General features: G+C 73.4%; 46 protein-coding genes and 3 pseudogenes (2 of these 49 running past the window's edge). 20 read left to right on the top strand and 29 right to left on the bottom strand.

Annotated features, from left to right (window positions below; genetic code table 11):
• Positions 1-602, top strand: partial view of an alpha-ketoglutarate-dependent dioxygenase AlkB gene (locus ACZ6C1_RS05815; protein ID WP_469238022.1) — the 3' portion only. The gene continues 25 nt to the left of window position 1, outside the view; 602 of the gene's 627 nt are visible here — the last part of the coding sequence; its start codon lies beyond the left edge, outside the window; it ends in the stop codon at positions 600-602.
• A 6-nt stretch (positions 603-608) separates the two neighbouring features.
• Here the strand turns inward: ACZ6C1_RS05815 and ACZ6C1_RS05810 are convergent, their stop codons facing one another.
• Positions 609-1367 carry a carbonic anhydrase gene (locus ACZ6C1_RS05810; protein WP_469238020.1) on the bottom strand — a complete coding sequence of 253 codons (759 nt, stop codon included), beginning with the start codon at positions 1365-1367 and terminating at the stop codon, positions 609-611.
• A gap of 273 nt (positions 1368-1640) precedes the next feature.
• Between ACZ6C1_RS05810 and ACZ6C1_RS05805 the strand changes: the two genes are divergently transcribed.
• From ACZ6C1_RS05805 to ACZ6C1_RS05795, 3 genes are all read left to right on the top strand, one after another.
• On the top strand, positions 1641-4340 hold the full coding sequence (locus ACZ6C1_RS05805; RefSeq protein ID WP_469238018.1) for a SpoIIE family protein phosphatase: 2700 nt from the start codon (positions 1641-1643) through the stop codon (positions 4338-4340).
• A gap of 9 nt (positions 4341-4349) precedes the next feature.
• A complete protein-coding gene (locus tag ACZ6C1_RS05800; protein WP_469238017.1) occupies positions 4350-5081 on the top strand; it encodes a class I SAM-dependent methyltransferase in 732 nt (243 codons plus the stop codon).
• 162 nt (positions 5082-5243) lie between these two features.
• Positions 5244-6752, top strand: coding sequence for a DUF6056 family protein (locus ACZ6C1_RS05795; RefSeq protein ID WP_469238015.1), 1509 nt, complete (start codon positions 5244-5246; stop codon positions 6750-6752).
• Here ACZ6C1_RS05795 and ACZ6C1_RS05790 read toward each other — a convergent pair.
• The 3 genes from ACZ6C1_RS05790 to ACZ6C1_RS05780 form a co-directional block, all read right to left on the bottom strand.
• A complete protein-coding gene (locus ACZ6C1_RS05790; protein WP_469238013.1) occupies positions 6727-7176 on the bottom strand; it encodes a GtrA family protein in 450 nt (149 codons plus the stop codon). The two genes, ACZ6C1_RS05795 and ACZ6C1_RS05790, sit on opposite strands and share 26 nt — an antisense overlap.
• The gene (locus tag ACZ6C1_RS05785; protein WP_469238011.1) at positions 7173-8165 is read right to left on the bottom strand and encodes a glycosyltransferase family 2 protein; all 993 of its coding nucleotides are present in this window, start codon (positions 8163-8165) and stop codon (positions 7173-7175) included. The genes ACZ6C1_RS05790 and ACZ6C1_RS05785 overlap by 4 nt, the downstream gene beginning before the upstream one ends.
• Before the next feature lie 311 nt (positions 8166-8476).
• On the bottom strand, positions 8477-8665 hold the full coding sequence (locus ACZ6C1_RS05780; RefSeq protein ID WP_351819546.1) for a DUF2795 domain-containing protein: 189 nt from the start codon (positions 8663-8665) through the stop codon (positions 8477-8479).
• Between the two features lie 275 nt (positions 8666-8940).
• Here ACZ6C1_RS05780 and ACZ6C1_RS05775 point away from each other — a divergent pair, with 275 nt between their 5' ends.
• Complete coding sequence (locus ACZ6C1_RS05775; protein WP_469238009.1) at positions 8941-9225, top strand: DUF5133 domain-containing protein; 285 nt, start codon at positions 8941-8943, stop codon at positions 9223-9225.
• 279 nt (positions 9226-9504) lie between these two features.
• Here ACZ6C1_RS05775 and ACZ6C1_RS05770 read toward each other — a convergent pair whose 3' ends face one another.
• Complete coding sequence (locus ACZ6C1_RS05770; protein ID WP_469238008.1) at positions 9505-10437, bottom strand: MurR/RpiR family transcriptional regulator; 933 nt, start codon at positions 10435-10437, stop codon at positions 9505-9507.
• 177 nt (positions 10438-10614) lie between these two features.
• Between ACZ6C1_RS05770 and ACZ6C1_RS05765 the strand changes: the two genes are divergently transcribed.
• From ACZ6C1_RS05765 to ACZ6C1_RS05750, 4 genes are all read left to right on the top strand, one after another.
• Complete coding sequence (locus ACZ6C1_RS05765) at positions 10615-13512, top strand: SpoIIE family protein phosphatase (RefSeq protein ID WP_469238006.1); 2898 nt, start codon at positions 10615-10617, stop codon at positions 13510-13512.
• A 60-nt stretch (positions 13513-13572) separates the two neighbouring features.
• A complete protein-coding gene (locus tag ACZ6C1_RS05760; RefSeq protein ID WP_469238004.1) occupies positions 13573-15972 on the top strand; it encodes a SpoIIE family protein phosphatase in 2400 nt (799 codons plus the stop codon).
• 70 nt (positions 15973-16042) lie between these two features.
• The gene (locus ACZ6C1_RS05755; RefSeq protein ID WP_469238002.1) at positions 16043-16381 is read left to right on the top strand and encodes a DUF3140 domain-containing protein; all 339 of its coding nucleotides are present in this window, start codon (positions 16043-16045) and stop codon (positions 16379-16381) included.
• A 56-nt stretch (positions 16382-16437) separates the two neighbouring features.
• Positions 16438-17466: a DNA topoisomerase IB gene (locus ACZ6C1_RS05750; protein ID WP_469238000.1), complete on the top strand. Its 1029-nt coding sequence runs from the start codon at positions 16438-16440 to the stop codon at positions 17464-17466.
• Here ACZ6C1_RS05750 and ACZ6C1_RS05745 read toward each other — a convergent pair whose 3' ends face one another.
• Positions 17467-18213 (bottom strand): SDR family oxidoreductase, encoded by a 747-nt coding sequence (locus tag ACZ6C1_RS05745; RefSeq protein ID WP_469237998.1) that lies wholly within the window; start codon positions 18211-18213, stop codon positions 17467-17469.
• A 403-nt stretch (positions 18214-18616) separates the two neighbouring features.
• Here ACZ6C1_RS05745 and ACZ6C1_RS05740 point away from each other — a divergent pair, with 403 nt between their 5' ends.
• Positions 18617-19849, top strand: a complete 1233-nt coding sequence (locus tag ACZ6C1_RS05740; RefSeq protein ID WP_469238193.1) for an MFS transporter — start codon at positions 18617-18619, stop codon at positions 19847-19849.
• Between the two features lie 349 nt (positions 19850-20198).
• Here the strand turns inward: ACZ6C1_RS05740 and rfaE2 are convergent, their stop codons facing one another.
• The 7 genes from rfaE2 to ACZ6C1_RS05705 all read right to left on the bottom strand — a co-directional run bounded on the left by rfaE2 (position 20199) and on the right by ACZ6C1_RS05705 (position 29164).
• A complete protein-coding gene (rfaE2, locus tag ACZ6C1_RS05735; RefSeq protein ID WP_469237996.1) occupies positions 20199-21599 on the bottom strand; it encodes a D-glycero-beta-D-manno-heptose 1-phosphate adenylyltransferase in 1401 nt (466 codons plus the stop codon).
• Entirely contained in the window at positions 21596-22300 is a 705-nt protein-coding gene (locus tag ACZ6C1_RS05730) for a D-sedoheptulose-7-phosphate isomerase (RefSeq protein ID WP_469237994.1), read from the bottom strand. Before ACZ6C1_RS05730 ends, rfaE2 begins: the two co-directional genes overlap by 4 nt.
• A gap of 112 nt (positions 22301-22412) precedes the next feature.
• Positions 22413-23885 (bottom strand): glycosyltransferase, encoded by a 1473-nt coding sequence (locus tag ACZ6C1_RS05725; protein WP_469237992.1) that lies wholly within the window; start codon positions 23883-23885, stop codon positions 22413-22415.
• Positions 23882-24847 (bottom strand): glycosyltransferase, encoded by a 966-nt coding sequence (locus ACZ6C1_RS05720; protein ID WP_469237990.1) that lies wholly within the window; start codon positions 24845-24847, stop codon positions 23882-23884. Before ACZ6C1_RS05720 ends, ACZ6C1_RS05725 begins: the two co-directional genes overlap by 4 nt.
• A gap of 16 nt (positions 24848-24863) precedes the next feature.
• Positions 24864-26531, bottom strand: coding sequence for a carbamoyltransferase family protein (locus ACZ6C1_RS05715; RefSeq protein ID WP_469237988.1), 1668 nt, complete (start codon positions 26529-26531; stop codon positions 24864-24866).
• 40 nt (positions 26532-26571) lie between these two features.
• Positions 26572-27540, bottom strand: coding sequence for a UDP-glucuronic acid decarboxylase family protein (locus tag ACZ6C1_RS05710; RefSeq protein ID WP_469237986.1), 969 nt, complete (start codon positions 27538-27540; stop codon positions 26572-26574).
• A gap of 529 nt (positions 27541-28069) precedes the next feature.
• Positions 28070-29164: a carboxylate-amine ligase gene (locus ACZ6C1_RS05705; RefSeq protein ID WP_469237984.1), complete on the bottom strand. Its 1095-nt coding sequence runs from the start codon at positions 29162-29164 to the stop codon at positions 28070-28072.
• 141 nt (positions 29165-29305) lie between these two features.
• Here ACZ6C1_RS05705 and ACZ6C1_RS05700 point away from each other — a divergent pair.
• Positions 29306-29458 (top strand): annotated as a pseudogene (locus ACZ6C1_RS05700) (glycosyltransferase family 2 protein); the annotation flags it as partial.
• Positions 29459-29494: 36 nt separating this feature from the next.
• Here the strand turns inward: ACZ6C1_RS05700 and ACZ6C1_RS05695 are convergent.
• The 12 genes and pseudogenes from ACZ6C1_RS05695 to ACZ6C1_RS05640 all read right to left on the bottom strand — a co-directional run.
• A pseudogene (locus ACZ6C1_RS05695) lies at positions 29495-29641 on the bottom strand (glycosyltransferase family 2 protein); the annotation flags it as partial.
• Complete coding sequence (locus tag ACZ6C1_RS05690; protein ID WP_469237982.1) at positions 29638-30525, bottom strand: glycosyltransferase family 2 protein; 888 nt, start codon at positions 30523-30525, stop codon at positions 29638-29640. The gene ACZ6C1_RS05690 and the pseudogene ACZ6C1_RS05695, both read right to left, overlap by 4 nt.
• Positions 30522-31667, bottom strand: coding sequence for a glycosyltransferase family 9 protein (locus ACZ6C1_RS05685; protein ID WP_469237980.1), 1146 nt, complete (start codon positions 31665-31667; stop codon positions 30522-30524). The genes ACZ6C1_RS05690 and ACZ6C1_RS05685 overlap by 4 nt, the downstream gene beginning before the upstream one ends.
• Positions 31664-32671 carry a glycosyltransferase family 9 protein gene (locus ACZ6C1_RS05680; RefSeq protein ID WP_469237978.1) on the bottom strand — a complete coding sequence of 336 codons (1008 nt, stop codon included), beginning with the start codon at positions 32669-32671 and terminating at the stop codon, positions 31664-31666. Before ACZ6C1_RS05680 ends, ACZ6C1_RS05685 begins: the two co-directional genes overlap by 4 nt.
• Positions 32668-33279: a D-glycero-alpha-D-manno-heptose-1,7-bisphosphate 7-phosphatase gene (locus ACZ6C1_RS05675; protein WP_469237976.1), complete on the bottom strand. Its 612-nt coding sequence runs from the start codon at positions 33277-33279 to the stop codon at positions 32668-32670. The genes ACZ6C1_RS05680 and ACZ6C1_RS05675 overlap by 4 nt, the downstream gene beginning before the upstream one ends.
• Positions 33276-34277, bottom strand: a complete 1002-nt coding sequence (locus tag ACZ6C1_RS05670) for a glycosyltransferase family 2 protein (RefSeq protein WP_469237974.1) — start codon at positions 34275-34277, stop codon at positions 33276-33278. Before ACZ6C1_RS05670 ends, ACZ6C1_RS05675 begins: the two co-directional genes overlap by 4 nt.
• A gap of 134 nt (positions 34278-34411) precedes the next feature.
• Positions 34412-36547, bottom strand: coding sequence for a S9 family peptidase (locus ACZ6C1_RS05665; protein ID WP_469237972.1), 2136 nt, complete (start codon positions 36545-36547; stop codon positions 34412-34414).
• On the bottom strand, positions 36520-38304 hold the full coding sequence (locus ACZ6C1_RS05660) for an N-acetylglutaminylglutamine amidotransferase (RefSeq protein WP_469237970.1): 1785 nt from the start codon (positions 38302-38304) through the stop codon (positions 36520-36522). Before ACZ6C1_RS05660 ends, ACZ6C1_RS05665 begins: the two co-directional genes overlap by 28 nt.
• A gap of 92 nt (positions 38305-38396) precedes the next feature.
• Positions 38397-39725 carry an MFS transporter gene (locus tag ACZ6C1_RS05655; RefSeq protein ID WP_469237968.1) on the bottom strand — a complete coding sequence of 443 codons (1329 nt, stop codon included), beginning with the start codon at positions 39723-39725 and terminating at the stop codon, positions 38397-38399.
• Positions 39726-39952: 227 nt separating this feature from the next.
• The gene (locus ACZ6C1_RS05650) at positions 39953-40126 is read right to left on the bottom strand and encodes a hypothetical protein (protein WP_469237966.1); all 174 of its coding nucleotides are present in this window, start codon (positions 40124-40126) and stop codon (positions 39953-39955) included.
• A gap of 2 nt (positions 40127-40128) precedes the next feature.
• On the bottom strand, positions 40129-41469 hold the full coding sequence (locus ACZ6C1_RS05645; protein ID WP_469237964.1) for an MFS transporter: 1341 nt from the start codon (positions 41467-41469) through the stop codon (positions 40129-40131).
• Positions 41470-41777: 308 nt separating this feature from the next.
• Positions 41778-42560, bottom strand: a complete 783-nt coding sequence (locus ACZ6C1_RS05640; protein ID WP_469237962.1) for a DeoR/GlpR family DNA-binding transcription regulator — start codon at positions 42558-42560, stop codon at positions 41778-41780.
• Between the two features lie 203 nt (positions 42561-42763).
• On the opposite strand from ACZ6C1_RS05640, the gene ACZ6C1_RS05635 reads away from it, so the two are divergent.
• The 4 genes from ACZ6C1_RS05635 to ACZ6C1_RS05620 are packed head-to-tail and all read left to right on the top strand — an operon-like array spanning position 42764 to position 47444.
• Positions 42764-44275 (top strand): FGGY family carbohydrate kinase, encoded by a 1512-nt coding sequence (locus tag ACZ6C1_RS05635; RefSeq protein ID WP_469237960.1) that lies wholly within the window; start codon positions 42764-42766, stop codon positions 44273-44275.
• Positions 44268-45752, top strand: a complete 1485-nt coding sequence (locus ACZ6C1_RS05630; RefSeq protein WP_469237959.1) for an FGGY-family carbohydrate kinase — start codon at positions 44268-44270, stop codon at positions 45750-45752. Before ACZ6C1_RS05635 ends, ACZ6C1_RS05630 begins: the two co-directional genes overlap by 8 nt.
• Positions 45749-46369 carry a histidine phosphatase family protein gene (locus ACZ6C1_RS05625; protein ID WP_469237957.1) on the top strand — a complete coding sequence of 207 codons (621 nt, stop codon included), beginning with the start codon at positions 45749-45751 and terminating at the stop codon, positions 46367-46369. Before ACZ6C1_RS05630 ends, ACZ6C1_RS05625 begins: the two co-directional genes overlap by 4 nt.
• A 13-nt stretch (positions 46370-46382) precedes the next feature.
• Positions 46383-47444, top strand: a complete 1062-nt coding sequence (locus tag ACZ6C1_RS05620) for a 2-hydroxyacid dehydrogenase (RefSeq protein ID WP_469237955.1) — start codon at positions 46383-46385, stop codon at positions 47442-47444.
• On the opposite strand, the gene ACZ6C1_RS05615 is transcribed toward ACZ6C1_RS05620, so the two are convergent.
• On the bottom strand, positions 47423-48214 hold the full coding sequence (locus tag ACZ6C1_RS05615; RefSeq protein WP_469237953.1) for an SDR family NAD(P)-dependent oxidoreductase: 792 nt from the start codon (positions 48212-48214) through the stop codon (positions 47423-47425). The two genes, ACZ6C1_RS05620 and ACZ6C1_RS05615, sit on opposite strands and share 22 nt — an antisense overlap.
• 86 nt (positions 48215-48300) lie before the next feature.
• Between ACZ6C1_RS05615 and ACZ6C1_RS05610 the strand changes: the two genes are divergently transcribed.
• The 4 genes and pseudogenes from ACZ6C1_RS05610 (at position 48301) to ACZ6C1_RS05595 (ending at position 52284) form a co-directional block, all read left to right on the top strand.
• Positions 48301-49815 (top strand): MFS transporter, encoded by a 1515-nt coding sequence (locus tag ACZ6C1_RS05610; protein WP_469237951.1) that lies wholly within the window; start codon positions 48301-48303, stop codon positions 49813-49815.
• Positions 49816-50032: 217 nt separating this feature from the next.
• A complete protein-coding gene (locus ACZ6C1_RS05605) occupies positions 50033-50446 on the top strand; it encodes an SRPBCC family protein (protein WP_469237949.1) in 414 nt (137 codons plus the stop codon).
• Between the two features lie 6 nt (positions 50447-50452).
• A pseudogene (locus tag ACZ6C1_RS05600) lies at positions 50453-50763 on the top strand (hypothetical protein).
• Between the two features lie 54 nt (positions 50764-50817).
• Positions 50818-52284 (top strand): aminotransferase class I/II-fold pyridoxal phosphate-dependent enzyme, encoded by a 1467-nt coding sequence (locus ACZ6C1_RS05595; protein WP_469237947.1) that lies wholly within the window; start codon positions 50818-50820, stop codon positions 52282-52284.
• A gap of 1 nt (position 52285) precedes the next feature.
• Here the strand turns inward: ACZ6C1_RS05595 and ACZ6C1_RS05590 are convergent, their stop codons facing one another.
• Both ACZ6C1_RS05590 and ACZ6C1_RS05585 read right to left on the bottom strand, forming a co-directional pair.
• Entirely contained in the window at positions 52286-53479 is a 1194-nt protein-coding gene (locus ACZ6C1_RS05590) for an amidohydrolase (protein ID WP_469237945.1), read from the bottom strand.
• A gap of 93 nt (positions 53480-53572) precedes the next feature.
• On the bottom strand, positions 53573-54811 hold the full coding sequence (locus ACZ6C1_RS05585) for an FUSC family protein (protein ID WP_469238191.1): 1239 nt from the start codon (positions 54809-54811) through the stop codon (positions 53573-53575).
• Between the two features lie 126 nt (positions 54812-54937).
• Here ACZ6C1_RS05585 and ACZ6C1_RS05580 point away from each other — a divergent pair, with 126 nt between their 5' ends.
• Positions 54938-55747, top strand: coding sequence for an SDR family oxidoreductase (locus ACZ6C1_RS05580; RefSeq protein WP_469237944.1), 810 nt, complete (start codon positions 54938-54940; stop codon positions 55745-55747).
• A 52-nt stretch (positions 55748-55799) separates the two neighbouring features.
• Here the strand turns inward: ACZ6C1_RS05580 and ACZ6C1_RS05575 are convergent, their stop codons facing one another.
• A protein-coding gene (locus ACZ6C1_RS05575; RefSeq protein WP_469237942.1) for a catalase crosses the window boundary here: on the bottom strand, positions 55800-57010 show its 3' portion. It continues 448 nt past the right edge of the window; only the last 1211 of its 1659 coding nucleotides appear in the window; the start codon falls outside the window, past its right edge — the gene reads right to left on this strand; the stop codon is at positions 55800-55802.

Genomic DNA, 57010 nt, shown 5'->3' with positions numbered 1-57010 from the left:
TCTTCGACCAGACCGACGAGATCCGCCTCGGCCCGCTGACCGGCCTCCGGCGGACCGTGCTCGGCGACGGCGCGTGGATCGACCTGCTCCCCGGCTGGCTGCACGGCGCCGACGCCCTGTTCGAGGAGCTCGCCGAGGGTGTCCCGTGGCGGGCCGAACGCCGCACCATGTACGACCACGAGGTCACCGTCCCCCGCCTGCTGGCCCACTACGGCGAGGGGGACCGGCTGCCGCACCCCGTGCTCGACGAGGCCCGCGCCGCCCTGTCCGCGCACTACGCCGCCGAGCTGGGCGAACCGTTCACCACGGCGGGACTCTGCCACTACCGGGACGGGCGGGACAGCGTCGCCTGGCACGGCGACCGGATCGGGCGCGGCTCGCGCGAGGACACGATGGTCGCCATCCTGTCGGTCGGCGAGCCGCGCGACCTGGCGCTGCGCCCCCGCCGGGGCGGCCCGTCGAGGCGGGTACCCCTCGGTCACGGCGACCTCATCGTGATGGGCGGCTCGTGCCAGCGGACCTGGGAGCACGCCATCCCCAAGACCACCAAGGGCGTCGGCCCCCGCATCAGCGTCCAGTTCCGCCCACGCGGCGTGCGCTGACCGCTCCTAGGCGACTCGGTGCACCCGCTGCGTACCGAGCTCGTACCGCGCCCCCACGATGGCCAGCCGCCCCGCCTCCACCCGGGCCGCGAGGTCCCGTTCGGCGGCCAGCAGGCCGCGTACATGACGGACGTTCGCCGTGATCGTCGCGTCGATCCGCGCCGTCCCGGTGTGGCCGTGATCGATGGCCGGCCGTATCCGCTCGGCGATGTAGTCGATGTGGGCGGGCGGGCGCTCACCGGTCTCCTCCGCGTGCACGGCCGCCGCCACGGCCCCGCACGACTGGTGCCCCAGCACCACGACGAGCGGTATCCCCAGCTCGAGGACGCCGTACGCGATGCTGCCGAGCACCGCCTCGTCCAGCACCTCGCCCGCCGAACGGACCGTCATCAGGTCGCCCAGGCCCTGATCGAATATCAGCTCCGGCGGGACACGCGAGTCTATGCAGCCCAGGACCAGGGCGAACGGCCGCTGACCGGCGACCGCCGCCGTCCGGTCCACCGCCCCCTCGTGCGGATGGGCCTGGTGCAGCGCCCGCCAGCGCCGGTTGCCGTGCGCCAGCTCCCGCAGCGCCGCCGCGGGCGTCGTGGGGCGCCGGTCGCCCGAACGCGGCGCCGCCACGGCGGGCGCCACGGCCAGGCCGGCTCCGGCACCGACAGCGGCGGCGCCGCCGAGCGCCGCACGCAGCAGTGCGCGGCGGCCCCGCGGAAAGGGCGGGAGGACGGGGGAGAGGGTGGTCGGACCGTCACCGGGATGCGATGTCACGACGCGAAAACGTACGCCCGGCCCTGCGTCCGCTGTTCGAGTTGGACCACTGTTGGCCCACCCATGGCCGACCCATGGACGCCCCTTGGGCGAACGATGGATTCCCTCACGGCACGCTCCTCGAAGGCCCCGACGGGCCCCGGGAACATGCGCATGCGGCCCGTGGTCGTCCGGCGACCCCCGGTCACTCATGGTCGCCATGGGCCAAGCGGTGTTAGAAAGGGGAACGTGGTCCCCTTTTTCGACCGATTCCGTGGTGCCTCGGTTCGGTCATTGGCCAAGAGGCTCCCACGGAGCGTCGCGGGGCAGGTCTTCGTCCTGCAGGTGGCGCTCGTCGTGCTGCTGGTGCTCGGGGCGGTCCTGGCACTGGTCCTCCAGTCACGCAGCGACGGCGACCGGGAGGCCCGCAACCGTTCCATCGCGGTCGCCGAGACCTTCGCGCGGTCCCCGGGCCTCGAGGACGTCCTGGAGAACTCCCCCGACCCGTCGAGCGTCCTCCAGCCCCTCACCGAGGAAGCCCGCGAAGCGGCCGGGGTCGACTTCATCGTCGTGATGGACACCAAGGGCATCCGCTACACCCACCCCCAGCCCGAGCGCATCGGCGGACGGTTCGTCGGCACCATCGGGCCGTCCCTGGCCGGGAAGGTCCTCACCGAGAGCGTCGACGGACCCCTCGGCGAGGAAGTGCAGGCCATCGTTCCCGTGCGGGGCTCCGACGAGAAGATCATCGGCCTCGTCTCCGCCGGCCTGGAAGTCCGAAACGTCACCGGTGTCGTCAACCGCCAGCTCCCCCTCATCCTCGCCATCGCCGCCGCCGGTCTCGCCGTGACCACCGCCGGCACCGCCCTGGTGGCCCGCCGCCTGCGCCGCCAGACCCACGGCCTCGGCCCCGCCGAGATGACCCGGGTGTACGAACACCACGACGCCGTCCTCCACGCCGTACGCGAGGGCGTCGTCATCGTCGGCGGGGACGGCACACTGCTGCTCGCCAACGACGAGGCCGAACGGCTGCTGCGACTGCCCCCCGACGCCGAGGGCCGCAGCGTACGGGAGCTGCCCGGCCTCGACCCCGGCATGGCCGAACTCCTCTGCTCCGGCCGCGTCGCCACCGACGAGGTCGTCCCCGCCGCCGACCGGCTGCTCGCCGTCAACCAGCGCCACACCGACCGGCACGGCGGCCCCGCCGGCACCGTCGCCACCATCCGCGACACCACCGAACTGCGCTCCCTCACCGGCCGCGCCGAGGGCGCCCGCCGACGCCTCAACCTGCTGTACGACGCGGGCGTCGGCATCGGCACCAGCCTCGACGTGGTCCGCACCGCCGAGGAACTCGCCGAAGTCACCGTCCACCGGTTCGCCGACTTCGTCACCGTCGACCTGGCCGACCCGGTCCTGCGCGGCGAGGAGCCCAGCGGCACCACCGCCGACATGCGCCGCACCGCCGTCGCCGGCATCCGCGACGGCCACCCCCTCTACCCGCGCGGCAAGATGATCGGCTTCGTCCCCTCCACCCCCCAGGCACGCGGCTTCGGCACCGGCCGGGCCGTCCTGGTGCCCGACCTGTCCGAAGCACCCGGCTGGCAGGCCCAGGACCCCGAGCGGGCCGCCCGGATCGTCGAGTACGGCATCCACTCCCTGATCGCCGTCCCCCTCAAGGCCAGGGGAGTCGTCCTCGGCGTCGCCAACTTCTGGCGCTCGGAGAAGCCCGAACCCTTCGAGGAGGAGGACCTGGAACTCGCCGAGGAGCTCGTCGCCCGCGCCGCCGTCTGCATCGACAACGCCCGCCGCTACACCCGCGAACACGCCATGGCCGTCACCCTCCAGCGCAGCCTGCTGCCCCGCGCCCTGCCCGAGCAGAGCGCCCTGGAAGTGGCCCACCGATACCTGCCCGCCCAGTCCGGCGTCGGCGGCGACTGGTTCGACGTCATCCCCCTCCCCGGCAGCCGGGTCGCCCTCGTCGTCGGCGACGTCGTCGGTCACGGCCTCCACGCCGCCGCCACCATGGGCCGGCTGCGTACCGCCGTACACAACTTCTCCACCCTCGACCTGCCCCCCGACGAACTCCTCGGCCGCCTCGACGACCTCGTCGGCCGCATCGACCAGGACGAGGACGAGGACGACACGGGCGCGGCCGGAATGACCGGCGCCACCTGCCTGTACGCCGTGTACGACCCCGTCTCCCGGCGCTGCTCCATGGCCCGCGCCGGCCACCCGCTGCCCGCCCTGGTCCACCCCGGCGGCGCGGTCGAGTTCCCCGACCTCCCCGCCGGGCCGCCGCTGGGTCTGGGCGGCATACCCTTCGAGAGCCGCGAACTGGAACTGGCGGAAGGCAGCCAGATCGTCTTCTACACCGACGGACTGATCGAGGACCGCGCCCGCGACATCGACGTCGGCATCGAACTGCTCCGCAAGGCCCTGGGCCGGCCCGCCGCCACCCCCGAGGAGCGCTGCAGCCTCGTCCTCGACGAGCTCCTGCCCGCCCACCCCAAGGACGACGTGGCCCTGCTGGTCGCCCGCACCCGCGCCCTCGGCGGCGACCGCGTCGCCGACTGGGACGTGCCGTTCCACCCCGGCGCCGTCGGCGGCATCCGCACCGCCGCCGTACGCAAACTCACCGAGTGGGGCCTGGACGACCTGTCCTTCGCCGCCGAACTGATCCTCAGCGAACTCATCACCAACGCCATCCGCTACGGCGCCGCCCCCGTGCGCGTACGCCTGCTGTACGACCGCGGCCTGACCTGCGAGGTCGCCGACAACAGCAGCACCTCGCCCCACCTCCGCTACGCCGCCACCACCGACGAGGGCGGCCGCGGGCTCTTCCTCGTCGCCCAACTGGCCGAGCGCTGGGGCACCCGGTACACCGCCCAGGGCAAGGTGATCTGGGCGGAACTCCCGTCCCCCGGCGCCGGCACCGAGCCGCTCGACGGCAGCGGCACCCTCCCGTTCGACGTCCTCAACGCCGGCCTGATCTGAAAGGGGACCATGTTCTCCCCGCACGGCCCGACGCTCCGCGAACTCGCCGTCCAGGCGCTCTCCTCCACCCAGACCGGCTACGACCTGCTCGCCCCCACGTTCGACCACACCCCGTACCGCACGTCCGACCGCGTGCTGCACGCCGTCGCCGACGCGCTGCGGCCGCTCGGACCCTTCCGCGCCGGCCTCGACGTGTGCTGCGGAACCGGAGCCGGGACGGGCGTACTGCGCGAGCTCTGCCATGAGCGCGTCATCGGCGTCGACTTCAGCGCCGGCATGCTCGACCGGGCCCGCGCCGCCCACGAGGGGACGCCCGGCGGGTCCGCCGACGTCCACTGGGTCCGCGCCGACGCCCGCGCCCTGCCGTTCGCCCCGGCCTTCGACCTCGCCGTCAGCTTCGGGGCATTCGGCCACTTCCTCCCGGCGGAACGGCCCCGTCTGTTCGCCGGGGTCCACCGGGCGCTGCTCCCCGGCGGCCGGTTCGTCTTCCCCCTCCCTGCCCCGCCCCCGGTCGGCTCCCGCCCCTACTGGGAGCTGTGGGCGTTCGACGCGGCCATGCGCGTGCGCAACCTGCTGTGGCGGCCCCGGTTCATCATGTACTACCGCACCTTCCGGCTCACCGACGTCGTCGGCGAACTGACCCGCACCGGCTTCACGGTGGAGCTCACCCCGCTGGAGCGGTTCGGCCGCCGCCCCGACGGATCGCCCCGGTGCCGGATGGTGACCGCGCTGCGCACGTGAGCCACCTGGGCGACAGCCGGTTGCGAGGGGCCTGAACAGCCGGTCGAGTGGGAGACCGGACCGCGATTCGCCGAATCAGGCCCGGCGCGCGGACAACGGCACCGCCCCGATTCACCTCTTCGGTGTCGTACCAGTGGTTTCCCGAGAGGCAGTGAAGAAGACATGGCCGTCGGCGCATCGAGTGTCACCATCCCACCGGACCCGGGTGAAGGCCCCGGGCCCGGGCACGACAAGGGTGGCGGTGACGCGCGCGGGACACGGACGACCGCGTGGACGGCGGGCCTCGCGCTGCTGCCGCTCGGCCTCCTCGCGGGCGCGTCCTACCTCGGCCGGTACGTCCGTCCCAGCGCCGACGAATGGTGCTTCCTGCCCGTCGTCCGCGACGACGGCATCTCCGGCCTGATCGGGAAGTTCTACTTCACCGACAACGGCCGCGTCGGCAACGGCCTGCTCGTGGGGCTGTACGCCGAGTTCCCGGTCGCCGGGCACCAGTGGTACGGCCTCGTCAGCGGCGTCCTCATGCTCGGCCTGCTGTGGGCGCTGACCGCGACGCTGCTGCGCCGGGCGGGACAGAGCGCGCCGCGCGGAGTGCCACTGCTCGTCGCGTCCATGATCACGGCGGTCTTCCTGTTCGCCACACCCAACACGTACAAGACGTTCTACTGGCCCGCCGCGTCCGTCTCGCACACCCTCGCCCCGGTCCTCGCCTGTGCCGCGGCGATCCCCCTGCTGTGCGCCCGCGGCCGGCGGGGCCGGATCACCGCGCTCGCCGTCGTCCTGATCGCGGGCGTCTTCATGGGCACCCTCTCCGAAGAGGCGTCGGTGGTGGCCCTGGTGGTGCTGTCGGGCGTCGTCCTCTTCGCCGGCCTGCTCTTCACCGAACGGGTCAGGACGTTCGCCCGCGTCTGGTCGCTCGTCGGCATGGCCGGCGTCGCCATCGGCACGATCGTGCTGGTGACGTCCCCCGGTTCGCGCAACCGGCGCGAGCGGTTCGGCGCCGAGACCACCTCGATGCTCGCCCCCGAATCGCTGCTCGCCTCGCTCGGGGCGTACGTCCGCATCCTCGAGACCGTGCTGACCACATGGAGTTACGCGGGCGCCCTCGCCGCCGGAGTGCTGCTGGGCCTGCTCGTGCGCGGCACCACGGGGGAGCGGCGGGTCCTGCTGCCGTGCCGGCCGCTGTTGCTGACCGGCCTCGGCGCGCTGGCGTTCCTCGTCTCCGGCTACCTGTGCACCGTCATCACGTACCCCGTCTTCGGGCCCCGGGTGGTGTCGGCGGAGCGCACCTGGAACGACTACCTCCTGCTGTACGTGCTGCTCCTGGTGGGCGCGGGCGCCTTCCTGGGGCGTGCGCTACGGCTGCGCGGGGTCCGCACCGGCGCGGTCACCTCCCTCGCCGCCGCCCTCTGTGCGGTGACCGTCCTGGGGCTGGCCGCCCCGCTGTACGAGCTGGGCCACGACATGCGGGTACGGGCGCAGAAGTGGGACCGGCAGGACCGGTGGCTGCGGGAGCGGGCCGCCGAGGGCGCGAAGGTCCTGCCGTACAAGCCGGTGTCGGTCAGCGGGATGCTGGAGCCGTTCAGCGCGAACGGCACCAGGATCTGGCCGGCGCAGTGCGTCGCCGACTACTACCACCTGGACAAGGTCACTCGCGGGACACGCCTTCCCTGACCCGGTCCTCCCCGGGCGGCTGCCGCGACGCGGAGCGACGGGTGGCGGCCGCCCCGGAGGTGATGGCCCAGCGGGCGAGGACGAAGGACAGCGGGGTGACGAGGAGACCGGCGGCGACGGCCGCGAGGTTCTCGTCCATCCCCAGCACGCTGACGGCGAGATGGAGCAGGATCCCGCTGCCCACGACGTTCGCCGCGCCCGACAGGGGATAGCGGGCGAACGCCCGCCAGGTCGGCCGGGTGCGGACGGTGACGTACGAGTTGAGCAGGAACGAGCCGACGACGCTCACGGCGTACCCGATGACGTGGGCGACGAGGTACGGCAGCCAGATGTTGAGCGAGGCGTACACGCCGAAGTAGACGGCGGTGTTGGCCAGCCCGACGAGGCAGAAGGACACGAACTGCCTGAGGACGACGGGCTTCACGGCTTCGGCCGCACCCGTCCCGCCGGCTCCAGAGGGGCCTCGCGCGCCTCGTGGCGCCGGACGGCCGCCGACCGGTCCGTCTCGCGCACCACGTAGTGCGGGCGGCGCTTCGCCTCGTGGTAGATCCGCCCCACGTACTCCCCGATGACACCCAGCGTGGCGAGCTGGATGCCGCTGAGCGCGACGATGGCCGTGATGAGGGTCGCGTACCCGGGGGTGTCGACGCCGTTGAGGACCGCGTTGGCGACGATCCACAGCGCGTAGACGAGCGCGGACAGGAACAGCCACAGACCGGTGTGGATGGCCAGGCGCAGGGGCCGGCTGTTGAACGACAGCAGCCCGTCGATGCCGTAGTTGAGCAGCCGCCGGCCACCCCACTTGGAGCGGCCGGCGGCCCGCTCGACGTTCTCGTAGGTGAAGCTGACGGTGTCGAACCCGATCCAGGAGAACAGGCCCTTGGAGAAGCGGTTGCTCTCGGGCAGGGAGAGGAGCGAGTCGACCGCCCGGCGCGACAGCAACCGGAAGTCGCCCGCCCCGTCGACGATCTCGACGTCCATGAAGCGGCGGACCAGACGGTAGTAGGCGCGGCTCAGGGCGGTCCGCACGGCGCTCTCGCCGCTGCGGTCGCGCTGGGCGATCACCTGGTCGTAGCCGTGCCGGTGCAGCTCCAGCATGCGGGGGAGGAGCGCGGGAGGGTGCTGGAGGTCCGCGTCCATGAGGACGACCACGTCGCCCCGCGACATGCGCATACCGGCGAGCAGCGCCGACTCCTTGCCGAAGTTGCGGCTGAAGGACGTGTAGCGCACGCGTCCGTCGGCCACCGCGAGGCCGCGCAGCCGGTCCATGGTCCGGTCGCCGCTGCCGTCGTCGACGTAACAGACCTCGAAGGACACGCCGGTCGGTTCGAGGGCGGCGACCAGGGCGGTGTGGAAGGCGTCGATCACCTCGCTCTCGTCGAAGCAGGGGACGACGACCGACATATGGACCATGGGCTGCTCACTCCATGCACTGGTGTGCGGGGCGGCGTCCGGGAGTTCGGGGCCGCCGCATAGGGAGGATGGCCATGGGGCCACCAAGGTTGCCTGGCAGGGCGGCGGACTTCGCCCTGTCCAGCCAGTGGAGCGCGGCGGCGGCCGGTTCACAGCCCCACGCCGTCCACTTGGGTGACGGCGCGGCGGTGTGCGGGTGTGCGCGTGTGTGGACGTGCGGATGTGCGCGTGTACGCACGCGTCCGCCCCGTCACCCGGACTGCGGGGACGGGGCGGACGGTGTGGCGGTCGGGGCGGGGCCTGGAGCAGGCTCAGCCCTTGCCGACCTCCTTGTTGACGGCGGCCGGCGAGTCGTACTCCTTGTCGGGGAGGGAGCTCAGGGCGTCCATGACCTTCTTGTCGGCCTTGTGCTTCTGTGCCTGGTCGACGATCTCCTTCTTGGAAGCCGGGTAGTTGACGCCGCCGAGGGCCTTCTGCATTTCGATGGGGTTCACAGCCATGGTCGAGGGGTACCCCCGCGCCGGAGGCGGCTATCGGGACCGAAGTCCATGTCACGACAATGGAGCACAGGTCCCTTTTCGCCCCACGCAGCGCGAAACCGTCACGGTTGCATCACAATGTCGTGTGAGGACCGGAGAGTACGGGCACACCATGTGCGGGAGGGCGACCCGGTTCGGGGACCGGCGCATCGCCCGGTCCCGGGGAGGCCGGCCTGGAGCAGGCATCGGCGTCCCCTCTCTCCTTGCTTCGTGGCGTGGGAAAGGCAGGTACGTTCATGCTGTTGGCGCATCCCGCAGTGCTTCGTGAGCTCGTAGCCCGTTACGAATCCCTGTGCACCGCCTCCCAGGAGCTGGCCCTCGCGCCCGACCTGAAACGACGGCTCGACGATGTCACGTACACGCTCTGCGTGACCACCGGAACGCGGCAGCTGGACCAAGCGCTGGCCGCCGCACGCGCCAGGCTGGCCGCCACGGCGGCCACGGCCGCGTCCGCCGTCACCGTCGCGTCCGCCGTCACATCCACGTCCGCCGCCCCGGCCACGGCGGCGGCCGCCACCTGACGGGGAGGACTTTCGGCGGCCCCGGCCCAGGGGTTGACCGGGGCCGCCACGGGTGTCCGCGGGGAGTGCGGAGCGCCCGGTCAAAACACCGGGGGGCGACGCGAGGAGGGAGCGCCGTCACGCCGGTGTTCTGTCTCGTTCCCCGGGTGGTTTCACCGGGGTGTCCGAGCAGTAAATATATTTACCGTCGAGTAAGCAAGCGCATGAAATTTTTCATGCCACGACTGGCATGAAAACGGCTGAAAACGCCCTGGTGGGGACGGGGGGTGGGGTCTTCGTTCAGTCGTCGAGGAAGAACTTGTGCTGCTCGGCCGCCTGCTCGTAGCCCTCCAGCCGGAGCTGCGTCCGTTCCGGATTGGCGTCCGCCATGGCCTGGAGCACGGACGCCGCCAGGACACCCGGTGCCGCGTACGAGTCGAAAACCAGCCGCGACCCCGTCCCGGCCGTCAACGTCACATCCGCCTCGTCCACCAGCGGCCCGAGCGTCAGATCGGTGATCAGCGCGATACGCAGCCCGGCCCGGCGGGCCGCCCGCATCGCGGCCAACGTCTCGTGGGCGTGCCGCGGCATCGCGAAGGCCAGCACCCATGTGCCGCCCGCCTCCCGGGACTGCAGCAGCGCGTCGTAGGCGACACTCCCGCCGCGCGTCACCAGGCGGACGTCGGGGTGGATCCGGCGCGCCGCGTACGCGAAGTACTCCGCGAGCGACACCGAGATGCGCAGACCGAGGACGGTCAAGGGCACGGAAGTGGCCAACTCGCGGCCTACGTCCAGGATCTGGCCGGGATCGGCGAGGAGCCGGCGCAGATGCTCCAGGTTCTCGATCTCGGCGTCGATGGCGGCCTGCAGCTCGTTGCGGCGGATCTCCTCGCGGGTGTCCGGCGCACCGGCCACCGCGCTGAGCGCGATCGGCTGCAGCGCCTCCCGGAGCGCGGGGAACCCGCTGTACCCCAAGGACGTCGCGAACCGCGTCACCGACGGCTGGCTGACCCCGACGCGCTCCGCGAGGTCCGTGATCGACAGGAACGCCGCCTCCGTGAGGTGGTCGATCATGTACTGGGCGATACGGCGTTGGGCGGGCGACAGCCGGTGACCGCCGAACAGCGCCATGACCCGGTCCATGGGAACACCGGGGGCCGACTCCTCCGTGGAGGACGGCTTGCCCGGCGTGATCGCAGCCGCCTGTGCGCGTGCCTGCTGCCCTGATGGCACCGGTGTGCCTCCTTCTTGTCCCGATTCCGCTCAACATAGCTCAACCGTCGCGACCGCTCCCCGGCCACCGATGTGCGCGACGCGCCCGCTCGGGAGCATGCTGTCTGTGTGCCCCGGCGCCGCGCCGCACCTGGTACGGCGCCGCCCGAACACCTCCCGCTTGGACGAGGCTGGGACATGCCAGGGAAACCGCACAGCAACGGCACCGCGAGCGCCCAGGGCCCGCCCGACGCACTGGCCCTGGAGCTGGCACACGCCACGGTGGACGCCGTCGAGTCCACCGGCGCCTTCGCGGGCACGGTCTACCTGCGCACCGGCACCCCGGGGCTGCTCAGGATGGCCACCCTCGCCGGGCTGCCGGCCCGGCTGTTCCGCCCCTGGTGGCGCATGCACATCAACCGGCCCTTCCCGGTGGCGGAGTCCTACCGTTCCGGCAGGCCGGTCCACCTCGCCGACGCCGAGGACGCCATGCGCCGCTTCCCGCAGCTCATGGCGGGCCTGCCGTTCCCGTTCGGGTCGCTGTACGAACCGGTCACGCACGACCGCGACGCGTTCGGCGTGCTGGTGGTCCTCCGCGCCGCCACCCCCGGCCGCCCGGTCGACCCGGCCGACCGGCACCGGATGCGGCAGGCCGCCCAGCGCCTCGGCGCCCGGCTCGCCGGCCTCGCCGCCCGGGGAACCCGCGTCGCCTGGGACGACCCGCCCGTCAACGTCCAGCTCCCCGCCCACGCCGACCCGCCGGTGCGGACCGGCCACCTCGACTGGGACCCCGCCACGGGCGCCATCACCGTGGACGGCGCGCTCCGAACGATCCTCGGCCCCGGCCCTGCCGACCCCGCGCCCACCCCGGGCCCACCCCCGGCCCCCGGCACCGACCCGCTCCCGGCCTCCGGCACCGACCCGTCCCCGGCCGCCGGCTCCGGCCAACCCCCGGGCCCCGGCACCGACCCGTCCCCGGCCGCCGGCTCCGGCCCACCCCCGGCCCCCGGCTCCGACCAGCCCCCGGGCCCCGGCACCGACCCGTCCCCGGGCCCCGGCACCGACCCGTCCCAGGCCCCCCACCCGCCCACAGGGCCCAGTACCGACCCGTCCCCGGGCCCCGGCACCGACCCGCTCCCGGCCCCCGGCACCCGCCCGCCCGCAGGCCCCGGCACCCGCCCGCCCGCAGGCCCCGGCACCCACCCGCCCGCAGTCCCCGGCGCCGATGCCGGCCCCGGCACGGAGGCGTCCCGCCCCGGCACGGAGGCGTCCCGCCCGGGCGCCGGGGTGTCCGTCACGACGCACGCCCTCGCGTCATGGCTCGCCCCGGAGGACATGTACGGGCTGTGGACCGTCGCGCGCCAGGTGGCCGACTCCGACCGTCCCCTCGCCCGCCGCATCTGGCTGCGAGGCCTCGACGGCCGCCCGTGTCTCCTGGAGCTGTCCGGCGAGGCCGGGCGGCTGCGCGGAGCCGTCGTGGAGCACGGCGCGGGGGCCGCCGCCGCGGCGGCCGACCGGATGCCGAACGGAATCTGCTCACTGGACCGGCTCGGGCGGATCATGTTCGTCAGTCGCAGCGCCGAGACCCTCCTCGGCCGCGGCGCGCCCGAGCTCGTCGGACGGGACCTGTGGGACGCCCTGCCCTGGTTCGGGCGGCCCGCGTACGAGGACAACTTCCGGGCCGCCCTGATCTCCGACGAGCCCGTCCACTTCCTCGCCCACCGGGACGAGGAGAGGTGGCTCGCGGTGTCCCTCTACCCCGGACACGAGGGCGTGACCATGACCGTCGCCGCCGCCGGTCAGCCCGCGTACACATCGGGATCCGTGGTCGCACCCGGCGCCGGACTCGGCTCCCCGGCCGACCGGGCGTCCATCCTGTACCGTCCCGTCGCCCTCGCCATCGCGCTCACCGAGGCCGTCACCGCCCGCCAGGTGTCGGCCGTCGTCACGGAGGAACTGCTGCCCGCGTTCGGCGGCCGCCAACTGGCCATCTACCTCCTGGACGAGCGCCAGCTCCACCTCGCGTGGGAGACCGGCTTCCCCAAGGGTTTCCTCGACCGCTTCGACGGTGTCGGGCTCGACGTCCGGCTGCCCGGCGTCGAAACCCTCACCACCGGCCGGCCCCTCTTCTTCGAGTCCATGCAGCGGCTCGCCGACGCCTACCCCGGCATCCCCATGGACGCCCACGTCGGCGCCCGCGCCTTCCTGCCCCTCATCGCCTCCGGCCGCCCGGTCGGCTCCTGCATCCTCGGCTTCGACCAGCCCCGCGGCTTCAGCCCCGAGGAGCGCACCGTCCTCACCGCCCTCGCCGGACTGATCGCCCAGGCACTTCACCGCGCCCGTCGCTACGACTCCGAGGCCGCCCTCGCCCGGGGCCTCCAGAACGCCCTGCTGCCGCACCGGCTGCCCCGGCTCCACGGCGTCGACACCGCCGGCCGCTACCTGCCCGGCACCCAGGGCATGGAGGTCGGCGGCGACTGGTACGACGTCATCGACACCGGCCGCGGCATCGCCCTGATCATCGGCGACGTCCAGGGACACGGCGTCGCCGCCGCCGCGACCATGGGCCAGCTGCGCAGCGCCGTCCGCGCCTTCGCGCTGAGCGGGCACGACCCCGAGGAAGTCATGAGCGGGATGAACCGGCTGCTCATCGACCTCGACGTGGGCCAGTTCGCCACCTGCTGCTACATCGTCCTGGACGCGGACACCGGGGTCACCCGGGCCGTCCGCGCCGGCCACCTCCAGCCCCTGCTGCGTCACCCGGACGGCACAACGGAGGTCCTCGAACTCCCCGGCGGCGTGGTCCTCGGCGTCGACCCCCAGGCCTCCTACCCGGTCACCGAACTGCGACTCGCGCCCGGTGACGTCCTCGCCCTGTACACGGACGGTCTCGTCGAGGAGCCCGGAACCGACATCGACCTGGGTATCGAACGGCTGCGCGGCGCCCTCTCCGGAGTCGGTACCCATCCCCTCGCCGACACCGCCGAGCGACTGATCCGCGAGGCGAGGGCGGCCGGGGACCGGCCCGACGACATCGCCCTCCTCCTCGCCGCCCGCTCGCCCGACGGAGCCCCCGGCCCCCGCCGTACGGCATGAGCGCGGTTGTGCCGCGCGCAGCGCCGACCGACCATGAGGAGACACAAGGAGGCAGGTGCCATGAGCGCGGTGTACGCGGCCGAGGGTGCCGACTTCCGCGGCCCCCTCGACGTCACGAAAGCGGCGACGGCCGTCCTCGACGCCGACGGAACCGTCGTCGGCTGGGGCCCGGCGGCCCACGCCCTGCTGGGCTACCCGCCCCAGGAGGCGGTCGGCCGCCCCATCGGTACCCTCATCGTCGACCGCCCCGGCGAGTACCACCTCGCCACGCCCCTGCCCGGGGCGGCACAGGCCCGGTACCAGGTGCTCCACATGCGCCGCCGGGACGGCCACATCATCCGGGTGGCGACCGCGTCGCTCCCGCTGTCCCACACCGGCCCCGGCCCCGCCCGGCTGCTCGCGGTGGCCGACGCGGACGAGACCGAGCGGTGGGAGGCCCTCCAGTCCATGCTCCGGGGCCTGGCCACCCAGTCACCCGTCGGACTCGCCATCTACGACACCGACCTGCGGGTCGTGTGGACCAACCACGCCCTCTACCAAGAGATGGGCACCTTCCAGTACGCCGGGATCGGCCCCGACGAGATGGTCGCCCACGGCGAGATCCTCTCCGACGGCTACCCGGGCACGCTGGAGGAGGCCATGCGCCAGGTGATCGCCACCGGCGAGCCCGTCATAGAACTCCACTACAGCGGCCGCCCGCCCGCCGACCCCGAGCACGACCACGTCTGGTCCTGCTCCTACTACCGGCTCCAGGACGCGGACGGCCGCGCCCTGGGCGTGTGCGAGGAGACGGTGGACATCACCGCCCGCTACCTCGCCCAGCAGCGCCTGGACCTCCTCGTGCGGGCCGGCGGCCGGGTCGGCACGTCCCTGGACATGATCCGCACGGCGCAGGAACTGTCGGCCGTCGCCGTGCCGCAGTTCGCCGACGGCATCACCGTCGACCTCCTCGACGCCGTCCTGGAGGGCGACCAGCCGACCCCCGGCACGACGACCGCCAGACGCGTCGTACGCGTGTGGGAAGGACCCGCCCCGGTCGCGGCCGGCGACGGAAGCGGCCGGCCCGCCGGACCCCGGCCGGTCGACTATCCGGCGGACTCGCCGCAGGCCCGCTGCCTGGGCTCCGGACGCCCCGTCGTGGAGGACCCGAACGGCACGGAGAACGCCCGCTCCCGCCTCGCCGTACCGCTGCGCACCGAGGGCGCCTCGCTGGGCGTGGTGACCTTCTGCCGCGACCGGCACCCCGACCCGTTCGCGTCCGACGACCTGCCCCTGGCCGACGAACTCGTGGCCCGCGCCGCGGTCTGCATCGACAACGCCCGCCGCTTCACCCGCGAACACGCCGCCGCCCTCGCCCTCCAGCGCAGCCTCCTGCCCCGCCACCTGCCCCGCCTGACCGGCGTGGACGTCGCCCACCGCTACCTCCCCGCCGACAGCAGGGCCGGAGTCGGCGGCGACTGGTACGACGTCATCGCCCTGTCCGGCACCCGTGTCGGCCTCGTCGTCGGTGACGTCGTGGGCCACGGCGTACGCGCCGCCGCCACCATGGGCCGGCTCCGCACCAGCGTGCGCGCCCTGGCCCGGCTCGACCTCCCGCCCGACGAACTCCTCACCCGCCTCGACGAACTCATCACCCAGGACGCCCACGAACAGACCGCCGTCCAGGCCGGGACCGACGACGCCGCGCTCGGCGTGACCTGCCTGTACGCCGTGTACGACCCGGTCGCCGGGCGGTGCAGCATGGCCCGTGCCGGAAGCCCGCTGCCGTCCGTCGTCGACCCCACCACCGGCGAGGTCAGCCACCCGGACGTGCCCGCCGGCCCGCCACTGGGCCTGGGCGGACTGCCGTTCGAGAGCGCCGAGTTCCCCCTCCCCGAAGGCAGCCTCATGGCGCTGTTCACCAACGGGCTCGTCCAGGGCCGCGACCGGGACCGCGACGCCGAACTCGACGCCCTGCACGCGGTCCTCACCGAACACCGGCGCCCCCTCGACGAACTGTGCGACCGGATCGTCAGCACACTGCTGCCCGGCCCCGTCGACGACGACGCCGCGCTCCTCCTCGTCCGCACCCGCACCCTCGACAGCCACGAGGTCGCCGCCTGGGACCTGACGGACGACCCCGAAGTGGTCGGCCGTGCCCGCGCCCTGGCCACGGGACAGGTCGGCGCCTGGGGACTCGACGGCGACCTGTCCTTCACCACCGAACTGGTGGTCAGCGAACTCGTCACCAACGCCATCCGCTACGCCTCCGGCCCCATCCAGCTACGGCTCATCCGGGACCGCACCCTGATCTGCGAGGTCTCCGACACCGGCCACACCTCACCCCACCTGCGCCGGGCGGGCAGCGAGGACGAAGGCGGCCGGGGCCTGTTCCTCATCGCGCAGATGACCCAGCAGTGGGGCACCCGCTACACCCCCACCGGCAAGACCATCTGGGCCGAACAGCCGCTCCCGCCCTGACCTCCGGGTGTTTGCCGGGGGCACGAGCCGGAAACCCGGGGACCAGCCCGAGCCGCGAAGGAGGTACGTCATGGCAGTGTCCGAACAGATCAGCGACGCGCTCTGGGACGAGTTCCACACCGTCGTCAACATGACCTCGCGCGAGCTGCAGGAGTGGCTGAGCGTCGAGGCGGCGGGCGAGGAGACCGAAGAGGTCCCCGACCGCGCGGGCAAGCCCATGGGCCGCCGCGTCCTCGGAATCCTCGGCAAGCGCCGCACCGACCTCACCGAGGACGACGTGAACGTCATGCAGCGCGTCTGCGAGATCGTCCGCTCGCAGCGCGACCCGTCCCTCGACCCCAAGGCCGGCGGCACCGACTGGCGCCACGGCCTGATGGACATCGGCCACGACCCGCTCAAGCCGTCCTGAACACCCGTCCGCGCGGATTCTCCCGTCGGCCGTAGCGTCGTGACGAGGAGGATCCGTTGCGTCTGCACCACAGCCGTCCCACCGACCCCGGCTACCGCCGCAAGCGGCACGGGCGGGGCTTCCGCTACCTCGACCCCTCCGGCAACCCCCTGCGCGACCCGGCGGAACTCGCCCGCATCAAAGGCCTGGTCATCCCCCCGGCCTGGCAGGACGTCTGGATCTGCACCCGGGCCAACGGACATCTGCAAGCCGTCGGCACCGACGCCGCCGGACGCCGCCAGTACCTCTACCACCCCCAGTTCCGCGCCGAGCAGGAACAGGCCAAGCACGAGCACGTCCTGGACGTCGCCGAACGGCTCCCCACCGTGCGCGAGGCCGTCGAAGCGCACCTCGGCGACCGGGGCCTGACCCGGCGACGCGTCCTCGCCACCGCCGTACGCCTCCTCGACCTCGGCTTCTTCCGCATCGGCAGCGACCGCTACACCGAGGAGAACAACAGCTACGGGCTCACCACACTGCTGCGCGAACACTCCTGCTGCCAGGGCGGCGCGGTCCTCTTCACGTACACCGGCAAACACGGCAAGGAGATCGTCCGGACCGTCACCGACCCCGCCTCCTGCCGCACCCTCACCGCGCTGCTGCGCCGCAAGAACGGCGGTGACCGGCTCCTCGCCTACTGGGAACGGCGCGCCTGGCACGAACTCACCGGCGAGGAGGTCAACGCGTACCTCAGGGAACTGGCCGGCCTGGAGATCACCGCCAAGGACTTCCGAACCTGGCACGCCACCGTCATGGCGGCCGTGGCGCTCGCCGTGTCCCAGTCCGTCGCACACAGCGAGAGCGCCCGCAAACGCGCCATCGCCCACGCGTGCCGCGAGGTCTCCGGCTACCTCGGCAACACCCCCGCCATCTGCCGGGCGTCCTACATCAACCCGCGCGTGATCGAGCTGTACGAGGAGGGCGTCACCGTCGCCGCGGCCCTGCCCCGCCTCGGTGACGAGGGCGCCCACGGCATCCCCGCCACCCACGGGCCCGCCGAACAGGCCGTCCTGCGGATGCTGCGCACCGGACACCCGCCCGGCTGATCACGGCCAGGACGGCTCCTTCCGCGGCACCACCACCAGCTCGGACACCGCACTGCCCGCCGGGACCGACAGCGCGTACAGCACCGTGTCGGCCACGATGTCGGGGCTCTGCAGCATCGACACGTCGGCGTCCGGGAACCGCTCCAGGATGAACGGTGTCTCCATTCCGCCCGCGATGATCCCCGTCACGCCGATCCCGGGGCAGTCCCGCTGCGCCTCCTTGAACAGCGTGTGCGTGAAGGCACGCAGCCCCGACTTGCCGGCCGAGTAGGGACCGGCCTCCGTCCAGGTGCGGTTCGACGCGGTGGACAGGATGTTCACGATGTGGCCACCGCCCCGGGCCACCATCCGGCGGTAGGTCTCCAGGCACAGGTACATCGGCCCCAGCAGGTTCGTCGTGATCACCCGGGTCACCTCCTCCGCCGTCAGGTGCTCGATCGGCTTGGAGACGTCCACGGCCGCGTTGTTGACCAGGACGTCCACCGCCTGGCCGTCCTGCTCCAGCTCCCGGAACACCTCAGCCACGGCCCGCGCGTCCGTCACGTCCAGCTCCACGAACCGGACGTCCCGACCGTCCTGCGCCAGCTCCTCGCACAACTCGCGCGCCTGCTCCTTGCGCACGTCCGCGACCAGAACGGACGCGCCCGCACCGGCCAGGCCCCGGGTGATCGACGCACCCAGTCCGCGCGCCCCGCCGGTCACCAGCGCCTGCCTGCCCCGAAGATCGACCCGTACTCCGCCGTCCATGACCTTGTGCACCTCCTGGTGAGTCCTCTGCTCCCACTGTGGCCCGCGCCACTACCCACGGCATGCCGGACGATCACTGTGAGCAAGCACACCAGAAGTGCCGAAAGCCCAGGTCAGACCGGAAACAGCGGCGTGAAGGGCCGCTGACGAGGCCTTTCCACGCCGCCCCCGCACCGGCCCTTCTGCCACGATGGTCGACGCTGTGGGACCGCCTCTGACGAGGCGCGCAGCAGCAGACAGATCCGGTGGACCGGCCGTGCAGAGCAGCAGCTGGCCCTACTTCCGCCGAATTCCGCCATCCGAGTCCACCGGCTCGTCACCCCCGTAGCTCACTGTGCCTTCTTCCTCCACGCCCTCCCGCCGTGCCGAGCACTCGCCGTGGCGCTCCCTCAAGTACCGCAGCATGCGCTGGTGGTCCCTCGCGAACCTGGTGTCCAACGCCGGTACGTGGATGCAGCTCACCGTGCAGAACCTGCTGGTGCTCCAGATCACCGGATCCGCCGCGGCCACCGGTCTGTCGCTGTCCGTCCAGGCCGCGCCCGGCCTGCTGATGAGCGTCGCCGGCGGCGCCGCCGTCGACCGCTGGCCCCGCAAGCTCACCGCCGCCGTCAGCCAGGCCCTGCTCGGCGCGGTCGCCTTCACCACGGCCCTGCTCGTCGCGTTCGACCAGCTCAACCTGGCCGTCCTGATGGTGCTCGCCGCCGTGACCGGCCTCATCGCCACCGTCGACGGGCCCGCCTGCGCGCTCCTCGGCAACGACCTCGTACGCGCCGAGGACGTGCCCTCCGCCATCGGTGTCGGGTCCCTCGTCAGCAACGCGGGGCGGCTCGCGGGCGCCGGACTCGCGGGCCTCGCCGTCGCCGTGTTCGGCACGGCCGCCGCGTACGCCGCGAACGGCCTGTCGTTCCTGTTCGTCGCCGCGGTCATCCCGTTCCTGCGTCCGGTCGCCGCGGCCGTGCCCAAGGCCGTCCCGGCCACGCCGCGCGACGAAGCCGACACCATGACGGTCCGCGAGGGCATGGCCTTCTTCGCCCGCCGCCCCCGCCTGGTCGCGCTCGCCGGCATCACCGGCATCAGCACCGTCTTCGGCCGCAACTACGGCCTCACCCTCGCCGTCCTCGTCACCGGACCGCTCGCGGGCGGGGCGGGCGCCTTCGGCACGGTCTCCACCGTCCTGGCCGTCGGCGGCATCCTCGGCGCCGTCCTCGGCGCCCGGCTGCGCAAGCCCTCCGTACGCCTCGTGGGCACCCTGGCCGCCGCCGGGGCGCTGCTCCAGGTCGTCGCCGGGCTCTCACCGTCGCTGGCCGTCCTGCTGGTCCTCGTCCTGCCCATGGCCGTCGTCGAGTCCGTTTCCGACACCGCCGGGACGACCGTCCTCCAGACCGACCCGCCCGCCGACATGCGCGGCCGTGTGCTCGGCGTGTGGGGCAGCATCAAGACCGTCTGGGGCCTCGCCGGCCCGCCGGCGCTCGGCCTGCTCATGGAACTGGCCGGTGCGCGCGGCGCCCTCGTCACGGGCGGCCTGCTCATCGCCGGCGCGATCGGCGCGGGCCTCCTCCTGCACCGCCGCCGCGCCCCGCAGCCGGTCGTCACCCCGGTCCTCGCGCCCCGCCCGGCCCTCTCCACCGCGGCCTGACCCCCACGCCCCGCACCCGGAATCCGGCCCGGACGGAACCGTGCCCCCACACGCCCCGCACCCGGAATCCGGCCCGGGTGGGGCCGTGCAGGGTCGCCCCCGCAGAGGTCGGCGGCCTCGGGACGGCTCCCCAGCGCCGTGCCCAAGGCCGCCGGCCTCGAGGAGGCGAGCCCGGAGGGGCCCCGCCCGCCACCCACCGGCGGTGACCGCCCCCGGGGTCGCCGTGAACGGGCACCGTCCCGCCCGTTGTGCCCACCCGCGCCCTGCGGGACGACTGCCCACAACGGGGGGAGCCGCCCACCGGGCGAATGCGGGCCACGCGTGGGGGCGCCGCGACAGAGCCGGCCCGCTACCGTCCCGGGGGGCGGATGGGGGTCGCGGCTTGGGCGGCGCGGCGGGCCAGCAGTGTGGTGGAGCGGCCGTCGAGGTACGGCAGCACCACCGCCTGGCCGCCCCAGGCGCGCAGTACCTCCGCCTCCGGCAGGTCCTCCGCGGAGTAGTCGCCGCCCTTCACCCACACGTCCGGCCGCAGTCGGCTCAGCAGCTCCGCGGGCGTGTCCCCGTCGAAGACGGCGACCGCGTCGACGCTGCCCAGGCCCGCGAGGACCCGCACCCGGTCGGCGAGCGGATTCAGGGGCCGGCCCGGGCCCTTCAGCCGCTCGACCGACTCGTCGGAGTTCACGCACACGATCAGGCAGTCGCCGATCCGGCGGGCGCTCTCCAGCAGGCCCACGTGGCCCGCGTGCAGCAGGTCGAAGCAGCCGCCGGTCGCGACCACCGTGCCGCCCCGCGCCCGTACCTGCTCCGCCAGCACGAACGGGTCCGTCTCCGGTACCTCCCGGGGCGCGGCCGGGGGCGGCGTACGCCACAGCGACGGGTTGCCCGCGCCGCCCGCGGCGACGAACGCGGCCGCCTCGGCCACCGCCCGCTGCACCGCCTCCTCCGGCAGGGCGCCGTCCGCCAGCGCGGCGGCCGTCGCGGCGGCGAAGCAGTCGCCCGCACCGCACGCGTCGCCCTCCGCCCTGTACGGCGCGGGGACCAGCATCGGGGTCGTGGCGCCCGGCCGGGTCAGCAGCACGCCCCGCTCGCCGAGCGTCACGGCCACCGCCGCCACCCGCCAGCGTTCCGCCAGGTCGGCGCCCCGCTCGGCGAACGCGCGCAGCGAATCGCCGTCACCCCGGCACAACGCCGTCGTCTCGGCGGCGTTGGGCGTGACGATCCGCGACCCCGGCACCGGCGTGTCGCCCTTGAGGTGCGGGTCCCACACCACGGGCACCTTGGGCGCGACGGCCGCCAGGTGCTCGCGTACCGCGCTCGCGGTGTGCCGCCCGTAGTCGGCGACGAGCACGGCGTGGGCCTGGGCGAGGGTGTCGCGCACCGCCCCGTCCGGCTCGCCGGGGTCACCGCCGCCGCGGTCGATCCGCACCAGCGGCCGACCGGACGCCAGCACCCGTGTCTTCACCGGCAGGGTGCCGTTCAGCGGCAGTTCCACCAGCCGCACGCGACCGCGCAGCGAGCGCCGCACCGCCTCGCTGGCCGGGTCGTCGCCCAGCGCGGTCACCAGCACCACGTCCCGCCCGCCGCGCGTGGCGAGCGCGGCGGCCAGCCCGGCACCGCCGGGGCGGCGCTGGTCACCGGTGACGTCGACGACGGGCGCCGGGGCGTCCGGGGCGAGCCGCGTGGACACACCCTCGATGTCCTCGTCCAGCAGGACGTCACCCACGACGACCAAAGGCTTGTACTCGCTCATGACATCCTCCGCCGGACCGCGACGGGCGCCGCCGCGCCCGCCGCCCGAGTGGGCCGCCCCGCCTTACCCGCCCCCGCCGTGCCCGCCCCCGCCTTACCCGCCGCAGCCCCGGCGGCGATCACCGCGTCGAAGCACTCGCACAGCAGGTGGACGGCCACCAGATGGGCTTCCTGCACGGTCGCCGTCGCATCGGCCTCCACGCACAGCGCCTCGTCGGCCGCCTCGGCCAGCGGGTTGGGCCGCGGGCCGGTCAGCGCCCAGACCCGCAGCCCGGCCTGCCGCGCGGTCACGGCCGCCGCGATCAGGTTGGCGCTGTGGCCCGAGGTCGACAGCAGCACCAGGACGTCACCGGGACGGCCGTGCGCGGCGACCTGCCGCGCGTACACCTGGTCGAACCCGTAGTCGTTGCCGATGGCCGTCACGCTGGACGTCTCGGCGTGCAGGGAGATGGCCGAGAAGGCGGGGCGTTCGCGCTGGTATCGGCCGACCAGCTCGGCGGTCAGGTGCTGCGCCTGGGCGGCGCTGCCACCGTTTCCGGCGGCCAGCAGCCGGCCGCCCACCGGGAGGACGGCCGCGAGATGGCCGCCCCACTGCGCGATCCGCTCCAGATGGTCGAGCCGGAACCGGGCCAGCGTGTCCTGCAGCGCCCGGCAGTGCTCGTGCGCCGCTTCGAGGGTGGGGGGAGCGAGGGGATCGGTCATGGCGTTCGGGCGTGCCGCGTCCCCTGTGTCCAGGGACCAGGGGGACGGCGGCGGGGCCCACACCTCCTTCGGACTTCGTCGTACCGGTGGACCGTTGGACCGTTGGACCGGATCAGGCCACGCCCGTCACGGCGGGCCGGGCGGCGAGCACCGCGGCGTACTCCTTCTCGGTGGCCGCGGCGACCCGCGCCCAGCCGTACCGGCTCAGCACCCTGCGCCGGCCGGCCGCTCCGCAGGCGGCGCGCTGCGCGGGGTCGGCGAGGAGTTCCCCCACCGCGCGGGCCAGCGCGTCGGGGTCCCGCGGCGGCACCAGCCGCCCGGTGTCGGGGTCGGCGACGGTGTCGAGCTGCCCGCCCACCGCGCTGGCGACGACGGGCCGCCCGCACGCCATGGCTTCCAGCGGAACGATGCCGAACGGTTCGTAGTCCGCCGGGCAGAGCACCACGTCCGCGCTGCGCAGCAGCGGTGCCACGTCCTCGGGCGGTACGCCCCCGGTGAACCGGACCCGGTCCGCGACCCCCGCCAGCCGGGCGATCTCCTTCAGCCGGCGCACCTCCGGGTCGTCGTGGAGCCGGTCGCCCGGAGGGCCGCCGACGACGAGCAGCTCGGTGTCCGGCAGCCGGGTCAGCGCGGTGATGGACACCGCGGCGCCCTTGCGGGGGACCAGCCGCCCAAGCTGGAGCAGCCGGTACGTGTGCCCGCCGTCGCGTTCCGCCACCGGGCCTTCCGGGCAGAACACCTCGGTGTCCACGCCGCACGGCACGACACCCACCTTGTCGGGCGGTATGCGCATCCGGCTCAGCTCGAACACCTCGTCGTGGCAGGTGGCGATCACCCGGTCGCAGCCCAGGCCCACCTCCAGCTCCCGGGCGATGCGTTCCGGCGGGCTGGTGTCGGCCTGCTTCTGGTGGCGCCGCTTCACCGTTCCCAGCGCGTGGTACGTGTGCAGGAACGGCAGGTGCGCCGCTCGGGTCGCCCGCAGCGTGGCGACGCCGGACATCCAGAAGTGCGAGTGCACCAGGTCGGGCGGACGGGTCTGCCACTCACGGGCCATCCACAGGCCGAACTCCGTCATGTAGGGCAGGAGTTCGTCCTTCGGGATGGGTTCCGGCGGCCCGGCGGGCACGTGGTGCACCTCGACGCCCGGGCGCAGCATCACCCGGTCGGGCAGGTCCCGTGCGTCGCGGCGGGTGAAGACGGTGATGCGGTGGCCGCGATCGGCGAGGGCGCTCGCGAGGCGGGCGACGTGCACGTTCTGGCCGCCCGCGTCGACCCCGCCCAGTACGGCGAGGGGGCTCGCGTGCTCGGACACGAGCGCGATGGACAGCCCGTGACCGCCGCGCGCGGAGCCCCGGCCCGCACCGATGTCGATGTCGATCGCCTCCGCGTCCAACGCCTCCGCGTCCAGTGCCTCGATGGCCTCGGCCTCCGCGTCGATGTCACCGATGTCGTCGATGTCGCCCGTCGCGCGGATGTCGCCGGTCGCGTCGGCGTCACCGGTCGCGTCGCCGTCACCGATCGCGTCGACGTCCTCGGGGCGCGGGCGGCGGCCGGGCCCGGTGTCCAGGGGATCCAGGGATGTCATGAGCGCACCTCCGTCATTACGCGCTCCCAGTCGCCCAGGAAGCGTTTGAGCCCGTAGCGTTCGAGCGCCGCCTGACGGGCCCGCGCGCCGTCCTCGGCCGCCGCCTCAGGCTCGTTGAGATAGCGCCGGGCGGCTCGCGCCAGCACCTCGGGCCGTGTCGAGAGGGTCCCCGCACCGGCCGGGACCGCCTCGATCGCCTCGGTCGTGGCCAGCGCCACGACCGGCATGCCCAGGTGCATGGCCTCCAGCAGTGACAGGCCCAGTGACGTCCAGCGGACGGGGTGCAGATACAGCCGGCGCTCGGCCATCGCCGCGTGCAGCTCCCGCTGCGGCAGGTCGGTGGCGCGGCACCGCTCCTCGGGCACGCCCAGGTGCGCGGCGAGGCCCTCGGTGCGCATGCCGAACACGTCCAGCGGAGCCGCCTCGGACAGTGCGGGCAGCAGGTCCGTACCGGTGTAACGGCTGCGCCGTACCGGCTCGTTGACGACGACCGCCGCCCGCGCCAGGCGCCCGGTGTACAGGTGACCCGGGTCGACGACGCCGTGCTCGATCACCTCGGTCCGCGCCGAACCGTTGGCCCAGAACAGCCGGTTGAAATGGGTGACGTGGACCAGTGTCACATCGGTGCGGTCCGCGCACGGGTGACGGGTCTCGGGGACGTTGCCGTCGGGCGCGTTGTGCTCCAGGTAGACCGCCGGGACGTCCCGCCCAGGACGGCGCCCGCCCAGCCAGCGCTCGGCGAGCTCGAATTCGTGCGGCCGCTGGAGGACCACCAGGTCCACCGGCGCGTCCCGCAACTGCTCGGGTGTCATCTCCCGTACCGAGTCGGGCCAGCTGAAGGTGCGCGCCCGGCCCAGCCCGTCGGGGCCCCGGTCGGGGGTGACGGGTATCAGGTAGGTGTGGGGCCCCTGGACGAACGCCGTCGTCCAGGACCCGTGCACGTGCCACAGCAGGATGTTCATGAGCCGTCTCCTCCCGTCACCGGGACGCGTCGTCGGTGTCGTCGGAGCGGAAGAAGTCCCCGCGCCGCACCGCGTACGGGCCGATGGCGAGCAGGTCGACGGGCGACGAGCCGAAGCACTCCAGGGCGTCGCGCGGGTCGTCCACCATGGGCCGGCCGGCTGTGTTGAGGCTGGTGTTGACCACCACCGGCAGCCCGGTGCGCCGCTCGAACTCGGTCAGCATCCGTGCGACCAGCGGTTCGGCCCGCCGGTCCACGGTCTGGATCCGCGCCGTTCCGTCGACGTGCACCACGGCCGGGATGCGCTCCCGCCACTCTGGCGCCACGTCGTGCACGAACAGCATGTACGGGCTCGGGACCACCCCGTCGAAGATCTCCGCCGCCCGGTCCGCCAGCACCATCGGCGCCACCGGCCGGAACTGCTCACGCCCCTTGACGTCGTTGAGCCGCTCCAGATTGCCCGCGTGCCCGGGGTGGGCCAGCAGCGAGCGGTGCCCGAGCGCCCTCGGCCCGAACTCCGAACGGCCCTGGAACCAGGCCACGATCGCGTTGTCCGCCAGCGCCTCGGCCACCGTCTCGGCGATGTCCGCCGGCCGGTCGAACGGCACGGCGGCCGTCTTCAGCCAGGCACCCAGCTCCGCGTCGGACCAGTCGCGCCCCAGGTCGGCGCCCGGTATCGGTGAGGGGTCGTCCCCGCAGCCCGCCGCCAGCAGCAGCGCCCCGCCCAGCGCCGTACCGGCGTCACCCGCCGCGGGCTGCACCCACACCCGGTCGAACGGGCCCTCACGTGCTATCCGCGAGTTGGCCACGCAGTTGAGGGCGACGCCGCCCGCCAGGGTGAGGACACGGTCGTGGGTCTGGCCGTGCAGCCAGCGCACCAGGTCCAGCAGCGTCTCCTCCAGCACCGCCTGGGCGCTGGCGGCGATGTCCGCGTGGTCCTGCGTCCACGCCTCGTCGGGGCGGCGGCGCGGGCACAGTTCCGCCCACGGCACTCCGGTCGCGTGGAACCCGCCGTCACCGGTGGGGTACACGTACCGGCGCAGCTCGGGCAGCATCCGGGGCCGGCCGTGCGAGGCGAGCGCCATCACCTTGAACTCGTCGGAGGAGCGCAGGAACCCGAGGTGGTCGGTGAGCTCCTCGTAGACCAGCCCCAGCGAGTGCGGCAGGTCCTGCGCGTACAGCGCCTCCAGCCGGTCGTGGACGCGGCGCGCCGCCAGGTGCGAGGCCCGCTCGCCGCGCCCGTCGAGGACCAGGACCGACGAGGTGTCGGCGCCTTCCGCGGCGAAGGCACCGGAGGCGGCGTGCGCCATGTGGTGCGGGACGAAGCGGACGATGTCCGGGTCGAGGCCCGGCAGCGTGGCTCCGAGGAAGCCGGGCGCCTCGCGCGCGTAGGTCAGCCGCAGGTGGTCCCAGGGGTCGTCCAGTCCCATCTCGTGGGCGGGCCGGGCGAGTTCGGGGTCGAAGGAGTACGCCACCGCGTCCAGGTCCTGGGGGCGCAGACCCGCCCGCTTCAGGCACCAGGTGGCGGCCTTCTCGGGCAGTTCCCAGGCGGAGAACGGCACCGGCCGCTTGCCGTGCTTGCGGCGGGAGAAGCGCTCCTCCTCCGCGGCGGCGACGGTGCGGCCGTCGATGACCAGCGCGGCGGCGGGATCGTGGAACAGTGCGTTGATTCCGAGAATGCGCATGGGGTCCCAGGCCTTTCGGCGAGTCGGGGGAGGACGGGCGTCAGGAACGGGCGTCCGCGTGGTCGCGGAACCACGCGATGGTGCGCCGCAGGCCCTCTTCGGCGTCGACGCGCGGCTCCCATCCGAGCTTGTCGCGGGCGAGCGTGACGTCCGGGCAGCGCACGGCCGGGTCGTCCGTCGGCCGTTCGATGAAGCGGATCTCCGAGTCGGAGCCGGTGAGTTCGATGACGAGCCGGGCCAGTTCCAGCATGGTGATCTCGGTGGGGTTGCCGATGTTCACCGGGCCGCGCAGCCCGTGCGCCGCCGCGGCGAGGATGCCGCGCACCGTGTCGTCGATGTAGCACAGGGACCGGGTCTGCTGTCCATCACCGGTGACCGTGAGGGGCTCACCGGCCAGCGCCTGGCGTACGAAGGTGGGGACGGCCCTGCCGTCGTGGCCGCGCATCCGCGGACCGTAGGTGTTGAACAGCCGCACGATGCCGGCGTCCGTGCCGTGCATCTCGGCCTTCGCCGTGGTGAGCGCCTCGCCGAACCGTTTGGCCTCGTCGTACACGCTGCGCGGGCCGACCGGGTTCACGTTGCCCCAGTACCGCTCGTTCTGAGGGTGCTGCTGCGGGTCGCCGTACACCTCGGAGGTGGAGGCGAGCAGGAAGCGGGCGTCGGAGCGGTGCGCGAGGGCCAGTGCGTGGCGGGTGCCGAGGCTGCCGGTCTCCAGCGTGTGCAGGGGGAGGCGCAGGTAGTCGGCGGGTGACGCGGGTGACGCGAAGTGCAGCACCAGGTCGGGTGTCCGGTCGACGGAGAAGGGCTCGCAGACGTTCGCCTCGACGAGCGTGAAGCCGGGGCGGTCGAGCAGCTCGGATATGTTCTCCGGCCGCCCGGTGCTGAAGTCGTCCACGCATGTGACGGCGGTGCCCGATTCCAGCAGCGCGTGGCACAGGTGCGAGCCGACGAAGCCTGCGCCGCCGGTGACGACGGCGTGTTCCCAGCGGCGTGAGAAAGCGGTGTTCATTCGGTCTCCTCCGGACGAGTGCGAACCGCGAACGGCGGGCGAGTGCCCTGTGCACCTGCGACCAGGCTGGGCCGAACGGGGGCGGGGGGCGCGGTGGTGAGCGCCGTTCGAGTGGTCACGGAGGGTGAGTGCGGTGCCGCCGGGGGCGTTCGGTGTGCGTTCCGGGCAGCGCTCGGGGCAGCGCTCGGCGGGGCGGGTCACGTACCGGTCGAGACGTTTCCCCGTTGCGGGCAGTCGTTCCGCAGGGCGTGGAGGCCTCTGCTCGGGCGCAGCCGAGAGCTCGGGGGAGGGTGGGCACAACAGGACTGGTGGTGCCCGTTCCCGGTGCCCCCCCGGGGCGGCCACCGCCGGTGGGTGGGGGCGGGGCCCCTCCAGGCTCGACTCCTCGGGGCCGGCGGCCTCGGGTACGTCGGATCAGGAGCCCTTACGAGGCCGCCGACCTCTGCGGGGCCCTGCGCGGCCCCACCCGGCCTACGCCGTCCGCGGGCCGTGATCGCTGGTGCGGGGCTTCGGGAAGGCCCGGCCGCGCTCAGGGCGCGACGGTCTCGCTGGTGATCAGCTCGGCCAGGGCCCGCAGCCCGCCCTCGGCGAGCGCCCGGCGCTGCTGGTCCGCCGGGGTGCCCTGCTGGAGCAGCCGGTGCACCAGGGAGGTCACCTCACGGGTGTCACCGGCCTCGTCGAGCGCGGGCGTGACGTGGTCCAGGAGCATGACCAGGACGTCACCGGCCCTGCGCGCCCTGCCCTCCGGGTCGACCAGCAGGCCGCTGAGCCCGTGGCGGGCGGCGTGCCAGTTCGACGCCTGGAGCAGTTCCGGCGGGCAGTCCGGCAGGGGCAGACCCGCCTTTTCCTCACGGATGGCCGTGGCGATCAGCCCACGGACGATCCCCGCGAACATGACCGCCGTGTCGGCCCGCAGTTGTACGTCCGCGCAGCGCACCTCGACCGTCGGGTACTTGTCGGACAGCCTGGCCTGCCAGTAGAGCTGTCCGGTGTCGGTGATGATGCCCGTGTCCAGCAGCGTCTGGACGCGCCTCTCGTGGTCCTCCAGCGAGGTGAAGCACGGCGGCGGCCCGCTGACCGGCCAGCGCCCGAAGATCACCGTCCGCCAGCTCGCGAAACCGGTGTCCTTGCCGTCCCACAGGGGAGAGTTCGCCGACATGGCGACCAGCACAGGCAGCCACACCCGGATCCGGCTCAGGACGGCGACACCCATCTCGCGGTCCGGTACGGCCGCGTGCACGTGCATCCCGTTGACGAGCTGTTCGGCCACGAGCTGCGGGGCCTGCGAGCGCATCGCGAGGTAGCGGGCCTTCTGGGTGACCGGCACCGGAGCCACTTCCCGGTACGGCGCGGTCGCGCAGGCGGCGATCCGGCAGCCGTTCTTCTCCGCCGCCGTGCCCAGCGCGTGCCGCAGCCGCAGCAGATGGCCGCCCGCCTCCTCCAGGTCGGTGCACACGGGTGTGGCGACCTCCACCTGGGCCTGCAACAGCTCCGACTGGACCTCGGCGTCCTCGACGATCGGCTCCAGGCCGGCCGCCGCGCGCACCTGCTCCCCGAGCGGGACGGGCAGACACGTGTCCGGATCGAGCAGCAAGTACTCTTCCTCGACCCCAATGGTGATCATGTCGCCCCGGGTACCCTCTGAACGATCGGATGAATCGGACATAGTCGGTTCGCCTGGTCAGCTCGTCCGGTCGGCCCACATGGCGTCGCGTCGTCGAGGCGCGCTGTGCTTCCGCCGGCGCCGAGGCCGTCGCCCGGCACCCGGCTCGACGGCGTCACGGCGCGGATCGTGGTCGAGCCGGACGGCCGCGAGGACCCCATCGTGGCCGAGTCGCGGGACTCCCCGGTTCGGGGCCCGGAGTGGCCGCCCGGCCCGGCACTCGGGTCGTTCCTCGCGGCGGCGACCGTGCTGAGGTGCTGCGGGAGCGGCGGGGCGTCCGCCCGTGGTCGAGGCGCGGCTCGGGGCGGTGCCGTCCGTCGGGCGGTTGTCGGTGACCGGCGGGCGCTCCGGGAGCGCGGCGGGTTTCCCGAGCGTACGCAGCAGCGTCTCGCGCCGGTTGTGGGTGATCACGACGACGGTCGTGCGGGAATCCGTCACGGCACGGCTCCTTCCATCGCCCCCTGGGCGTCCAGTCGGCGGGCCGCCGCCTCCACGGCGGCCGGGAGCGGCCTGCGGTCACGCAGTGCCACGGGCAGCCGTCCCAGCAGGTCGCGCAGTGCGGCGCGGGCCTCGGGGTCCCGGTGTGCCCGTACGGCGATCCCGCGTGTGTGCCGCAGCGCCACCGCCAGGGGGCGGCGCAGCCAGGCGGTGAGGGCGGCGTTGCGGAGCTGGACGGCGAGCCGGCCAGGCCGCACCCCGCCGACGGGGCTGTGCACGGCCACGACCTCGGGGGAGTGGCACACCCCCCAGCCGTGGGCCACCAGGTCGTACGCCAGCAGGGTCTCCTCGCCGCCCACGAAGAAGATCGGGTGATAGCCGCCCGCCTCCAGGTAGGCCTCCCGCCGCGCGACGGCGGCGCAGGCCAGGAACCCCAGCACCGACGGCCCCGGCAGATCGGCGGCGCGGTCGAGGGGAGAGGCGGCGAGCTGGTCGTTGAGCGGGTCGGGCTCCCCTTCGGGGCCGACCCGGACGCGGGCGGCGAGCAGCCCGAGCCGCGGGTGCCGGTCCAGCAGGTCCACCGCGCGCGCCAGGGATCCCGGCTCCCACCACGAGTCGTCGTCGCTGAAGGCCACATAGGGCGTACGGGCCTGCCGGACGCCGAGGTTGCGGCCGGACGCGCCGAGATTGCGGCCCGGTGTCAGCACCGTGACCGCCGGATGGCGCTCGGCCACGGCCTCCGGCGTGCCGTCCGTCGAGGCGTTGTCGACGACGAGCACCGGCGGCCGCTCGGGCAGGGCGGTGAGGCGGTCCAGTGTCCCCAGCAACTGGTCACGCCGGTTGTGAGTGATCACTACGACAGTGATGCGGCTGTCGGCGGTCACGGCCGGGGTACCTCCGGGTGGTCGAGCAGGGCCTTCAGTACGTCGTCGGGCCCGATGCGCAGCAATTGGGGGTCCGGGTCCTGCCCGTGCGGGTCGCCGGGAGGTCCCGGGTGCCACAGCACCACGTGCCGCGTACCCGGCGGAGGGCCCCACAATCTGGGAGAAACCGGCCCAAAAAGGGTGATGGAGGGGGTGCCGAGCGCCACGGCCAGATGGGCGATGCCGGTGTCGCCGCTCACCACGGCCGCCGCCCCCGCGAACAGGGCGCCCAGCCGGTCGAACGGCAGCCCGCCCCGGAACACCTGAACGCCTCCGTCCACCGCCCCGGCCACGACCCGGTCCAGCAACGCGTCCTCGCCCGGCCCGCCGGTCAGCGCCACCCGGTGCCCGTGCCGCCGCAGCTCCCGCACCACCACCGCGTACCGCTCCACCGGCCAGCGCCGCGCCCCGGAGTCGGCGCCCGGGTGCACGACGACCGCGCCGGGCGCGGGGGACGCCACGCCCGGCGCCGGCAGCCGCAGATCGCCCGGGTCCGCCGGGATCCCGTACCAGGCGAGGAGCCGGCACCAGCGCGCGCGCTCGTGCTCGTCGGCCGTCCACCGCGGCCCCGCGATCTCCGGCGTCCCGGGGTGCGCGAACGCCATGAGCCGCCCCGGCCGCAGCCCTTGCAGCAGCCGGTGACTGGGTGGCCCGTTGCCGTGCAGGTCCACCGCCACCTCCGGCGGCGGCCCTTCCCAGTCGAGCCGCTCCGGTACGGCCCGGCCGGGCGCCGACGCCGGCAGCAGCCGGTCCACCGCCCCGGACGCGGCGGCGGGCGCCGCAAGCTGCTCCGGAGCGGCGAGGACGATCTCGTATCCCGGAAACCCTCTCCGCAGCGCCCGCAACGCGGGCACCCCCGCCAACAGGTCACCGAGCCCCAGTGCCCGCAGCACCAGCAGGCGCGGGGCGTGGCCGTCACCCGGAAGGCGGCCGGGCGCGGGGCCGTGCCGGGTCGTCTTCGTGGAGTCCGACGGCTCCGGCCGGGCTTCCGGCCCATCGGGCCCGGGGCCACCGGCGCCGAGGACACCCGGCCGGAGGGACCCCGAACCCCACCCCCGGGCAGCGGACGACCCGCACCGCGCCGCCCCCGGGGGACGGCTCATGGCGCACCCTCCAGCAGCTTCTCCACCGCTGCCAGCACGTCTTCCGCCGTCACCTCGTCCAGGCACGGATGGCCGGGCACCGGGCACTCCCGGGCCCTGCTGTCCGCGCACGCCGCCCGCTGGTCGCCGAGCAGGACGTGCGGGACGCCGTACGGGCCCCAGCGCTCGGCGGGGACGACCGGCGAGAAGAGCGAGACGATCGGGGTGCCGACGGCCGCGGCCAGATGGGCCGGACCGGTGTTGCCGGCCACCACCGCACCGGCCGCAGCCAGCACTCCGGCCAGCTCAGGGGGCTGTGTCCGGCCGCCCAGGTCCACCCCGTCCCGGCCCGCGACCAGCGCGGTGAGTTCCCGCTCGTCCGGCCCGCCGGTGACGACGACCCGGTGTCCGGCGCCCGCCAGCAGCCGTACGGCGTGAGCGCACCGCTCGGGGCTCCACCGCCGGGCGGAGACGCTCGCACCCGGGTGGACCACCACGTAGGGCCCCGGCCCGGTCAGTTCCGGCGCGCCCTTCGCGTGCCGCACGCGCAGCCGCCCGTCGTCGCCCGGCGGGCGCGGGAACCCCGCCACCTCGGCGAGGTCCAGCGCGGCCTCGGCCTCGTGGGCGCGCGGCGCCCGCTGGTGGCGTACGTCCAGCAGCGAGCCGGGGGCGTCCACGCTGTCGGCGGCGATGTGCCTGACGCCCGCCATGCGCAGCAACAGCGCGGCGGGCAACGGGCTCTGGTGGAACGAGGTGAGGACCAGGGCGGTGTCCACCCGTGCGGCGGCGACACGGTTCACGATCCGGTCGATGTCGGCGCGCTCCACCGGTGGCGGGCTGAAACCCACCCAGGGCGCGCCCCACACGAGCACCTCGTCCACGCCCGGCAGGAGCCGCGCGGCGGGTGCCCCCCGTGGCCCGCACAGCAGGGTCACCCGGTCCGCCCGGCCGGCGACCGCCCGCACGGCGGGCCCGGCGAGCAGGACGTCCCCGAAGCTGTCGAGGCGGACGACGAGGGCTCTCATCCCCGGCCCCCGAGAGCGGTCGGCGCCTCCCGGTCCGCCGGCGTCTCGCCACCCGCCCCGCCACGCATCGGCCCGCCACCGGTCCCGGGCTCCTCCCCGAGGACGAGCCGTACCGCACTCACCAGGTCCGGGCACACACACGGCGCGGACGCCACCTCCTCCGGCAGCGTCCGCGCCGTCGGCACCAGGACCCCCCGCGCGCCCGCCGCCCGGGCCGCGCCCATGTCGGAGCCGATGTCGCCGATCACCACGCAGTCCCCGGGCCGTACCCCGAGGAGCCGGGCCGCCTCCACCACCAGGCCCGGCGCGGGTTTGCGGCAGCCGCAGCCGTCCTCCGCGATGTGCGGGCAGTGCACCCATGCGTCGAACGGGCCGAGCAGCGCGTCCACGCGGGCGTTGACGGCCCGGACGTCCGCCTCGGTGAGCAGACCCCGCCCGATGCCCGACTGGTTGGACACCACTCCGACCCGCAGTCCGTGGTGTCTGAGCAGCCGCAACGCCTCGCGCGCACCCCGCATGGGCCGGACCTTCTCCGGGTCGCCGTTGTAGGGAACGTCCTCGACGAGCGTGTCGTCACGGTCGAACAACACCGCCGCCGGGCGCGTCACAGGACGCCGTCCCAACTCTCCGCCGCCCGGTACCGCAGTTCCCCGGCGAGCCGGTACCAGCTTGCGACGGCGGGGATCAGCGCGCTCGTCGCGGTCATGGTCACGATCTCGTCCAGCGTCCGGGGCCCCGGCGCGATCCGCGCCCGGGCGAACTCCGCGGTCCCCAGCGCCCAGGCGGCCGCGGCGAGCTTCGCCGCCCGTCGCCGCCCGGTGGCGGCCAGAAGTACCGCTCCGAGGCCCGCCGCGGTGACCGCCGCGTGCCGCCGGATCCGGCCCCGGGGCGCCGCCGCGCGCTCCCACCAGTCGGGGCCGTGCAGCCGCTTCATCAGGGCGTCGTCGGCGTTGCCCTTCTGGAGCCGTACCGACACCCAGCGGTCGGCGGGCCGTACGGGATGCTCGGTGCGCCGCTCACCGCGGACGATCCGCCAGCCGGCGTCGATGACCCGCAGCGCCAGGTCGGCGTCCTCGCGGAACGCCCGGGGGAACCGCTCGTCGAAGCCGCCGACCGTCTTGAGCACCTCGGTGCGGTACGCCATGTCGGCGGTGACCCACAGGGCTCCCTGGAGGCCCGCCGTGTTGCGCTCCCAGTCGGTGGGGCGGCGGTCGGCGGGCAGCGGCACCCGCAGGACGCCCTGTACGCCGCCGGTGTCGGGGGAGGCTTCGGCGAGATCGCGGACGAGCTGCTCGCGCCAGTACGCGCTGACCCGCACGTCGTCGTCGAGGAGCACCGTCCACGGCTCGTCCACGGCGCGCACCCCGGCGTTGCGGGCCGCCGCGGGCCCGAGGCCGCCGGTGTGCAGGACCAGGGCGCGGTCCGCGAGCGCGCCGAGCGCCTCCACCGGCAGTGGTTCGGCCGGTGCTCCGGGCCGGTCGTCCACGAGCACGATCCGGCTCGGCTCGGGTCCGTCGCAGGAGGCGAGCGAGGCGAGGCAGTCGACGAGGCAGGGCCGTCCGATCGTCGGGACGACCACGGCGTACGAGGCGAGCGAGGGGATCATGCGTCGCGCCTCCACATTCTGGGTCGGGTTCCGCCAATGGCGTACGGAATGCCCATGTTCGGTCACTTTATGCGTATGCGCCGGTCCCCGCACGAGGGCCGACGGGACCGGCGGCCGGGCACCGCCACCCATGGTCAGCCGGTCAGATGACGTTCCATCCAGTCGGCCGCCGTACGGCGGAACAGCCGCCGGTTGTCCGCCCGCCGGAACTCGTGGCCCTCCTCGCGCAGCGTCAGCAGCTCCGCCGCGTGCCCCCGCTCCCGGGCGGCCCGTACGACCTGCTCAGACTCGCCCGGCGGCACGTTCGTGTCGTGCTCGCCGTGCACCGCGAGCAGCGGTACCCGCAACGCGTCGATCCGGCTCATGGGGGACAGGGCGCGCAACAGTTCCCGGTCACGCACCGGATGGCCGTACTTGTGGGCCGCCGACTCCGCGATCCACGGCTCGGTCCCGGCGAAGAACGTCGCGAAGTCCGACATCCCGCACACCGCGACGCCCGTACGGAACAGATCCGGGTGCCAGACCAGTGACGCCAGCGTGAGGTAACCGCCGTACGAGCGGCCCATCACGGCGAGCCGCGTCGGGTCGGCGCGCCCGGTCAGGACCACGTGCGCGGCGCAGTCGGCGACGTCCTCGATCGCCGCGAACCGCCCCGTACCCAGGTCGGCGTCCACGAAGGAGCGCCCGTAGCCCAAGGAGCCGCGCACGTCCGGCGCGAAGACGTCCAGGCCGCGCCCGGTCAGCTCGTGGTACAGCGGCTCGAACACCGGCCGTTCCTGCTCCTCCGGGCCGCCGTGCAGGTGGATCACGCACGGCGCCGGACGCCCCGCGTCGCGCCCCGGCGCCCGGTAGTACCAGCCGCCGAGCACCAGTCCGTCGCGTGCCGTGGGCCGCAGCGGCGCCGGACGCACGGGCGGCCTGCCCGGCGGTACGGCGTCCTCGTCCCGTGACGACCAGGGCGTGCGCGCGGGCGACGCGGCGCGGGGCAGCCACCACACCCCGGGCCGGCGCTGCGAACCCGACAGGGCCAGGACCAGGCCACCCGGCCCCGCACGGCTGATCCTTGTGACCACCTCGTGCGGCAGCGACACGTCGTGGGGCGGTGCCGTCCCGGTGGCGCCTCCGCTGGGTGTCGGCGCGGCCGGCTCGGCCGTCGGAAGGCCCAGCGTCTGGAATTCACTGGCGCCCCGCACGTTCCAGGCGAGCGCGGCGGTGCGCCCGTCCTCGGCGAACGCCAGCAGTTCGAGGTCGCTGCCCTCCCGTTCGGCCAGGACCGACAGGCCCGTCCGCCGACCCTCGCCGTCCAGCCCGGCAGCCAGAAGCGCCGCGAACTCCCGCTCGTGGTCGCTGCGCAGCCACACCGTCCGGCCGTCGGGCGAGAACCGGCCGATCCACGGGTCGCCGTCGGCCACCCGCAGCACCGACCCCGTGCCCAGGTCGGCGGTGCGCACCACCACGGCCTCCCGCCGCCCGCGCGGCCCCCGGCGCACCAGCGCGAACCGCCCGTCGTCGCTCAGATCGCACACCCGCAGCGTCGCGGCGCCCCTCTCGGCGGCCACCAGCACGGGCGAGGCCACCCCGTCGGGGTCGACGAGATAGGCACTGAGCCGGTCCCGCACGGCCCCGTCCGGAGGTGCCTCGTCCGGCTCGGGCCCGACCTCGCCCCGGTGCGCGCCGCCGAGCAGGGTGGCGGTGCCGTCCCGTTCCGCCCAGTCGGCGGGCAGTTCCCCGTAGTCGGCGAGGCCGTCGCGTTCCTCCGCCACGGTTTCGTCGGGGGCGGGCGGGCCCAGCGCGGGCGGCGGCTCGGCGACGGTCACCGCCACCGCCGAGCCGTCGTGCGCCCAGCAGCCGAGGTAGGCCGAGCTGCCGGAGTCCGCGCCCGCCACGATCCGCCGTCCGGTGCCGTCCGGCCGTACGCACAGCACCCGGGTGTGCTCCCCGCCGCCCGGGGCGACCGTGTAGGCGATCCACCGCCCGTCGGGCGACCACGCCACCTCGGTCACCGGGTCCGGGTCCGTGTCGAGCAGGTGGATGTCACCCCCGTCGACCGTGACCGTCCCGCCGGCGGGCCCGATCCACAGCTGCGGCACGCCCGTCCGGTCGCAGATGAACGCCACGCGTTCGCCCGTGGGGTCGGCCGACGGGTACCAGCAGCCGTGCGAAATCAGCGGCTGGGGGGTGTCCCGTGTGCCGGCCGCGTCGGCGAGCGGCACCAGCAGGGGTGCCGCCGACGTGGCCCGGGTCAGCTGATCCTGTGCGTCTGCAGCCATATCTCCAGCAACGCTACGTGCCACAGGGCGTTCGCCCCGCGCTTCGTACGGTGGTCATCGGGGGCGGCGAGCAGTTCGGCGATGTACTCGTCCCGGAAGATTCCGCGCGCCCGCGCCTCGGGAGCCGACAGCGCCTGACGGACCCGTTCGAGCACGGGTCCCGCCATGTGGCGGATGGCCGGCACCGGGAAGTAGCCCTTGGGCCGGTCGACCACCTCGCGCGGCAGCAGCGCCCGCCCCGCGTCCTTGAGCACGCCCTTGCCGCCCTGCGCCAGCTTCAGCTCCGGCGGACAGGCCGCGGCCAGCTCGACCAGCTCGTGGTCCAGGAACGGCGTACGCGCCTCCAGGCCCCAGTCCATCGTCATGTTGTCGACCCGCTTGACCGGGTCGTCCACCAGCATCACGTGGGTGTCCAGCCGCAGCGCCGCGTCCAGGGCGGTCTCGGCGCCGGGCGCGGCCATGTGCTCGCGCACGAACCGTCCGGAGACGTCGTGGTCGGTGAGCAGGTGGGGCTGGAGGATGTGCGCCATGTCGGAGTGCGGCCGGTCGAAGTACACCTCGGCGTACCGCTCGGGCTCCCGTTTGCGCTCGACTGCGGCCATCTCCGGGTACCAGCGGTAGCCGGCGAACACCTCGTCGGCGCCCTGACCGCTCTGGACGACGCTCACCTCCTTCGACACCAGCTCGGACAGCAGGTGGAAGGCGACCACGTCATGGCTGATCATCGGCTCGCTCATCGCCGCGATCGCGCCGTCGAGGGCGGTCGACACCCGGTCGGAGGGCACCATCAGCTGGTGGTGGTCGGTCTCGTACCGCCGGGCGATCAGGTCCGAGTAGGTGAACTCGTCACCCTCCTCGCCGCCCTCCGACTCGAAGCCCACGCTGAACGTGGCCAGGTCCTTCTGGCCCTCCTCGGCCAGCAGGCCCACGATCAGCGACGAGTCGAGGCCGCCCGACAGCAGCACGCCGACCGGCACGTCCGCGACCATCCGCCGGCGCACCGCGGTCCGCAGCGCGTCCAGCACCGCGTCCCGCCAGTCACCGGTGTCCATCCCCGCGAACTCGGGGCGACGCGTGTACGACGGCTGCCAGTAGCGGTGGTCCGTGTACGAGCCGTCCGGCTCGTAGACCCGAACCGTCGCCGGTGGCAGCTTGCGCACCCCGGCGAGCACCGTGCGCGGCGCCGCCACGGTGGCGTGCCAGCTCAGGTACTGGTGCAGCGCCACCGGGTCGAGCGAGGTGTCGACCCCGCCGCCCGCCAGCAGTGCGGGAAGTGTGGAGGCGAACCGCAGCCGGCCGGGTGCCTGTGCCAGGTAGAGGGGCTTGATGCCCAGTCGGTCCCGGGCCAGCACCACCCGGCCGGTGTCGTTCTCGACGATGACGAACACGAACATGCCGATGAAGTGGTCGACACAGTCCGTGCCCCACTGTCTGTAGGCCTTCAGGATCACCTCAGTGTCCGAGGTGGAGAAGAACCTGTGGCCCAGGGCGCGCAGCTCGGCGCGCACCTCCTGGTAGTTGTAGACGCACCCGTTGAACACCCCGGTGAGCCGCGCCTCGGTGTCCGTCATCGGCTGGGCGCCGCGCTCCGACAGGTCGATGATCTTCAGACGGCGGTGGCCCAGAGCCACGGGCCCCTGCGACCAGATCCCCCGGCCGTCCGGCCCCCGGGCCGCCAGCCGGTCGGTCATGCGCTCCACCGCGGCCACGTCGGGCCGCCGGTCGTCGAAGCGGATTTCCCCGCTCAGCCCGCACATAGGGCACCCCCCGGCACACCCGGGACCTCAGCGTCCTCCTCAACCCCACGTGTATCAATCACCACAACTCCTTGAAGACGGGGAGCGGGCCCCTACCTGCCGCTAGTTCCGGCTGTGCACGGCAGCCCGCTCCGTACCGCCGGGTGCCCCGTTGATCGCGGAGCATTCCTGACGGGATCGCTCACCGCCCGGTCGGCGCGCCCCTCCGCCCAGCGGACCGCGGGCCCGATGGCCACGCCCGCCACCAGGAACAGCCCGCCCAGGACCAGCCACCCGGGCACGCCCCCGCCCAGCACCAGAGCGGTCAGCAGCACGGGTCCGAGCATCCGCGCCACCGGGACGCCGGTCCCGAAGAAACCCTGGTACTGGCCCTGCCGCCCGGCCGGCGCCAGGTCGAACGCGATCCGCCAGGCACCCGCCGACTGCCGCATCTCGCCCCACACCAGCAGCGCCGCACCCACCAGCAGCACGGCCACCGCACCCCACACGGGGCCACGGACCACTCCGGAGAGCCCGAACACCGCGCAGGCGGCCAGCATCAGCGCGCCACCCGAGCGCACCGCCCGTACAGCGCGGTCCGGCCCGGTGACCGCCGCCGCGGCGCGCACCTGGAACAGCATCACGGCGCCCGTGTTCAGCACCAGCAGCGCCGACACCGTCCAGCCCGGGGCCGCCGTACGCTCCACGATCCACAACGGCAGGGCGAGGCTGATCAGCGGCATGCGCAGCAGCATCACCATGTTGAGGAGGGTGACCAGCGCGTACGGCAGGTCCCGCAGCACCGCGAACCCGCCGCCCCGCCGCACGGGCTCCGTCGGGTGCGCCGCCTCCGGAGCCGTCGCCGGCATCACCGCCGGCAGCCGCCACAGCAGCAGGGCGCACCCCGCGAAGGCCGCGGCGTCCATGGCCAGGACCGCCAGGTACGCGGTGGGCGCAGCGGTGTGCAGGGCCACCGCGCCCAGCGCCGCACCCACCGCCAGCCCCGCGTTGGCCGCAGACTGCAGGTGCGCCAGCACTCCCGTCCGCGCCTCGCGCTCCACCAGGCCCGCCAGCAGCGACTGACGTGCCGCCGCCAGCCCGCACTGGGCGACGGCGTACACGCACACGACCGGCAGGAACCAGGCGTACGACCGCACGAGGAGCAGCGTGGCCACCGACAGCGCGGTGACGCCCGCCAGCAGCACGGCGGTGCCCCGCGCCCCTCGGCGGTCGGCGAGGTGGCCGAGCGGCACCCCGGCGATCGCCCCGACCGCCCAGGCCAGCGTGAGCGCGAGCCCGATCTGTGTGGGGGAGAGGCCCACGACCTCGGAGAAGTACAGCGCCGAGCAGACGTAGTAGGCACCGTCGCCCACGGCGTTGACCACCTGGGCGAGCGCGAGCCCGCGGGCGGGGCCGGGGGCGGGCAGCAGCCGGAGAGACATGGGCGTCCTCGAAGGGGAGCGGCGGGGCCGAACGGGCCGTTACGGAAGAGCCGTCCTTCAACCTAGGACCCCGATTGGTTGCCCCACTGGTCCATTCACCGCTCCTGTGAGTGGGCCAATCCGGTCCCCGCGAGTGAGCCGGTCGGCCCGCGCCCCACGCTCTGCCCAGGGCCGGAAGGCAGTCGTGAGGGGCGGACGCTGCACCGCCCGCCCCTCATGTCACCGCCTCATCGGCGGTTCTTCTCCTTGCTGCCGGGCTCCGCCTGCGCCTCCTCCTCGGTGAGGCGCTCGCCCTCCGCCTGGGACGGGGTCGAGCGGGCCACATCGGGGTGTTCGTCGACACCCGGCTCCCGCTCACCCTCCGCCTGGGAGGGGGTCGGGTAGTCCCACGCATCACTCATGGCTACGCCTCCGGCGACTCGTTCCGTGCCCTCGATGCCGGGCCGGGGGACGGGTACCCCGCCGCCACCGGCGATACCGGCTCTGGCAGCTTCAGGAACAGGGCCATCACGGCGCTCGCCAGGTACAGCATCGCGAAGACCCACATCACGCCCTGCACCCCGAGCGGCCCGAGGAAGAGCCCCACCAGGGCCGGGCCGAGGAAGGTGCTGGCACCGGCGCCGAGGTTCAGCGCCGACATCGCCTGGCCCTTGTGGGCCGGGTCCAGCGACGGCATCAGCGCCGACAGGGGTACGTAACCGGCGAGCGTCGCGCCGAACAGGCTCACCAGGACCATCGCCACGGCGTAGTCGTCACCGGCCGACACCGTGCCGTAGTACAGCAGCAGTGTCGTCACCGCGCAGCCGACGCCACCGAACCAGGTGACGGTGCGCTGCCAGCCGATGCGGTCACCGACGACGCCGAAGATCAGATTGAAGAAGATGTTCGTGGCGAACATCGCCGACAGCAGCTGGAGCCACTCGCTGAGCGTGAACCCCAGCGTGTCCGTGAAGAAGATCGGCAGGAACACCAGGAACCCGAACTGCGGCGCCGTGTTGATGGCCCGCACGACCGCTCCCGTACCGATCCTCGGGTTGCGCCAGATGATCGAGAGCGAGCCGATCAGCGTGGCGACCGGGCGCTCCCCGGCAGGGGCGAGCCGGTTTCTGCCGGTGGGCTCGCGCACCAGCAGCAGGGCGATCGCACCGCCCGCCGCGACCAGCGCGAGCGACAGCCACAGCGTGCCGTACGCGCCGATCCGCGGCACCGCGAAGCTGGCGACCAGCGACCCCAGCGTCGGCAGGCCGCCCGTGAAGGCGAACCAGAACCAGCCCACCGCGGAGCCCAGCCGGCGCTTCGGCGTCACCGCCGTGACCCAGATGAGGAAGCCGTACGCGAAGAGCGGGTAGCCGAAGCCGCGGAGTCCGTAGCTGAGCAGCAGCAGCCAGAAGTCGACCGTCGGCACGGCGAAGACCAGGAAGACCACCTGGAAAACGCCCCAGATGCCCAGACCGAGCATCATGACCCGGCGCGGGCCCCACAGGTCCGACAGGGCGCCGGAGAACCAGGCGGCGACGCTCGCGGTGACGCCGTAGACGCTGAACAGCAGAGCCACCCGCTCCTTGGACATGCCCTCGTCCAGGAGGTAGGGCGACAGGTAACCGGATTCGACCCCGTCCCCGATCATGAAGATGAGTACGCCCAGAAATCCCCAGGCGAGCGTTTTGGGAATTCCGATCCTGTCCAGCCAATGCCTCGCGGGTGCGTCTTCCGCGGAAGACGACGGGTCCAGAACGACGGCCACGAGAACCACCTTTTTCGAAAAGTCGGGGAAAGCGCGGGGAGAGTGCCGGGCGGGCGCCGGGAGACGGCGCCGAGCGGTGCCCTGAGGCGTCACGATGAAACGGCCGTGTGAGAAAGGGCGTCAATGAGTGGGAGGAAAACCCCCGCGACGCGTCACGGACCTGGCGTGAAATCGACGGAGCGGCGCTCTGCCCGACCGTCGGCCGGACGGTGTCTGCGCAGCTCACAGGGGTGAGCGGCGCATCGTGCCCGGTCAGCCGTCAGGTGAAGACGGTGTTACCTTCACGTGGGGGCTGTGATCTCCGGGGGTCAGCGCGAGGTGTCGACCGTCCGTACGTCCACGCCTATGTCCCGCAGCCGCCGCACCTGGGCCGCCGGTGCCGCGTCGTCGACCAGCACCAGGTCGAAGTCGGTCAGCGGTGCCAGCGCGTACAGCCCCTGGTTGGCGAACTTGGTGTGGTCGATGAGCAGCACCCGCCGCGCGGCGGAACCCATCATCGCCCGCTTGACCTGCACCGTCTCGGGCGACATGTGGTAGCAGCGGTCCCCGGTCACCGCCGTCGTCGACATGAACAGCACATCCGCCCGGAAGGACTCCACGCTCTGTGCCGTGTGCAGCCCCATGAAGGCGTCGTACGCGGGGAAATACGTGCCGCCCAGCGCGATCAGCGACACCCCGGACTCCCTGGACAGCGCGGTGACGGCCGGCAGCGAGTTGGTGATCACCGTGAGCGGTGTGTGATCGGCCATCTGCCGGGCCAGGCTCAGGCAGGTGGTCGAGTCGTCCAGCATCACGATCTGCCCGGGTGCGAGCAGCTCCGCGGCGGCCCTGGCCAGCCGGTGCTTGGTCTGCGCCATCGTCGTCATGCGTTCGCTCACGCTGCCGTGGAACTGGGTCGACGGCAGACAGCTCGCCCCGCCCCGCACCTTCCGCAACCAGCCCTGCGCCTGCAACGCGTCCAGATCGCGGTGGACGGTCATCACACTCACGTCGAACTCGTCGGCCAGCTCGTTCGTCCGCACGAACCCCTTGGCCGTCACCAGCTCGCGCAGTCTGCGCCGCCGCTCCTCCTGGGCGTCGATACGGGTCATGACGTCCGGCTCCTTGCCACACCGTGCGAATCTCACGTGAACTTAACACGGCGGCACGGTGCCGCCGCCCGGCGGTGCGGTGAGGGGCGGCGACCTCACACGGCGGCCGCGCCGGCTCACGGGATAATCGCGCGGCTGATTGACGCTCCGCCCGGCCGCACGTTTACCTGGCGTCCGCGAGTGAAGGGGCAGGTATTCCAGTCATGTCGGTTCTCACCATCGACGTCGGCACGTCCGTCATCAAATCGGTCGTCTTCGACGACCAGGGTCAGGAAATAGCGCTGTCCCGCATCGGCACCGAAGTCCTGCGCCCCCGCCCCGGCTGGGCGGAGCAGGACATGGACGCGGTGTGGAACGGCGTGGTCTTCACCGTCCGCAGCGCGCTCGCCCAGCTCGGCCCCGGCCACGACCCGGTCTGGCTGGTGAGCTTCACCGCCCAGGGCGACGGCTGCTGGCTCGTCGACGCCCAGGGCCGCCCCACCGGGCCCGCCGTCCTCTGGTCCGACGGCCGCGCCGGCGACCTGCTCACCGGCTGGGCCGCCGAAGGCGTCCTCGAGGAGGCCTACCGCCGCAACGGCTCCCTCACCTGCAGCGGCATGCCCAACGCGGTGATCGGCTGGCTCGCCGCCCATGACCCCGAACGCCTGGAACGCTCCCGTACGGCGCTGACGGCGGCCGGCTGGCTGTTCCTGAAGCTCACCGGAGTGACGGCGATCGACGAGTCCGACGCGTCCGCCCCGTTCCTCGACCACACCACCGGCGCCTACGACCCGGCGATCATCGACCTGTTCGGGCTGGGGCCGCACGCCCACCTCCTGCCGCGGGTCCTCGGGGACAACGAGCGCATCGCCGAGATCACCCACCGCACCGCGGGTGAACTGGGCCTCCCGGCGGGCCTGCCCGTGGTGATGGCCCCGTACGACATCGCCGCCACCGCCCGCGGCGCGGGCGTCGTCGACCCCGGCCAGGCGTGCGCCATCCTCGGCACCACCCTGTGCACCGAGATCGTCACCCGGCGGGTGGACACCTCGGGCGAGCCGTGCGGCATCAACATCGCCTACGGCGGCCGGGAACGCGTCCTCCGCGCCTTCCCCACCCTCTCCGGAACGGAAGTCCTCGACTGGGCGTCCCGCCTCCTCGGCGTCGACGGCCCCGCCGCCCTCGGTGAGCTGGCTTTCAGCACCCGGCCCACCCCGGGCGGACCGGCGTTCCTGCCGTACCTCTCGCCGGCCGGGGAACGCGCGCCGTTCCTCGACCCGCGCGCCCGCGGCACCTTCTGGGGCCTGTCCCTCGACCACACACCCGCCGACCTCGCCCGCGCCGTCTTCGAGGGCCTGTCGCTCGTCGTCCGGGACTGCCTCCGGGCGTCCGGCACCGACGTCCACGAACTGCGCCTGTGCGGCGGCGGCTCCGCCAGCGACCAGTGGTGCCGGCTCATCGCCGACGCCACCGGCGTCCCCACGGCCCGCAGCGCCGACACCGAACTCGGCGCCAAGGGCGCGTTCCTGACCGGACTCGTCCTCAGCGGCGCCGAACCCAGCATGAGCGCCGCCGCCGCCACCTATGTCCGCATGCGCTCCAGGTGGGAGCCCGACCCCGCGCGCAGCGACTTCTACGACGCCCTCCACGAGTCGTTCCTGACCTGGCGCACCGCCGCCCGCTCCCTCGGCTGGTCACCCGCCACCACCGACGTACAGAAAGCACCGCATGTCTGACGCCCCGACCGCCGACGACGTCCACCTCGGCCTCGACCTCGGCACCCAGAGCGCCCGGGCGGTCGCCGTGGACGGCACCGGCCGGCTGCTCGCCGCCGCGTCCCGCCCGCTCACCGGCCACCGTGACGGAGTACGCCACGAACAGGACCCCGAGCAGTGGTGGTCCGCCCTCGCCGGCGCCTGCCGCGACGCCCTCACCGGCATCGACCCGGCGCGCGTCCGAGGGCTGGCCGTCGACGCCACCTCCGGCACCGTCCTCCTCGCCGACGAGCGGGGCAGGCCCCTGACACCCGGCCTCATGTACGACGACGGGCGCGCCCGCGCCTACACGGCCCGCGTCAACAAGGCCGGAGAAGGCGTCTGGCAGGAGCTCGGTTACCGCACCATGCAGCCGTCCTGGGCGCTGCCCAAGCTGCTGTGGCTGCTGGACAACACCGACTTCCCCGACGCCCGGCTGCTCCACCAGGCCGATCTGATCACCTGGCGGCTGGCCGGGCAGCAGGTCGCGGCCGACGCCAGCCACGCCCTGAAGACCGGCTACCACCTCGTCCACGAGCGCTGGCCGGAGGACGAACTGGCCCGGCTCGGCGTCCCCGCCGGTCTGCTGCCCGACGTCGTCCGGCCCGGGACGGTCCTCGGCGCCGTGTGCGCCGATGCCGCGACGACGACCGGGATCCCCGCCGGCACACCGGTCGTCGCCGGGATGACCGACGGCTGCGCGGCGCAGATCGGCGCCGGGGCCCTCACCCCCGGTGCGTGGAACGCCGTCCTCGGCACGACGCTGGTCCTCAAGGGCGCGAGCCGCCATCTCGTACGCGACCCCGGGGGAGTGGTCTACTGCCACCGCGGCCCCGGCGGCACCTGGCTGCCCGGCGGCGCGTCCAGCAGCGGTGCCGGCGCCGTCGCGCGGCGATTCCCCGGCGCGGACCTGGAGGCCCTCACGGCCCGGGCCGCCGCCACCGGCTCGACCGCCGTCGCCTACCCCCTCACCGGCGCGGGCGGTGAACGCTTCCCGTTCCGCGCGCCCGACGCGACCCCGTTCCTCCTCGGTGAAGCGGCCGGCGACGCCGAGGAGTTCCACGCCCTGCTGCTCGGGGTGGCCTGCCTCGAACGGCTCTGCTTCGACTACCTCGACCACCTCGGCGCCCCCGTCGACGGGCCGCTCACCCTCACCGGCGGGGGCGCCCGCAACACCTACTGGTCGCAGCTGCGCGCCGACGTCCTCGGCCGTACCGTCACCCTGCCCGAACACGCCGAGAGCGCCACCGGCATGGCCGTGCTCGCCGCGACCGCGTCGGGCGCCACCCTGGAGGAGACGGCGGCCGCCATGGTGCGCGTCGCCGGGGAACTGACCCCCGACCCCTCCCGCACCGCCCGGCTGACCCCCCTGTACCTCGACTTCGTCGACGAACTGACCCGACGCGGCTGGCTGGACGCGGCCGTGGCGGCGCACGCCCGCGGAAAGGCCGAGCAGTGACCGACTTCATCCTCGTACGCCACGGTGAGACCGCGTGGCACGCCGAGAACCGCTACGCCGGCCGCACCGACGTGCCGCTCACCGAGCTCGGCCACGAACAGGCCGCCACGCTCGGGGCCTGGGCCGCCGGACAGCGGCTGGACGCCGTCCTCTGCTCACCCCTGTCCCGGGCCCGCCTCACCGCCGGGCCCGCCGCCACCGCGCTCGGCCTGACCCCGCGCGTCGACGAGCGGCTGTACGAGGTGGACTTCGGGCGCGGCGACGGGCTGACGCGCGGCGAGATGGCCGAGGAGTTCCCCGACGAGCTGGCCGCCTTCCTGGCCGACCCGGTGGCCCACCACCTGCCCGGTGGCGAGGATCCCGTCGTGGCGGCCGACCGGGCCATCGCCTGCCTGGAGGAGGTCGCGCAAGAACTCCCCGACGGCCGCGTCCTCGTCGTCGCCCACTCCACGCTCGTACGCCTGGTGCTGTGCGAGCTCCTCGGCATCCCGCTCGCCCGCTACCGCCAGGTCTTCCCCGCCCTGGAGAACGGCGCCCTGACCGAACTGCGGCTGCTGCCCGGCAGGCAGGCGTCCCTGCTGCGGCTCAACGCACCCGCCACCCTCACCACCCACTGACGGGAGCATCACCGTGACCACCACCGTCCTCGCCGCCGGCGACCACTTCGTCCTGCCGCGCCTCCTGGACCGGGAACTGCGCGCCGCCGCCGGCGGTGGCGCGGGCCTCGATGTACGGGAGATCCAACTGCCCTGGCCGCACACCCCCTTCGGGCCGGTCGCCGAGGTCGACGAGGCGTCCGGCACCGAGGACGAGCTGATCGAGGCGCTGCACGGGGTACGGATCTGCCTCACCCAGCTGGCCCCGCTCACCGAGCGGATCCTCAAGGCCTGCCCCGACCTGGAGCTGTTCTGCGTCAGCCGGGGAGGCCCGGTCAACGCCAACCTGGAGGCCGCCACCCGCCACGGCGTCGCCGTCTGCAACGCCCCCGGCCGCAACGCCGTCGCCACCGCCGAGCACACCCTGGCCCTGATCCTCGCCGCCGCCCGCGGGATCGGCGACGTCCACACCGATCTCAAGCACGCCGTCTGGCGCGGTGACTACTACGACTACGACAACTGCGGCATCGAGATCGACGGTTCGGTCGTCGGCCTCGTCGGCTTCGGCGCCATCGGCTCACGTGTGGCGCGGATCCTGGTCGCCATGGGCGCCAAGGTGCTGGTGCACGACCCGTACGTGAAGCCCGAGGTGGTGGAGGGCGTCGCCGAACTCGTCCCGCTGGACGAGCTGCTGGGCCGCTCCCGGATCGTCTCGTTGCACGCGCGGGTCACACAGGAGACCAGGGGCATGATCGGGGCCGCGCGGATCGCGGCGATGCCGCCCGGCTCGGTGCTCGTCAACTGCGCGCGCGGGGCGCTCGTCGACTACGACGCGGTGTGCGACGCCCTGGACTCCGGGCACCTCGCGGGCGCCGGTTTCGACGTGTTCCCCGGCGAGCCGGTCCCGGCGGGGGCCAGGCTGCTGTCCACGCCGGGAGTGGTCCTGACCCCGCACATCGCGGGCGCCAGCCGGGAGGTGGCGCACAAGGCGGCCCGGATCGTGGCGGCCGAGGCGGCCCGCTTCCTGCGGGGCGAACCGCTCGCCCACTGCGCCAACCCGGAGGTGCTCGGCCGTCAGCGCCCGGGGCGCGGCTGAGACAGGTACCGCTGCCCGACGGCCTTGAGGCGGTCGGGCAGCACCTTGGTGGCCGCGCCCAGGAGCTTCGTCCTCACCGACGCGGTGACGACCCTGCCCCGGCCGCGCATCAGGGCCTCGAACGCGTCCTTCGCCACCTGGGCCGGGTCGTCCTTCGGCATGCGTCCCAGACGGGTGCCGGCCATCCCGGCGCGGCGGAAGAAGGTTGTCTCGGTCGCGCCCGGCATCAGCGACGTCACCGTCACCCCGGTGCCTCTCAGCTCCTCCCGCAGCGCCTGGGCGAAGGACTGGAGGAACGACTTTGAGGCGCTGTACACGGACTGGAACGTGCCCGGCGCCATGGACGCCACCGAGGAGGTGATCAGAAGCCGGCCGTCGCCCTCCGCGACCATGCCCGGCAGCAGCCGGTGGGCGAGGTGCACGGTCGAGGTGATGTTGACGTCGATGATCCGGGCGTGGTCGGCGAGGCCGACGTCGGTGAACGCCCCGCCCTCACCCACCCCCGCGTTCAGCGCGGCGGCCGCGACCGGCCGGCGCGTGGCGAGCACCGCCGCGTAAAGCTGTTCGGCTCCGTCGTACGTGGCGAGGTCGGCCCGGACGGCGGTGACGTCGGTACCGCGGCCGCGCAGCTCGTCGGCGACGGCCGACAGACGGGCGTCCTCGGCACAGACCACCAGGTCGAACCCGTGGCGGGCGAACTCCCCGGCCAGGGCGCGGCCGATGCCACTGGAGGCGCCGGTCACCACCGCCAGCGGTCGTACGGCGTTCATGCCCCGCGAGTACCACGCAACGGCACCGTTTCACCGGATTGATCATGGGGTACCCGCTCCGCCTGTTTACGCCTCGGAGGTGACCCATGACTGAGCCGGAGCTCCGGCAAGCGTCGAACGGGACCGTGACGACCCGGGTCCCGGCGCGACTGGACAGACTGCCGTGGTCGCGCTGGCACTGGATGATCGTCATCGGACTGGGCACCGTCTGGATCCTCGACGGCCTGGAAGTCACCATCGTCGGCAGCATGGCCGGCCGGCTGTCCGAGGAGGGCAGCGGGCTCGCCATCAGCAGCGCGCAGGTCACCGGTATCGCCGCCGCGCTGTACGTCGCCGGCGCGTGCTCGGGGGCGTTGTTCTTCGGCTGGCTGACGGACCGCTTCGGCCGCAAGAAGCTCTTCCTGATCACCCTGGTGGTCTATCTCGCCGCGACCGCGCTGACGGCACTGTCCTTCTCGGCCTGGTGGTTCTTCGTCTTCCGCTTCCTGACCGGCTTCGGCATCGGCGGTGAGTACGCGGCCATCAACTCCGCCATCGACGAGCTGATCCCCAGCAAGTACCGCGGCCGGGTGGACCTGATCATCAACGGCAGCTTCTGGCTCGGCGCCATGGGCGGTGCCCTGCTGTCCGTCCTCGCCCTCGACACCGACATCCTCCCCAAGGACATCGGCTGGCGGATCTCCTTCGGTCTCGGTGTCGTCCTCGGCCTGGTCATCCTGCTCGTCCGCCGCCATGTTCCCGAAAGCCCCCGCTGGATGTTCATCCACGGGCGTGAGGAGGGCGCCGAACAACTGGTCGCGGACGTCGAGCGGCAGGTGGAGGCGGAGACGGGCCGTCCGCTGCCCGAACCGGCCGGGGAGATCACCATCAAGCAGCGCCACAGTGTCGGGTTCGTGCAGATCGCCCGTACGCTCGTGCGTGCCTACCCGCGCCGGGCGGTGCTGGGGCTGGCGCTCTTCATCGGGCAGGCCTTCCTCTACAACGCCATCACCTTCGGGTTCGGGGCGATCCTGGTGACGTTCTTCGACGTCGGCACCGGCTCGACCGGCTACTTCTTCGCGGTCATCGCGTTCGGCAACTTCATGGGCCCCCTGCTGCTCGGCCGCCTGTTCGACACCTGGGGCCGCCGCCCGATGATCGCCGGTACGTACATCCTCTCCGGCGCCCTGCTCTTCGTGACCGCCTGGATGTTCTCCAACGGCTGGCTGACGGCCACGACCATGACGATGAGCTGGTGCGTGGTCCTCTTCTTCGCCTCGGCGGGCGCCAGCTCGGCGTACCTCACGGTGAGCGAGATCTTCCCCATGGAGACCCGTGCGATGGCGATCGCGTTCTTCTACGCCGTCGGCACGGCCGCCGGTGGCATCTCCGGCCCGCTGATCTTCGCCGGTCTCACCGAGAGCGGGGTGGTGGCGGACACCGTCCTGGCCTTCTGCATCGGCGCCACGCTCATGGTGGCGGGCGGTGTGGTGGCGCTGTTCTTCGCCGTCGCCGCGGAACGCAAGTCGCTGGAGGACATCGCGACCCCGCTGTCCGCCGAGGCCGCCAGGACGGTGACGCCGGGCGGTCCCACCCCGGCCACGGCCCGCACGGTGCCGTGAGCGGGATCGCCGGGGCGGTCGATTGGATCGAACGCCGCTCAATGGTTTATCGTTCATGCAGTCGGTTGTGAAGACGTCTTCACAACCGCCACACACTGCCCCGGCTGGTTCCCCCGTCCAGCCGGGGCTTCTTCCGTTCCCGCCCGGCTTCAGTTCCCGCAGGCCGGGCACCCGTCCCCTCGGACCGACAGCCGACGATCCGAGGAACGGTGGAGCGATGACCGAGTACGAGCGTTCCCGCACCATGCCGGCGCTGCCCGAGCACGTCTTCGACCAGGCCGCCAACGTCGACCAGCTCGACAACTGGCTGCCCGAGGCCCTGCACGTGCACCCCGACGAGCTGCCCGCCGTCACCGTGCACGAGGACCGCACCGACGAGGACACCTCCGCGCTGCTGCGCGCCGAGAAGGACCAGATGCGCCTCGAATGGGGCACCCGGGAGCAGGGCAGTTACGCCGGATGGCTCCAGGTCGCCGGTATCGGCAGCGGGGCCAGTGAGGTGACCGTCCACCTCTCGTTCTTCGACGAGAGCCACGACCCGGGTGACAAGCCGGTGAACGACGCTCTCGACCGGAGCCTCGAACGCCTGGAGGACCAGGTGCGCATGCGCGTCGACAACGCCGCCGGCTGACCGCCCGTGCCCCCGGCGAAGCGCTACGCGGTCGCCGCCTCCGGCCAGTGGACGGACCAGGAGGAGGGGCGCCGACGGCTGCCCGCCGGGGAGGTCCACGCGGGGGAACCCGGCATGAACCAGACCGTCTGCGGCCTCTCCCTCAGCCGGTCGCAGCTCGCCCGCTTCCCGCACGTCGTCTGGCAGGACGTCCTCCCCGAGTCCGGCGGCGCCGCCGACCGCGTCCGGCGTGTGTCTGCCCGCGCTGCGCCTCCGTCGCGGGCAGACGGGGCGCGGACGCCCGCCCCCGATGGCAGCGCGTCAACCCCCGGCCGTGACCCCGCCGGTGATCGGCCCCGTTTTTGTCCCGGTTCGCAGGGCACTGGGGTGCCATGGACCATTCACAGGCACCCGTGCTCGACGCGCTCGCCGCGTACCACTCCGAGAACCAGACGCCCTTCACCCCGCCCGGCCACAAACAGGGCCGCGGCGCCGACCCGCGCGTACGCGCCGTACTCGGAGACGCCGTCTTCCGCTCGGACGTCCTCGCCACCAGCGGGCTGGACGACCGGACCTCCTCCCACGGCGTCCTCGCCAAGGCCCAGGAGCTGATGGCCGACGCCGTCGGGGCCGAGCACACGTTCTTCTCGACCTGCGGCAGCTCCCTGTCGGTCAAGGCCGCGATGCTGTCGGTCGCCGGACCGCACGAGAAGCTCCTGGTCGGACGTGACGCCCACAAGTCGGTGGTGTCCGGTCTCGTCCTCGCCGGGATCGTCCCCATCTGGGTGGACCCCCAGTGGGACCCCGACCGCCACCTCGCCCACCCGCCGTCCGCCGAGGCGTTCCGCGCCGCCTTCGCCGAGCACCCGGACGCCCGGGGCGCCCTGGTCACGACCCCGACGCCGTACGGCACCTGCTCGGACCTGCCCGCCATCGCCGAGACGTGTCACGAGCACGGCGTACCGCTCATCGTCGACGAGGCGTGGGGCGCCCATCTGCCGTTCCACCCGGACCTGCCCACCTGGGCCATGGACGCCGGTGCCGACGTCTGCGTCACCTCCGTCCACAAGATGGGCTCCGGCCTCGAACAGGGCTCCGTCTTCCACCTCCAGGGCGACCTGATCGAACCGGAGGTCCTCAAGAACCGCGAGGACCTGCTGGGCACCACGAGCCCCTCCGTGCTCGTCTACGCCGCCCTCGACGGCTGGCGCCGCCAGATGGTCCAGCACGGCCACGCCCTCTACGACGACGCGCTGGCCCTGGCCAAGACGGTCCGGGCGCGGATCGCCGAGATCGACGGCCTCCACGTCCACGGGCGCGACGACTTCTGCGGCCCCGGCCGCGCGGCCGACCTCGATCCGCTCCAGGTCATCGTCGACATCACGGCCCTCGACACCACCGGCTACCGGGTCGCCGACTGGATCCGCGAACACCACCGCATCAACCTGCACCTGTCCGACCACCGCCGCAGCAGCGCCCAGCTCACCCACGCCGACGACGAACGCAGCGCCCACACCCTGCTCACCGCCCTGCGCGACGTCGCCGACCACGCCGACGAACTGCGCCCCGCACCGCGAGTGGAGGTGCCCGACCCGGCCGAGCTGCGCCTGGAGCAGGTCATGCTGCCGCGCGACGCCTTCTTCGGACGCGTCGAGCAGGTGCCGTGGGACAAGGCCGTCGGCCGCGTCAGCGCCGAGATGCTCACCCCCTACCCGCCCGGCATCCCCGCCGCGCTGCCCGGCGAGAAGCTCAACTCGGCGGTCCTGCACTACCTCCGCAGCGGCGTCGAGGCGGGCATGGTCGTCCCGGACGCCGCCGACACCGAGGTCAAGACGGTACGGGTGAGCGTGGAGGACTGACTCACAGACCCGCCGCCGCCTTCTCCCGGAGGCACGCCCACGCCCGCTCGGACACGTCCGTACGCAGCAGCACGTCGGCCGCCGTACAGGCGAGCGCCTCCGCCGCCGCGAGCATCACCCGGCGCCCGCGCGGCCCCGCCGCCGCCTCGGCGAATTCCGGTGTGTGGTCCGACGCCTCCGGCCCCATGATCGCGACGAACGGATGGATCGCCGGCACCCTCGTGCTCACATTGCCGATGTCGGACGACCCCAGGTACACGCCGGGCACGGGCTCCGACAGCGGGATGCCCGCCCGGCCCAGGTGGTGGGCGAACAGCCCCGACAGCACGTCGTTGTCCCGGAAGTGCTCGTACCGCCCGCCGACGCCGGTCACCTCCACCCGCGTACGGGTGGCCAGTGCCACGCCCTGCGCGCACGAGTGGAGCTCCTCCACGAGCTCCTCCAGCGCGGCCGTGGTCGCGCCGCGCAGCCCGAACATGCCCTCCGCGTACTCCGGGACGATGTTGGTGGCCCGCCCGCCGTCCGTGATGATGCCCTGGACGTGCGAGCCGGACGGCAGCCGGCGGTCCAGCACCCCCAGCGTGTTGAACAGCTGGATCAGCGCACCGAGCGCGTCGATGCCCTCCGTGGGGTTGCCGGTCGGATGCGCGGCCCGCCCGTGGAACGCCACCCGGATCTGCGCGCTGGCCGTCAGCGGGGCCCGCGCCCAGCTATAGACGCCCGGGTGGAACATCAGCGCCGCGTCGACCCCGTCGAACAGCCCCGACTCCACCTCCACGACCTTCCCCCCGCCGCGCTCCTCCGCGGGCGTACCGACCGCCAGCAACGACCCCGCCACCCCGCCGAGCGCGCCCCGCACCGCGAGCGCCGCGCCCAGCCCGGCCCCGGCGATCAGATTGTGGCCGCACGCGTGCCCCAGCAGCGGCAGCGCGTCGTACTCCATCAGCAGCGCCACGCACGGCCCGTCGCCGCTGCCCGTCCGGCCGGTGAACGCGGTCGGCAGGCCCGCCACCCCGCGCTCCACCGCGAACCCCTCCCGTTCGAGCTCGCCCGCCAGCAGCCGCGCGGCCTCCCGCTCCTCGAACGCCGTCTCCGGCGCGCGGTGCAACGCGAGGCTCACGTCCCACAGCCGCTCGGCGCGCGCGGCGACCTCCTCCCTGATCCGGTCGTACACGGGCTCCGGGATCTGCGACACGTGGGGCCTCCTTCGTCGGTCGGCGGACACTCGCACGTGTTCCACGCCCCCGGCGCCCGATGCGTACGGACACGTGCGGACAGGTGACGGGGCTCAGGTCTCCACGGCCGGACGCCGCTCGGTGCCGCCCTCACCGCGCAGCCGACGGCGCAGCGCCGCCAGCCGCGGGTGCCGCTCGCTCAATTCGGCCGAGCGGCGGTCCAGCTCCTGCATGAGACGCTCGCTGCGCTTGTCGAGGTCCAGCTCGTCGAGGATCCGGTCGATCTCGGCGAGCAGCGCGCCGTGGAGCTGCCACTGCCGGGGGTGCTCCTGCACGTCCTCCAGCAGCATGTGGGCGACCCGGTCGCGAGTGACGCGGCTCGCGGCCAGGGCGGCGGTCAGCCGGTCCTCGGCCTCCTCGGCGTTGGCGGCCACCTGGGTCGTGATCAGCAGGGCGAAGCTCTCGATGGCGTCGGCCATCTGTCCGAACAACTGCTTGAGGCCGGCCGACACGTCCTCGGGGAACAGCGACTCCTCCGTACGGAACTTCGCCAGGTCGGTCAGGCTCCGGGTCAGCACCCGGAGCACCACCGCGCAGATCTCCAGGGTGTCCAGCCCCGTACGCAGCACCACCCGGGACAGCAGCCCCTCCCGTACGCGCGGGTTCATCCGCAGGCTCTCCTCCGCCTGCCGCAGGGACGCGTCGACCTCCACGATGTCGTGGTCCAGCCGCCGCGCCTCGTGCAACCGGGCCGCCGCGTGCGGGAACGGGATGTGCCCCTCGGCGATCTCCGCGCCCATGGTGCGGAACATCCTGCCCATGCCACGTGCCAGTCCGTCGATGGACGCCCCGGCCGACTGCGTCCACACCGGGGGCGCGAACAGCAGGTTGAACAGCAGGCCCACCCCGGCGCCGATCAGCGTCTCCAGCACCCGGTGCCAGGCCGCCGACGTGGCCTGGGAGACGCCGAGGACCAGCATCGCGCTGATCGCCACCTCGGGGACGAACTCGTCCACCCGCACGTAACGGCCGATGATCAGCGAGGTGAAGATCGTCAAACCGAGGCTCCACCAGGTCAGCCCGACCAGGGCGGTGAAGCCGATGGCGATGAGCACCCCGACGACGACCGAGTTGACGCGCCGGATACCGGTGGTGAGCGTCGCGTAGAGGGTGACCTGGACGACCAGTAGCGCGGTCAGCGGGGCAGTCAGGGGAGCGGGTTGCGCGGGCAGGACCATCAGGGCGACGACGAAGGAGATGACGGCGGCGGCCGTGGAACGCAGCGTCTGCGCCGCGACGGGTTCGGTGGTCCGCCGCACCAGTTTGATCACGGGTGCTGATACGTCCGGCATCCCATTCACGTGCCCGATCATGAGCAACTCACCACACTCCAGTCCCAGGAACCCCTCGGACGCCGTTTTGCCTCACCCGTCACGTGGTACCGCCAAAGTTCCGATTCCCCTCGCCGAGGAGGCACGATGAACCCGCCCGTGAACCGCGGGACCCCCGCCGCCGTCGTCACCGGCTCCGACTCCGGCATCGGCCGCGCCACCGCCGTCCGGCTCGCCGCCCAGGGCATGGACGTCGGCATCACGTGGCACACCGACGAGGACGGCGCCCGTCGCACCGCCGAGGAGGTACGCGGCCACGGGCGCCGCGCCGCCGTCGCACACCTGGACCTGACACGGCTGCCGGAGGCCGCCGGTGTGGTCGACGAGCTGGCCGGCGAACTCGGCCGCCTCGACGTCCTGGTCAACAACGCCGGCACCGGCACCGCCACGCCGTTCCTGGACCTGACGTACGACACCGTGCGGGACGTGCTCGACGTCGACCTGATCGGGCCGTTCCTCTGCTCACAGGTGGCCGCCCGGCGCATGATCGAGCAGGGCGACGGCGGGCGGATCGTCAACGTGACGTCCGTGCACGAGCACCAGCCGCGCGTCGGAGCGGCACCCTACTGCGCGGCCAAGGGCGGACTCGGGCTGCTCACCCAGGTCATGGCGCTGGAGCTGGCCGAGTACGGGATCACCGTCAACGCCGTCGCGCCCGGTGAGATCGCCACCCCCATGACCGGCCAGGAGGACGAGGACGTGCGGAAGCAGCCCCGGCCGGGTGTGCCGCTGGGGCGGCCGGGCGACGCCCGTGAGGTCGCGTCGGTCATCGCCTTCCTGGCGGGCGAGGACGCCTCGTACGTCACCGGGGCCTCCTGGGTGGTGGACGGGGGCATGCTCCGGATGGGCCCGCAGGCCGGATCCCACCTCCCGAGCGACACCTGGCGCCGCCCGTGAGCACATGACAGGGCCCCGCCCGGGTGGGCGGGGCCCTGTCACGCGTACGGCGTCAGCGGGTCACGACGTGCCGCTCGTTGGGGACGCAGTGCGTCATCGTCAGCCCCTCGACGTCCCGGGGCGGGTTCTCCCCGAGGTTGGCCAGCCGCTTGCGGTCCTCCTCGGTGAGGTCCTGGCTCGCCAGGGGTTCGAGGTGCGCCACGTCCTGCGGGCTGATGCCGAGGCCCTCGCCCACGCGGAGGCCCAGGTCGTTCTCGACCAGCAGGAAGTGCCACACCATCCGCTCCTGCACCGGCCGGTCGCACTGCCCCAGCAGGGTGACGAAGTTGTGCACCAGGTCGTCCCGCTCCCACTGCTCCATCAGCAGGTAGCGCTGCCCGGCCTGCATGTAGTCGTTGGTCCGCGGGATCCGCTTGCGGGTGAGCCTGCCCCGGACCTCCGGGCCCTGCTCGTCGTGCGTGGGGTACTGGCCCTCACGCAGCCCGCCGCGGATGGACGGCTCGTAGTTGACGTCCGGGTTCTCGCCGTGGCCGTCCTGTCGGTACGTCATGAACCCGTCGCGCTGGTTGGTCCGCACGTCCGCGTTCTTGGCCTGGTTGACCGGAAGCTGGAGGTAGTTCGGGCCGACCCGGTAGCGCTGGGTGTCGCTGTACGAGAAGGTCCGGCCGACCAGCATCTTGTCGTCCGAGAAGTCCAGGCCGTCCACCAGCACACCCGTGCCGAAGGAGATCTGCTCGTTCTCGGCGAAGAAGTTCTCCGGCATCCGGTCGAGCACCATCCTGCCGACCGGCTTCGGCGGGAAGTCCTGCTCCGGCCAGGTCTTGGTGTCGTCCAGCGGGTCGAAGTCCAGCTCCGGGTGGTCGTGGTCCTCCATCATCTGGACCAGCAGCTCCCACTCCGGGCAGTCGCCGCGCCCGACCGCCTCGTACAGGTCCTTGGTGGCGTGGCCGAGGCCCTGGGCCTGCACATTGGCCGCGTCCTCCTCGGTCATGCTGCGCACGCCCTGCTTGGGCATCCAGTGGTACTTGACCAGGACGGTGTTGCCCTCGGCGTTCACCCACTTGTACGTGTTGACGCCGAACCCCTGCATGTGGCGGTAGTCGGCCGGGATGCCCCGCGGGCTGAACAGGTTGACCAGCATGTGCATCGACTCCGGCGTCTGCGACATGAAGTCGAAGATCCGGCGCGGCTGCTGCTCGAAGGTGACCGGGTTCGGTTTGAGGGAGTGGATCACGTCGGGGAACTTGATCGCGTCCCGGATGA

It is taken from the genome of Streptomyces sp. NPDC041796 (genome assembly GCF_055590785.1).
This window is presented reverse-complemented; position numbering and strand designations above follow the sequence as displayed.

Coding starts and splice junctions, on each gene's coding strand:
- ACZ6C1_RS05745 (WP_469237998.1), bottom strand. CDS start 18,213: ATGGACGGCGGAGTACGGGTCGATCTTCGGGGCAGGCAGGCGCTGGTG.
- ACZ6C1_RS05800 (WP_469238017.1), top strand. CDS start 4,350: ATGTTCTCCCCGCACGGCCCGACGCTCCGCGAACTCGCCGTCCAGGCG.
- ACZ6C1_RS05685 (WP_469237980.1), bottom strand. CDS start 31,667: ATGAGCCGTCCCCCGGGGGCGGCGCGGTGCGGGTCGTCCGCTGCCCGG.
- ACZ6C1_RS05780 (WP_351819546.1), bottom strand. CDS start 8,665: ATGGCTGTGAACCCCATCGAAATGCAGAAGGCCCTCGGCGGCGTCAAC.
- ACZ6C1_RS05760 (WP_469238004.1), top strand. CDS start 13,573: ATGAGCGCGGTGTACGCGGCCGAGGGTGCCGACTTCCGCGGCCCCCTC.
- ACZ6C1_RS05785 (WP_469238011.1), bottom strand. CDS start 8,165: ATGGTCCATATGTCGGTCGTCGTCCCCTGCTTCGACGAGAGCGAGGTG.
- ACZ6C1_RS05670 (WP_469237974.1), bottom strand. CDS start 34,277: ATGATCCCCTCGCTCGCCTCGTACGCCGTGGTCGTCCCGACGATCGGA.
- ACZ6C1_RS05640 (WP_469237962.1), bottom strand. CDS start 42,560: ATGACCCGTATCGACGCCCAGGAGGAGCGGCGGCGCAGACTGCGCGAG.
- ACZ6C1_RS05605 (WP_469237949.1), top strand. CDS start 50,033: ATGACCGAGTACGAGCGTTCCCGCACCATGCCGGCGCTGCCCGAGCAC.
- ACZ6C1_RS05720 (WP_469237990.1), bottom strand. CDS start 24,847: ATGAACATCCTGCTGTGGCACGTGCACGGGTCCTGGACGACGGCGTTC.
- ACZ6C1_RS05630 (WP_469237959.1), top strand. CDS start 44,268: ATGTCTGACGCCCCGACCGCCGACGACGTCCACCTCGGCCTCGACCTC.
- ACZ6C1_RS05595 (WP_469237947.1), top strand. CDS start 50,818: ATGGACCATTCACAGGCACCCGTGCTCGACGCGCTCGCCGCGTACCAC.
- ACZ6C1_RS05710 (WP_469237986.1), bottom strand. CDS start 27,540: ATGAACACCGCTTTCTCACGCCGCTGGGAACACGCCGTCGTCACCGGC.
- ACZ6C1_RS05705 (WP_469237984.1), bottom strand. CDS start 29,164: ATGATCACCATTGGGGTCGAGGAAGAGTACTTGCTGCTCGATCCGGAC.
- ACZ6C1_RS05585 (WP_469238191.1), bottom strand. CDS start 54,811: ATGCCGGACGTATCAGCACCCGTGATCAAACTGGTGCGGCGGACCACC.
- rfaE2 (WP_469237996.1), bottom strand. CDS start 21,599: ATGAGCGAGTACAAGCCTTTGGTCGTCGTGGGTGACGTCCTGCTGGAC.
- ACZ6C1_RS05610 (WP_469237951.1), top strand. CDS start 48,301: ATGACTGAGCCGGAGCTCCGGCAAGCGTCGAACGGGACCGTGACGACC.
- ACZ6C1_RS05660 (WP_469237970.1), bottom strand. CDS start 38,304: ATGTGCGGGCTGAGCGGGGAAATCCGCTTCGACGACCGGCGGCCCGAC.
- ACZ6C1_RS05775 (WP_469238009.1), top strand. CDS start 8,941: ATGCTGTTGGCGCATCCCGCAGTGCTTCGTGAGCTCGTAGCCCGTTAC.
- ACZ6C1_RS05655 (WP_469237968.1), bottom strand. CDS start 39,725: ATGTCTCTCCGGCTGCTGCCCGCCCCCGGCCCCGCCCGCGGGCTCGCG.
- ACZ6C1_RS05765 (WP_469238006.1), top strand. CDS start 10,615: ATGCCAGGGAAACCGCACAGCAACGGCACCGCGAGCGCCCAGGGCCCG.
- ACZ6C1_RS05730 (WP_469237994.1), bottom strand. CDS start 22,300: ATGACCGATCCCCTCGCTCCCCCCACCCTCGAAGCGGCGCACGAGCAC.
- ACZ6C1_RS05715 (WP_469237988.1), bottom strand. CDS start 26,531: ATGCGCATTCTCGGAATCAACGCACTGTTCCACGATCCCGCCGCCGCG.
- ACZ6C1_RS05580 (WP_469237944.1), top strand. CDS start 54,938: ATGAACCCGCCCGTGAACCGCGGGACCCCCGCCGCCGTCGTCACCGGC.
- ACZ6C1_RS05725 (WP_469237992.1), bottom strand. CDS start 23,885: ATGACATCCCTGGATCCCCTGGACACCGGGCCCGGCCGCCGCCCGCGC.
- ACZ6C1_RS05650 (WP_469237966.1), bottom strand. CDS start 40,126: ATGAGTGATGCGTGGGACTACCCGACCCCCTCCCAGGCGGAGGGTGAG.
- ACZ6C1_RS05665 (WP_469237972.1), bottom strand. CDS start 36,547: ATGGCTGCAGACGCACAGGATCAGCTGACCCGGGCCACGTCGGCGGCA.
- ACZ6C1_RS05740 (WP_469238193.1), top strand. CDS start 18,617: ATGCGCTGGTGGTCCCTCGCGAACCTGGTGTCCAACGCCGGTACGTGG.
- ACZ6C1_RS05615 (WP_469237953.1), bottom strand. CDS start 48,214: ATGAACGCCGTACGACCGCTGGCGGTGGTGACCGGCGCCTCCAGTGGC.
- ACZ6C1_RS05680 (WP_469237978.1), bottom strand. CDS start 32,671: ATGAGAGCCCTCGTCGTCCGCCTCGACAGCTTCGGGGACGTCCTGCTC.
- ACZ6C1_RS05795 (WP_469238015.1), top strand. CDS start 5,244: ATGGCCGTCGGCGCATCGAGTGTCACCATCCCACCGGACCCGGGTGAA.
- ACZ6C1_RS05635 (WP_469237960.1), top strand. CDS start 42,764: ATGTCGGTTCTCACCATCGACGTCGGCACGTCCGTCATCAAATCGGTC.
- ACZ6C1_RS05755 (WP_469238002.1), top strand. CDS start 16,043: ATGGCAGTGTCCGAACAGATCAGCGACGCGCTCTGGGACGAGTTCCAC.